This is a genomic window from Solidesulfovibrio sp. C21, assembly GCF_047785625.1.
Taxonomy (GTDB): Bacteria; Desulfobacterota; Desulfovibrionia; order Desulfovibrionales; family Desulfovibrionaceae; genus Solidesulfovibrio.
The window spans coordinates 1-54,639 of record NZ_JBLODY010000009.1 but is presented as its reverse complement, the minus strand read 5'-3'; the positions used below and the strand labels follow the sequence as shown (position 1 = coordinate 54,639).

55 protein-coding genes (1 of these 55 only partly in view) are annotated in these 54,639 nt (G+C 64.5%); 27 read left to right on the top strand and 28 right to left on the bottom strand.

The features are described 5' to 3' along the window. From ACMZ6R_RS05055 to ACMZ6R_RS05015, 9 genes are all read right to left on the bottom strand, one after another. Positions 1-1,379: the 5' portion of an FAD-dependent oxidoreductase gene (locus ACMZ6R_RS05055; protein ID WP_416109797.1), read on the bottom strand. It extends 334 nt beyond the left edge of the window; 1,379 of the gene's 1,713 nt are visible here — the first part of the coding sequence; it begins with the start codon at positions 1,377-1,379; the stop codon falls past the left edge of the window. 4 nt (positions 1,380-1,383) lie between these two features. Continuing rightward, positions 1,384-1,938 (bottom strand): Fe-S-containing hydro-lyase, encoded by a 555-nt coding sequence (locus ACMZ6R_RS05050; RefSeq protein ID WP_416109796.1) that lies wholly within the window; start codon positions 1,936-1,938, stop codon positions 1,384-1,386. Then, positions 1,938-2,777: a fumarate hydratase gene (locus ACMZ6R_RS05045; RefSeq protein ID WP_416109795.1), complete on the bottom strand. Its 840-nt coding sequence runs from the start codon at positions 2,775-2,777 to the stop codon at positions 1,938-1,940. Before ACMZ6R_RS05045 ends, ACMZ6R_RS05050 begins: the two co-directional genes overlap by 1 nt. Positions 2,778-2,817: 40 nt before the next feature. Next, positions 2,818-4,248 (bottom strand): anion permease, encoded by a 1,431-nt coding sequence (locus ACMZ6R_RS05040; protein WP_416109794.1) that lies wholly within the window; start codon positions 4,246-4,248, stop codon positions 2,818-2,820. Positions 4,249-4,585: 337 nt separating this feature from the next. Next, positions 4,586-5,995, bottom strand: coding sequence for a sigma-54-dependent transcriptional regulator (locus tag ACMZ6R_RS05035; RefSeq protein ID WP_416109793.1), 1,410 nt, complete (start codon positions 5,993-5,995; stop codon positions 4,586-4,588). Continuing rightward, on the bottom strand, positions 5,992-7,725 hold the full coding sequence (locus ACMZ6R_RS05030) for a transporter substrate-binding domain-containing protein (protein WP_416109792.1): 1,734 nt from the start codon (positions 7,723-7,725) through the stop codon (positions 5,992-5,994). Before ACMZ6R_RS05030 ends, ACMZ6R_RS05035 begins: the two co-directional genes overlap by 4 nt. A gap of 190 nt (positions 7,726-7,915) precedes the next feature. Beyond that, a complete protein-coding gene (locus ACMZ6R_RS05025) occupies positions 7,916-8,779 on the bottom strand; it encodes an NAD(P)-dependent oxidoreductase (protein ID WP_416109791.1) in 864 nt (287 codons plus the stop codon). 83 nt (positions 8,780-8,862) lie between these two features. Continuing rightward, a complete protein-coding gene (locus tag ACMZ6R_RS05020) occupies positions 8,863-9,579 on the bottom strand; it encodes a polyphenol oxidase family protein (protein ID WP_416109790.1) in 717 nt (238 codons plus the stop codon). Next, positions 9,576-10,178 (bottom strand): 5-formyltetrahydrofolate cyclo-ligase, encoded by a 603-nt coding sequence (locus tag ACMZ6R_RS05015; RefSeq protein ID WP_416109789.1) that lies wholly within the window; start codon positions 10,176-10,178, stop codon positions 9,576-9,578. The genes ACMZ6R_RS05020 and ACMZ6R_RS05015 overlap by 4 nt, the downstream gene beginning before the upstream one ends. Before the next feature lie 81 nt (positions 10,179-10,259). Here ACMZ6R_RS05015 and ACMZ6R_RS05010 point away from each other — a divergent pair, with 81 nt between their 5' ends. The 6 genes from ACMZ6R_RS05010 (at position 10,260) to ACMZ6R_RS04985 (ending at position 17,100) form a co-directional block, all read left to right on the top strand. After that, positions 10,260-10,928 carry a metallophosphoesterase gene (locus ACMZ6R_RS05010; RefSeq protein WP_416109788.1) on the top strand — a complete coding sequence of 223 codons (669 nt, stop codon included), beginning with the start codon at positions 10,260-10,262 and terminating at the stop codon, positions 10,926-10,928. A gap of 96 nt (positions 10,929-11,024) precedes the next feature. Then, complete coding sequence (locus ACMZ6R_RS05005; RefSeq protein ID WP_416109787.1) at positions 11,025-12,779, top strand: response regulator; 1,755 nt, start codon at positions 11,025-11,027, stop codon at positions 12,777-12,779. After that, positions 12,776-13,540, top strand: coding sequence for an exodeoxyribonuclease III (locus ACMZ6R_RS05000; protein ID WP_416109786.1), 765 nt, complete (start codon positions 12,776-12,778; stop codon positions 13,538-13,540). The genes ACMZ6R_RS05005 and ACMZ6R_RS05000 overlap by 4 nt, the downstream gene beginning before the upstream one ends. A 99-nt stretch (positions 13,541-13,639) precedes the next feature. Further along, positions 13,640-14,353 carry a carbonic anhydrase gene (locus ACMZ6R_RS04995; RefSeq protein WP_416109785.1) on the top strand — a complete coding sequence of 238 codons (714 nt, stop codon included), beginning with the start codon at positions 13,640-13,642 and terminating at the stop codon, positions 14,351-14,353. 196 nt (positions 14,354-14,549) lie between these two features. Continuing rightward, complete coding sequence (locus tag ACMZ6R_RS04990; RefSeq protein WP_416109784.1) at positions 14,550-15,755, top strand: SLC13 family permease; 1,206 nt, start codon at positions 14,550-14,552, stop codon at positions 15,753-15,755. Between the two features lie 46 nt (positions 15,756-15,801). Continuing rightward, complete coding sequence (locus ACMZ6R_RS04985; protein WP_416109783.1) at positions 15,802-17,100, top strand: diaminopimelate decarboxylase; 1,299 nt, start codon at positions 15,802-15,804, stop codon at positions 17,098-17,100. Positions 17,101-17,142: 42 nt separating this feature from the next. On the opposite strand, the gene ACMZ6R_RS04980 is transcribed toward ACMZ6R_RS04985, so the two are convergent. Both ACMZ6R_RS04980 and ACMZ6R_RS04975 read right to left on the bottom strand, forming a co-directional pair. Then, complete coding sequence (locus tag ACMZ6R_RS04980; protein WP_416109782.1) at positions 17,143-17,976, bottom strand: tetratricopeptide repeat protein; 834 nt, start codon at positions 17,974-17,976, stop codon at positions 17,143-17,145. A gap of 13 nt (positions 17,977-17,989) precedes the next feature. Next, the gene (locus tag ACMZ6R_RS04975; RefSeq protein ID WP_416109781.1) at positions 17,990-18,592 is read right to left on the bottom strand and encodes a LysM peptidoglycan-binding domain-containing protein; all 603 of its coding nucleotides are present in this window, start codon (positions 18,590-18,592) and stop codon (positions 17,990-17,992) included. A 245-nt stretch (positions 18,593-18,837) separates the two neighbouring features. On the opposite strand from ACMZ6R_RS04975, the gene ACMZ6R_RS04970 reads away from it, so the two are divergent. Next, positions 18,838-19,869, top strand: coding sequence for an alpha-hydroxy-acid oxidizing protein (locus ACMZ6R_RS04970; RefSeq protein WP_416109780.1), 1,032 nt, complete (start codon positions 18,838-18,840; stop codon positions 19,867-19,869). Between the two features lie 104 nt (positions 19,870-19,973). Here ACMZ6R_RS04970 and ACMZ6R_RS04965 read toward each other — a convergent pair whose 3' ends face one another. The 7 genes from ACMZ6R_RS04965 to ACMZ6R_RS04935 form a co-directional block, all read right to left on the bottom strand. Then, positions 19,974-20,237 (bottom strand): amphi-Trp domain-containing protein, encoded by a 264-nt coding sequence (locus tag ACMZ6R_RS04965; protein ID WP_416109779.1) that lies wholly within the window; start codon positions 20,235-20,237, stop codon positions 19,974-19,976. 157 nt (positions 20,238-20,394) lie between these two features. Then, positions 20,395-20,931, bottom strand: a complete 537-nt coding sequence (locus ACMZ6R_RS04960; protein ID WP_416109778.1) for a GDSL-type esterase/lipase family protein — start codon at positions 20,929-20,931, stop codon at positions 20,395-20,397. 188 nt (positions 20,932-21,119) lie between these two features. Further along, positions 21,120-22,358: a diaminopimelate decarboxylase gene (gene lysA, locus ACMZ6R_RS04955; RefSeq protein ID WP_416109777.1), complete on the bottom strand. Its 1,239-nt coding sequence runs from the start codon at positions 22,356-22,358 to the stop codon at positions 21,120-21,122. A 3-nt stretch (positions 22,359-22,361) separates the two neighbouring features. After that, on the bottom strand, positions 22,362-25,001 hold the full coding sequence (gene mutS / locus ACMZ6R_RS04950; RefSeq protein WP_416109776.1) for a DNA mismatch repair protein MutS: 2,640 nt from the start codon (positions 24,999-25,001) through the stop codon (positions 22,362-22,364). Between the two features lie 36 nt (positions 25,002-25,037). Continuing rightward, entirely contained in the window at positions 25,038-25,439 is a 402-nt protein-coding gene (locus tag ACMZ6R_RS04945) for a LapA family protein (RefSeq protein WP_416109775.1), read from the bottom strand. A gap of 13 nt (positions 25,440-25,452) precedes the next feature. Continuing rightward, positions 25,453-25,953 carry an HIT family protein gene (locus tag ACMZ6R_RS04940; protein WP_416109774.1) on the bottom strand — a complete coding sequence of 167 codons (501 nt, stop codon included), beginning with the start codon at positions 25,951-25,953 and terminating at the stop codon, positions 25,453-25,455. A gap of 22 nt (positions 25,954-25,975) precedes the next feature. Next, entirely contained in the window at positions 25,976-26,446 is a 471-nt protein-coding gene (locus tag ACMZ6R_RS04935; protein ID WP_416109773.1) for a TIGR00725 family protein, read from the bottom strand. Positions 26,447-26,564: 118 nt separating this feature from the next. Between ACMZ6R_RS04935 and uvrC the strand changes: the two genes are divergently transcribed. Genes uvrC through ACMZ6R_RS04920 form a run of 3 tightly spaced genes read left to right on the top strand, consistent with a single transcriptional unit; the run spans position 26,565 to position 29,403 of the window. Next, positions 26,565-28,445: an excinuclease ABC subunit UvrC gene (uvrC, locus tag ACMZ6R_RS04930; RefSeq protein ID WP_416109772.1), complete on the top strand. Its 1,881-nt coding sequence runs from the start codon at positions 26,565-26,567 to the stop codon at positions 28,443-28,445. Positions 28,446-28,499: 54 nt separating this feature from the next. Continuing rightward, positions 28,500-29,189, top strand: a complete 690-nt coding sequence (locus tag ACMZ6R_RS04925) for a class I SAM-dependent methyltransferase (RefSeq protein WP_416109771.1) — start codon at positions 28,500-28,502, stop codon at positions 29,187-29,189. A 10-nt stretch (positions 29,190-29,199) separates the two neighbouring features. After that, on the top strand, positions 29,200-29,403 hold the full coding sequence (locus ACMZ6R_RS04920; RefSeq protein WP_416109770.1) for a YwbE family protein: 204 nt from the start codon (positions 29,200-29,202) through the stop codon (positions 29,401-29,403). A gap of 188 nt (positions 29,404-29,591) precedes the next feature. On the opposite strand, the gene ettA is transcribed toward ACMZ6R_RS04920, so the two are convergent. Together ettA and ACMZ6R_RS04910 are read right to left on the bottom strand one after the other, a co-directional pair. Then, positions 29,592-31,277: an energy-dependent translational throttle protein EttA gene (ettA, locus tag ACMZ6R_RS04915; RefSeq protein WP_416109769.1), complete on the bottom strand. Its 1,686-nt coding sequence runs from the start codon at positions 31,275-31,277 to the stop codon at positions 29,592-29,594. A gap of 219 nt (positions 31,278-31,496) precedes the next feature. Next, the gene (locus ACMZ6R_RS04910; RefSeq protein WP_416109768.1) at positions 31,497-33,011 is read right to left on the bottom strand and encodes a 30S ribosomal protein S1; all 1,515 of its coding nucleotides are present in this window, start codon (positions 33,009-33,011) and stop codon (positions 31,497-31,499) included. Positions 33,012-33,147: 136 nt separating this feature from the next. On the opposite strand from ACMZ6R_RS04910, the gene ACMZ6R_RS04905 reads away from it, so the two are divergent. Continuing rightward, positions 33,148-34,185, top strand: coding sequence for a metal-dependent hydrolase (locus ACMZ6R_RS04905; RefSeq protein WP_416109767.1), 1,038 nt, complete (start codon positions 33,148-33,150; stop codon positions 34,183-34,185). A 110-nt stretch (positions 34,186-34,295) separates the two neighbouring features. Here the strand turns inward: ACMZ6R_RS04905 and ACMZ6R_RS04900 are convergent, their stop codons facing one another. Then, positions 34,296-35,171 (bottom strand): AraC family transcriptional regulator, encoded by an 876-nt coding sequence (locus ACMZ6R_RS04900; RefSeq protein ID WP_416109766.1) that lies wholly within the window; start codon positions 35,169-35,171, stop codon positions 34,296-34,298. Positions 35,172-35,407: 236 nt separating this feature from the next. Here ACMZ6R_RS04900 and ACMZ6R_RS04895 point away from each other — a divergent pair, with 236 nt between their 5' ends. Genes ACMZ6R_RS04895 through ACMZ6R_RS04880 form a run of 4 tightly spaced genes read left to right on the top strand, consistent with a single transcriptional unit; the run spans position 35,408 to position 36,604 of the window. Further along, positions 35,408-35,935: a DUF2975 domain-containing protein gene (locus ACMZ6R_RS04895; RefSeq protein WP_416109765.1), complete on the top strand. Its 528-nt coding sequence runs from the start codon at positions 35,408-35,410 to the stop codon at positions 35,933-35,935. An 8-nt stretch (positions 35,936-35,943) separates the two neighbouring features. Next, the gene (locus ACMZ6R_RS04890) at positions 35,944-36,165 is read left to right on the top strand and encodes a helix-turn-helix domain-containing protein (RefSeq protein WP_416109764.1); all 222 of its coding nucleotides are present in this window, start codon (positions 35,944-35,946) and stop codon (positions 36,163-36,165) included. Positions 36,166-36,202: 37 nt separating this feature from the next. Then, a complete protein-coding gene (locus ACMZ6R_RS04885; RefSeq protein ID WP_416109763.1) occupies positions 36,203-36,382 on the top strand; it encodes a hypothetical protein in 180 nt (59 codons plus the stop codon). A gap of 21 nt (positions 36,383-36,403) precedes the next feature. Further along, entirely contained in the window at positions 36,404-36,604 is a 201-nt protein-coding gene (locus ACMZ6R_RS04880; protein WP_416109762.1) for a tautomerase family protein, read from the top strand. Positions 36,605-36,736: 132 nt separating this feature from the next. On the opposite strand, the gene ACMZ6R_RS04875 is transcribed toward ACMZ6R_RS04880, so the two are convergent. From ACMZ6R_RS04875 to ACMZ6R_RS04865, 3 genes are read right to left on the bottom strand one after another with little or no spacing between them, the layout of a single operon-like run. After that, positions 36,737-37,177, bottom strand: a complete 441-nt coding sequence (locus ACMZ6R_RS04875; protein ID WP_416109761.1) for a DMT family transporter — start codon at positions 37,175-37,177, stop codon at positions 36,737-36,739. 15 nt (positions 37,178-37,192) lie between these two features. Continuing rightward, entirely contained in the window at positions 37,193-37,600 is a 408-nt protein-coding gene (locus ACMZ6R_RS04870) for a YccF domain-containing protein (RefSeq protein ID WP_416109760.1), read from the bottom strand. 15 nt (positions 37,601-37,615) lie between these two features. After that, on the bottom strand, positions 37,616-38,458 hold the full coding sequence (locus tag ACMZ6R_RS04865) for a rhodanese-like domain-containing protein (RefSeq protein WP_416109759.1): 843 nt from the start codon (positions 38,456-38,458) through the stop codon (positions 37,616-37,618). Positions 38,459-38,571: 113 nt separating this feature from the next. On the opposite strand from ACMZ6R_RS04865, the gene ACMZ6R_RS04860 reads away from it, so the two are divergent. The 9 genes from ACMZ6R_RS04860 (at position 38,572) to ACMZ6R_RS04820 (ending at position 45,577) form a co-directional block, all read left to right on the top strand. Beyond that, on the top strand, positions 38,572-39,072 hold the full coding sequence (locus ACMZ6R_RS04860; protein ID WP_416109758.1) for a rhodanese-like domain-containing protein: 501 nt from the start codon (positions 38,572-38,574) through the stop codon (positions 39,070-39,072). After that, positions 39,069-39,488: a MauE/DoxX family redox-associated membrane protein gene (locus ACMZ6R_RS04855; RefSeq protein WP_416109757.1), complete on the top strand. Its 420-nt coding sequence runs from the start codon at positions 39,069-39,071 to the stop codon at positions 39,486-39,488. Before ACMZ6R_RS04860 ends, ACMZ6R_RS04855 begins: the two co-directional genes overlap by 4 nt. A 10-nt stretch (positions 39,489-39,498) precedes the next feature. After that, a complete protein-coding gene (locus ACMZ6R_RS04850; protein ID WP_416109756.1) occupies positions 39,499-40,134 on the top strand; it encodes a TetR/AcrR family transcriptional regulator in 636 nt (211 codons plus the stop codon). Positions 40,135-40,274: 140 nt separating this feature from the next. Next, on the top strand, positions 40,275-41,039 hold the full coding sequence (locus tag ACMZ6R_RS04845) for an enoyl-ACP reductase (RefSeq protein ID WP_416109755.1): 765 nt from the start codon (positions 40,275-40,277) through the stop codon (positions 41,037-41,039). A gap of 8 nt (positions 41,040-41,047) precedes the next feature. After that, the gene (locus tag ACMZ6R_RS04840; protein ID WP_416109754.1) at positions 41,048-41,566 is read left to right on the top strand and encodes a DUF2867 domain-containing protein; all 519 of its coding nucleotides are present in this window, start codon (positions 41,048-41,050) and stop codon (positions 41,564-41,566) included. Positions 41,567-41,745: 179 nt separating this feature from the next. Continuing rightward, entirely contained in the window at positions 41,746-42,393 is a 648-nt protein-coding gene (locus ACMZ6R_RS04835) for a TetR/AcrR family transcriptional regulator (RefSeq protein WP_416109753.1), read from the top strand. A gap of 4 nt (positions 42,394-42,397) precedes the next feature. After that, positions 42,398-43,606, top strand: coding sequence for an acyltransferase family protein (locus ACMZ6R_RS04830; RefSeq protein ID WP_416109752.1), 1,209 nt, complete (start codon positions 42,398-42,400; stop codon positions 43,604-43,606). A gap of 10 nt (positions 43,607-43,616) precedes the next feature. Then, complete coding sequence (locus ACMZ6R_RS04825) at positions 43,617-43,844, top strand: response regulator (protein ID WP_416109835.1); 228 nt, start codon at positions 43,617-43,619, stop codon at positions 43,842-43,844. A gap of 86 nt (positions 43,845-43,930) precedes the next feature. Beyond that, complete coding sequence (locus tag ACMZ6R_RS04820; RefSeq protein WP_416109751.1) at positions 43,931-45,577, top strand: alpha-keto acid decarboxylase family protein; 1,647 nt, start codon at positions 43,931-43,933, stop codon at positions 45,575-45,577. A gap of 199 nt (positions 45,578-45,776) precedes the next feature. Here the strand turns inward: ACMZ6R_RS04820 and ACMZ6R_RS04815 are convergent, their stop codons facing one another. Further along, positions 45,777-46,193, bottom strand: a complete 417-nt coding sequence (locus ACMZ6R_RS04815) for a secondary thiamine-phosphate synthase enzyme YjbQ (RefSeq protein ID WP_416109750.1) — start codon at positions 46,191-46,193, stop codon at positions 45,777-45,779. Positions 46,194-46,249: 56 nt separating this feature from the next. On the opposite strand from ACMZ6R_RS04815, the gene ACMZ6R_RS04810 reads away from it, so the two are divergent. Further along, positions 46,250-46,870: a DUF6680 family protein gene (locus ACMZ6R_RS04810; protein WP_416109749.1), complete on the top strand. Its 621-nt coding sequence runs from the start codon at positions 46,250-46,252 to the stop codon at positions 46,868-46,870. A gap of 61 nt (positions 46,871-46,931) precedes the next feature. Here the strand turns inward: ACMZ6R_RS04810 and ACMZ6R_RS04805 are convergent, their stop codons facing one another. From ACMZ6R_RS04805 to ACMZ6R_RS04795, 3 genes are all read right to left on the bottom strand, one after another. After that, positions 46,932-48,626, bottom strand: coding sequence for an FAD-dependent oxidoreductase (locus tag ACMZ6R_RS04805; protein ID WP_416109748.1), 1,695 nt, complete (start codon positions 48,624-48,626; stop codon positions 46,932-46,934). 250 nt (positions 48,627-48,876) lie between these two features. Further along, a complete protein-coding gene (locus tag ACMZ6R_RS04800; protein WP_416109747.1) occupies positions 48,877-50,019 on the bottom strand; it encodes a glycosyltransferase family 4 protein in 1,143 nt (380 codons plus the stop codon). Continuing rightward, entirely contained in the window at positions 49,988-51,982 is a 1,995-nt protein-coding gene (locus ACMZ6R_RS04795) for a glycosyltransferase (protein WP_416109746.1), read from the bottom strand. The genes ACMZ6R_RS04800 and ACMZ6R_RS04795 overlap by 32 nt, the downstream gene beginning before the upstream one ends. Before the next feature lie 106 nt (positions 51,983-52,088). On the opposite strand from ACMZ6R_RS04795, the gene ACMZ6R_RS04790 reads away from it, so the two are divergent. Next, entirely contained in the window at positions 52,089-52,961 is an 873-nt protein-coding gene (locus ACMZ6R_RS04790) for an ABC transporter permease (RefSeq protein ID WP_416109745.1), read from the top strand. Beyond that, complete coding sequence (locus tag ACMZ6R_RS04785; RefSeq protein WP_416109744.1) at positions 52,951-54,408, top strand: ABC transporter ATP-binding protein; 1,458 nt, start codon at positions 52,951-52,953, stop codon at positions 54,406-54,408. Before ACMZ6R_RS04790 ends, ACMZ6R_RS04785 begins: the two co-directional genes overlap by 11 nt. Positions 54,409-54,639 lie beyond the last annotated feature (231 nt).

The window sequence follows — 54,639 nt, the reverse complement described above, 5'->3', positions numbered from 1 at the left end:
CGGAAGATGCCCATGCCCTCCCACAGGGTGGCGGCCAGCTTTTCGCGCAGTTCGGGCGCGGTGGGGCCGTTCTTGCGGGCGGTGGTTTCGTCGAAGTGCCCGCGCCATTTTTCGGCAATCTTCTCCAGCGCGCCGTCGCCGCCCAGGGACTTGCCCGGCACGTAGGAGGCTGCGCCGATGCCGGCCTGCTTGCCCGTGACCATGGCGTCGGCCAGGGAGTTGCCGCCCAGGCGGTTGGCTCCGTGGATGGAGACGCAGGAGCATTCGCCGGCGGCGAAAAGCCCGGGCACGGTCGTCTTCATGTGCTCGAAATCCACCACGTCGATGCCGCCCATGGAGTAGTGGGCCGTGGGGCGCACGGGAATGGGCTGCTCCACCAGGTCCAGGTTCTCGAAGAGCAGGCCCACGTGGCGGATTTGCGGCAGACGTTCCAGGATGCGTTCGCGGCCGAGATGGCGCAGATCGAGGAGCACGTGGGCCCCGAGGCCGCTGCCGTAGCCGCGCCCCTCGATGATCTCGGTCTCGATGCCCCGGGCGGTGATGTCGCGCGGGGCCAGCTCCATGCGGTCCGGGGCGTAGCGGGCCATGAAGCGCTCGCCGTCGGCGTTGACGAGGTAGCCGCCTTCGCCGCGCGCCGCCTCGGTGATGAGTACGCCGCCGTTGGCCACGCCCGTGGGGTGGAACTGGACCATTTCCGGGTCCTTGAAAGCCACGCCGGCGCGCAGGGCCACCCCCACGCCGTCGCCCGTGGCGATGTAGGGCGTGCTGGTGCGGGCCCAGAACATGCGGGTGTAGCCGCCGGTGGCCAGGACCACGGCCTTGGCCTTGATCGGGGTCACCTGGCCGGTGTTGGTGTCGCGCACCACCACGCCCCGGCACACGCCGTCCTTGAGGGCCACGTCCAGCACCTGGGAATTGATGCGGAACTTGACGCCGCACTTGAGCGCATAGTCGAAGTTGGAGTGCAGCAGGATATGCCCGGTCTTGTCGGCCGAGAAGTTGGTGCGGGCGTACTTGTGGCCGCCCATCAGGCGGCAGGCCACCCGGCCGTCGTCCTTGCGGCTGTAGGGCGTGCCCCAGAAGTCGGTCTCGCGCACGGCCTCGGACGCCTTTTGCACGAAGAAGTCGATGGCGTCCTGGTCGCCCAGGTAGTCGCTGCCCTTTATCGTGTCGAAGCTGTGCGCCTCGAGGGAATCCTCCTGGCCGGGGAAGTCCAGCACGCCGTTGATGCCGCCCTCGGCCATGCAGGTGGCCGAGCGGGTGGGCATGGTCTTGGTGACGACCAGGATGTCCAGGTCCGGATTGATTTGGAGCGCGCCGACGGCCGCCCGCAGTCCGGCCCCGCCCGAGCCCACGATGACGATATCGTGCGATTCCATTGCGCTAGCCAAGGGCGGCCTCCAGTTCGGGCACGGCGTAAAGGTCGCCGCCGTGGCAGTCGTTGATGACCAGCACCGGGAAGTCCTCCACGGTCAGCTCACGCACGGCCTCGGGGCCGAGGTCCTCGTAGGCGATGACCTTGGCCTTTTTGATGCGAAGCCCGAGGAGCGCGCCGGCTCCGCCCGTGGCCCCGAAGTACACGGCCTTGCGCTCGGCCATGGCCGCCTTGACCTCGGGCGCGCGCATGCCCTTGCCGATCATGCCCTTGAGGCCTTCGGCGATCAGGCGCGGGGCGAAGGAGTCCATACGGTAACTGGTGGTCGGGCCTGCCGCGCCGATCACGTAGCCGGGCCGAGCCGGCGACGGGCCGACGTAATAGATCACCGCGCCCTTGGGATCGAAGGGGAGGGGCTGTCCGGCGTCGAGGGCCTCGACGAGGCGTTTGTGGGCGGCGTCGCGGCCGGTGTAGATGATGCCGGTGAGGTGGACCACATCGCCGGCGCGCAGCTTTTCCACGTCCGCATCGGAAAGCGGCGTGATCAGATGATATTCGGCCATTAGAGCGTGACCTCCTTGTGCCGGGAGCTGTGGCACTGGATGTTGACGGCCAGCGGCAGGCTGGCCAAGTGGCAGGGGGCGGTCCTGATCTTGACGCCAAGACAGGTCGTCGCGCCGCCAAGGCCCATGGGGCCGATGCCGAGGCGGTTGATGGAAGCGAGCAGGTCCGCTTCCATGGCCGCCACCTCGGGATCGGGATGGACGTCGTCCACCCGGCGCATGAGCGCCTTTTTGGAGTTGATGGCGGCCAGCTCGAAATTGCCGCCGATGCCGACGCCGACCAGGACGGGCGGGCAGGGGTTGGAGCCCGATTCGGCCACGCGGCGGATGACGAATTCGCGGATGCCGGGAAGGCCCTGGGCCGGGGCCAGCATCATCACTCGCGACATGTTCTCGGAACCGCCGCCCTTGGCCATCATACAGATCTTGAGCGCATCCCCGGGGACTAGGTCGAAGTGGATGATGGCCGGGGAATTGTCGCCCACGTTCTTGCGGGTGAAGGGATCGCAGGTGGACTTGCGCAGAAAGCCGTCGCCGTAACCCTTGACCATGCCGGCGTTTATGGCCTCGCGCAGGCTGCCGTCCTCCAGGCGGACGTCCTCGCCCGCTTCGACGAAAAAGACGCCCAGGCCGCAGTCCTGGCACAGCGGCAGTCCGGTCCGGGCGGCCAGGGCGGCGTTCTCCTCGAGCTGGCCGAAGATTTCCCGGGCCGAGGCCACGGTTTCGGCCGCCTTGGCCTTGGCGAAAGAGGCCAGCACATCGGCCGGCAGGTAACGGTTGGCGTCGATGCACATGGCGGCCACGGCGTCGACAACGCTTTGTCTGGAAATGGTGCGCATGAGAACTCCTTGTCTATAAGTCCGCTGCTCTGCCGGCGCGTTAGCCACGCATGAGAATCCAGGGAAAGCCGACCAGCAGGTACACGCCGAGGAAAATGGTGCCGAAAACGAGACCCAGAAGCCAGAACTCGCGGCTCTTGATGTAGCCGGAGCCGAAATAGAGCGGCGAGGGGCCGGTGCCGTAGGGGCTGATGATGCCCATGATGCCGAGCGAGCCGCACAGGAGCATGGAGACGACCTCCATGTTGAGGCCGGGAACGGCCATGGCCGTGGCCAGCATGACCGGGAGCAGGGCGGCGACGTGGGCGGTGACGCTGGCGAACATGTAGTGGCTGACGAAGAACAGGATCACCAGGCCGATCATCATGGCGGTGGGGGAAAAGCCCTGCATATGCGAAGCGGCCGCCTCGGCGAACCACTTGAGGAAGCCGGTCCTTTTGAGGCCGTCGGCCATGGTCACCAGGGTCGCGAACCAGGCCAGCACGTTCCAGGCCTGCTTGTAGCGGATGATGTCCTCCCAGGTGACGACCTTGGTCAGGGCCATGACGCACACGGCGGCCAGGGCCACGGTGGTGGAGTTGATGGAACTCTTGAGGAATATCCAACCCATGAGCGCGGCCACGGCCAAAAGGCCCATGGTGATTTCCCGGCCGGTGATGGGGCCGAGCTTGCCGAGTTCCTCGCCGGCCCAGATGGGGGCGTTTTCCGAGGTCTTCTGGGTGGGCGGGTAGATGATGTACGTCAAAAGCGGCGTGGCCAGGAACAGGATGGCCCCCACGGGCAGGACGCTCATAAACCACTGGCTCCAGCCGAGCTGGATGTGGGCGGTCTTTTCCACCAGGGACTGGGCCAGGACGTTGGGGGCCAGGCCGGTTAGGAACATGGACGAGGTGACGCAGGTGGTGGCCAGCGCCGTCCACATGATGTAGGCGCCGAGGCCCCGGGGATTGTTCTCCGGCGTGGAGCCGTAAAGCGGCGGAATGTTCTTGATGATGGGGAAGATGGTGCCGCCGCTGCGGGCCGTGTTGGACGGCATGAACGGGGCCAGGATGAGGTCGGCCAGGGCCACGGCGTAGCCCAGGCCCAGGGTCTTTTTGCCCATGCGCTTGATCAGCGTCAGTCCCAGCCGCTTGCCAAGCCCGGTTTTTTCATAGCCCAGCGCGAACATGAAGGCCGCGAAGATGAGCCAGACCGTGCCGTTGGAAAATCCCGACAGTCCCCACTTGATGGCCTCGCCGGCCGAGGGGAGCTTGCCCGGGGTCATGGGCACGAGGCGCAGGATGGTGGCCAGGGTGACGCCGATCAGCCCGATCAGGGCCGGGGCCACGGGTTCCAGAACCAGACCCAGCACCACGGCCGCGAACACGGCGAAATAGGTCCAGGTGGCAGGGGACAAGCCTTGTGGGGCGGGCAGCAGCCAGATGAGCAGGCCGAGCAACACCGGCGCCAGGAGCTTGATGGAGCGCTGCATGGGAATCTCCTCGGGATGGGGCGTTAGGATGTGGGCCGGTCTCGGCGGCCGGCGGCCGTTACGACAATGCCGGGCACGGCGGCACACCTTCCGTGCCCGGCGGAGAGAAGAGGGGCATGGCGATCGCGCCATGTGGAGCGCAAAAGCAGGATGGGTGCCAAGCTGACAGAACTGTGGCAGTCTAGTGAAATAAAAGACAAAGTCGGGAAGATACGATGGCCGTCACAAAAGAACCCCCATAACCAAGGTTATGGGGGCTATGCGCCATACGGATAAAAAGGCGATATTTTACAGAATGTTGGCGGCCATTCCCCAAAGGTTATGGCCATTGCCTTGGTTATGAGGGTTTGGCGGCGTGCTTGAGGCGTTTGCTGAGCGCCGGCTGGGAGATGCCGAGCAGGCGCGCGGCCAGGGTCTGGTTGCCGCCGGAGCGGGCCAGGGCTTCGTCGACCAGGAAGCGGGCCGCCTCGGCAAAGGTGGGCAGCTGTTCGAAGGGCGCGAAGGGATTGGGCGGCGGCGCGGCGGCCGGGCAGGGATTGGCGCGGCCCATGGCCGCAAGAAAGCTCTTCATGGAGAGCATGCGTGAGGTGTGGAGGCTTACGGCGTCGAAGACCATGGCCCGAAGCTCCCGGATGTTGCCGGGAAAGGCGTAAGCGCCCAGGCAGCCGACCAGTTCCGGCGGAAAGGCGGGCGTCGGCTTGCCAAGGGCCGTGGCGGCCTCGGCCAGGAAATGGCGCAGCAGCGGTTCGATGTCCTCCTTGCGCTCCCGCAGGGCCGGGATGTGGACATGGTGGGTGCGCAGCCGGAAATAAAGGTCGCGGCGAAATTTGCCCTCGGCCTCGTCGGCGGCCAGGTCGCGGTGGGTGGCGACGATGACCCGGGCCGCTAGGCGCCTCGGCTGGTCGCTGCCGAGCGGATAGTACTCGCCTTCCTGGAGCAGGCGCAAAAGCTTCACTTGCGAGGGCACGGACAGGTCCCCGATTTCATCGAGAAAAAGCGTTCCCCCGGCCGCTTCCTCGACCATGCCCCGCCGCACCGCTTCGGCTCCGGTGTAGGCCCCCCGGACATGGCCGAACAGGGTGTCGGCAAAGACGGCGTCGTCGAGGCCGGCCACGTTGACCGCCACGAGCGGCCCTGTGCGCCCGCTTATGGCATGGGTGGCCCGCACCAGGTTTTCCTTGCCCACGCCGGATTCGCCGGTAATAAGCAGCGGCTGGGAACTGGCGGCCACGGCCTCGATGTAGGCGAACACGGCGTGCATGGCCCGGGAACGGGTGACGATGCCGGCAAAGGCCTCGGGATGGGCCGGACCGCCGGCCACCAACCGGCTTTTGACGGCCCGGTTCTCGTCGCGCAGCTCCAGCATGCGGATGGCCCGCAGCACGCCGCTGACGATGCGGTCCTCCTCGTCGGTCTTGACGTAATAATCGAAGGCCCCGAGCTTCATGCAGCGCACGGCGGTGTCGAGCTGGTTGACGCCGCTGATGATGATGCAGGCCACGTCCGGGTGGCGTTCGCCGATGGCGGCGAGCAGCTCTTCGCCGGACTTGCCGGGCATGGTCAGGTCGAGCAGGACGAGGCCGATGCCGCCCTTGTCCAGAAGCGGCAGAACCTCGCGGCTGTCCTGGCACAAAAAGGTGTTGGTGATGCCGGCCGCCGATTCGAGGGTCAGCGACAGGGAGCGCAGCCAGGCCGGCTCGTCGTCCACGATCAGGATGGCGAAGGCCGGGGACGGGGCGGTGGTCATGCCGGCGATTCCTCCTTGGGCACGGGCAGTTCCAGGCAGGCCGTGGTCCCCTGTCCCGGTGCGGACTCGAACGTCAGGCAACCGCCGTATTCCTTTACGATGCTGGCCGAGACGGACAGGCCAAGTCCCGTGCCGCCGGTCTCGCGCTTGGTGGTGAAAAACGGGTCCGTCAGATTGGGCAAATGCTCGGGGCTGATGCCGGTCCCCTCGTCGCGCACGCAAAGGACAACCTTGCCGGCGTCGACGTCGTGGCGGGTGGTGACCTCGATGGCCCGGCTCCTGTCGGGCAGGGCCTGGCAGGCGTTGATGACGAGGTTGACCACCACCTGCTCGACGCGCTGGGAATTGCCCCAGACGAGCGGCAGGTCTTCTTCGTAGTCGGCGGAAAAACGGTCGGTGTGCTTGCGGATGGTGGCCTCGACCAGGCGCACGGCCTTGCGCGAGCAGTCGCCCACGTCGATGAGCGCCTTGGCCGCGCCTTCCTCGCGCCGGGCGAAATCCTTGAGGTCGTTGACGATGCGCTTGATGCGCATGGCCCCTTCCTGCATCTCTTCGAGCATGCGGGGGAGTTCCTGGCGCATGCGGGAATAGCGGATGCCGCCCAGGGTGAACTCGCCTTCGCGTTCGTGCCACGCGTCGAGGAGCCGGGAAACGTCGGCCTGGACTTTGCGCAGAATAGGAATGTTGAGCAGGATCAAGCCGTTGGGATTGTTGATTTCGTGGGCCACGCCGGAAACCAGGGTGCCGAGTGCGGCCATCTTGTCGGCCTGGACGAGCTGGCGCTGGTTGCTGGACAGTTCGTCCAGGGCCTTGGTCAGGGACCGGGTGCGCTGGGCCACCTGTCGGCGCAGCATATGGGCCCAGAGCATGGAGCCGCCGAGCAGGGCCAGAAGTGGCGTGACCACGGCCCCCACGTAGACGGCGAGGGTTTGCCATTTGACCTTGCCGTTTTCCAGCACCCCGAGCCACTTGTCATGTATGGCCTGATAGCGCCCGGTTTCGCGCAGGATGGCCAGCCCCTCGCTGAAGCGGGCGATCAGAGCGTCGTTGCCTTTTTTGGTGGCGTAGCCGTAGCGCACGGTGGCGACGCTTCGGGCCACGGGCTGGATGTTGTCCAGCTTGTTTTCGCGGATGATGGAGATGCCGGGCAGTATGGCCACCACGGCGTAATCGCCTACGCCCGAGGCCAGAAGCCGCAGGCCGTCGGCCGGGGTTTCGGAAAAGATGAGGTCTTTTTCCATGCCCTTGGCGGCCAGGGTGTCGTGCATGAAACCGGCGCGGTGTACGATGACCTTTTTGCCGGCCAGATCGTCGAGGTTCGAGACGGGCGGCGCGCCGCGCCGGGCGAAAATGGCGTGGTTGACGATGGTGTGGGGGGCGAAGTCGAGGAGCTGGGCCCGCTCGTCGGAATAGGTCATGCCCTCCAGGATATCCAGGCCGCCGTCCATGAGCGCTTCGCGTTCACCCGCCCAGGCCCCGAGGCGGAATTCCACCTTCATGCCCATGACCTCGGCCACGGCCCGGGTCAGATCCACGTTGAAGCCGGCCGGTTTGCCGTCCTTGTCCAGAAATTCGTAGGGCGGGTAGTCGCGGTCGCCGCCGACCCTGACCGGCCGGCCGATCCCGGGGATTGGTGCGTTGCCGTAAAGGCCGTCGGTGGCCCGGGCATCGAGCGCGACGCCCCAGGCGGCGTAAGAGAGAATGGAGAGCGCGAATGCGAAACGCAGCATAACGCCTGTCATGGCGATGCCCTGCCGGCTTTCCGTCCTTTCGTCAATTGGATGAGGATGGAGAAGAGGGTGCGAGAGGGGCAACCCTTTTGCAAAGGGTTCTCCCCTCTCGCGCTCTCCCTTTCCTAAATTTTTTAACTGGATGGCGTTTTGACAACAAGATTCAGGAGTTTTTTGAGAACAGGGCGGGCTAGCCCAGCGCCTTGATCACGGCCGCGAAATCCGCATCGCCAAGGCCCGTGTCCACGAGCGTGTGGTAGAGCGGGGCCAGGACGGACAAGACGGGAATGTTCGCGCCCGCATCCCGGGCCGCTTCCACGGCAAAGGTCAAGTCCTTGGCCATGTGTTTGGCCGGGAACTGGGCCGGATAGTCGTCGACGCGAAACATGGGGTCCTTGAGCCGAAACAGGTCGTTGGCCATGGGACCGGCCATGACAACGTCGAGAAGCGCCTGCCGCGAAAGCCCGAGCGACTCGCCCAGGCGCACCGTTTCGGCCAGCCCCTCGGCCATGATGCCGAGCAGCACGTTGACCGTGACCTTCATGGTCGAGCCCATGCCCGCCTCGCCGCACCGGGCGACTTTCTTGCCCATGGCCAGAAGCACCGGCTCCACGGCGGCAATGGCTTCCTCGCGTCCGCCGGCCAGGATGACGAGTGTGGCGTCCTCGGCCGGTTTTTTGGAGCCGGAAACCGGGGCGTCCACGTACTCCGCGCCGGTTTCACGCACGCACGCGGCGGCCTGCCGGGCATAGGCCGGGGAGATGGTGCTCATGTTGACGAGGGTCTTGCCCGGTCCCAGGGAGGCGGCCGCGCCGTCCGGGCCGAAAAGCACCGCTTCGCAGGCCTCGGGGCCGGTCAGCATGACGATGGTCACATCGCCATGGGCCGCCGCTTCGGCCGGCGTCTTGGCCACTGTGGCTCCCTCGGCGGCGAGCCGGGCGGCCGGCCCGGGGGAGCGGTTCCAGACCATGACGTCGAAACCGGCCCGCAGACAGTTGCCGGACATGGCCGTGCCCATGATGCCAAGACCGAGAAATCCGATCCGCTGTGCCATCGTCCTATTTCCTTGGAGGAGAGGGGAAGAGGGTGCGAGAGGGGAGAACCCTTTTTAAAGGGTTTCCTCTCTCGCATTGTCCTTTAGTAATTTTCTTCTTTGATCCAGATCAGGCTGGCCTGGCGGTTGGTGGTCTTGTCGCGGCGGTAGGAGAAAAAGAGCGGCAGACTTTTGGTGCACAGATCGAGGCCGTAGATGCGGTCCCGGTCGAGGCCGGCCGCGACGAGCTGGTCCCGTGTGAGCCGCCACAGGTCCATGCGCTTGGTGCGGTAGTCGTACCAGGGGCGGAATTTTTCCCCGAATTCGCGTTCGAAAGCGGTAAATTCCGCTTCCCCCGGCCCGAGGCTCGGGCCGCGAACTGCCAGAAGTTCACGCGGGTCGAGCCCGTAGCGCACGCAAAACGAGCGCACGGCCCGGCCGCACATATCGGCCACGTTGCCGCGCCAGCCAACGTGCAGCGCGGCGATGAACTTTCCCGACTCGTGGGCGAGAAGCACCGGCTGGCAATCGGCGGTCTTGATGGCCAGGGCCCGGCCGGGCCGGCTTTCGGCCATGCCGTCGCCCGTTTCGATGCTCGGTTGGTCAAGGGTGTCGAATTCCGGTTCGAACACCATGTAGACGCCGTGCTCCTGCTTGAGCGAATGCCAGATGGAAAAACCCAGTTCCTCGCGCAAGGCGCGCCGGGTGGCGATGACCGCTTCCGGGTTGGAGGCGCCGGTAAAAGCCATGGTATCCGGGCCGCAGCCAAAGGCGCAGCCGACGCCGGGCAGTCCCGGAAATGCAAAGGGGATGTAATTCATGTGTCAAACCGGTATGTTTGAAGTTCGGTCACCACGACGTCCACGGACTTGTCCCAGGGCTCGGCCGACAGGTGCGGCACCAGCTGGAAGGCGAAGGCCAGCCCGATGGTCAGGGCCGCCGCCGCCATGGGCAGGGCGAGCAGGCGATCGTAATAGCCGCCGCCGAACCCCAGGCGCGCGCCCTGCATGTCAAAGGCCACGCCCGGCACCAGAATAACGTCCGGGGAATAGGCGTCGGGTGGGAGGCAGGCGTCCTGGGGCGGTTCCAGGATGCCGTAGCGGCCCGGCACGGCCGCGTCCAGGCTGGTCAGACAGCCGAGATCGAGTTCGCCGGGCGCATCGGGGCGGCAGCGGGGCAAAAGCACCCGCCGGCCCGATGCCAAAAGCGAGCAGACCAGGATGCCGGCGTCCACCTCGCCCCGGATGGGCAGATAGGCCAACACTTCCTTGGCAGCGGCATAGCGGGGCAGGGCCTCCACCTGTCTGGCCACGGCCTGACTGGCCCGGGCCGCGACATCCGGCTCCTGGACCTTGCGCCTGGCGAGCATATGGCGGCGCAGGGCGTCCTTGTCGGCGGCTGCGGCGGTCGATGGTTGCATTGTTTGCACAACCGCAGCATAGTAGCAGGGAGGTGGCGTCAGGGGAAGGGCGCGCCAGCGGTCGGAATCGAGGGAGAGGGCATGACCGAGGAAACGTTTTTCATCGGAATCGGGGATATACACGACGATATCGCGTCCCTTGCGCGCATACCCGACCTGGAGCGGGCGGCCGGGGTCGTTATCAGCGGCGATCTGACCATCAAGGGCACGGCCGCCGCGGCCAAGCCGGTCATCGCGGCCCTGAGGCGGCGCAATCCCGTCATCCTGGCCCAGATCGGCAACATGGACACCGCAAGCGTCGACGCCTACCTCACCGCCGAAGGCATCAATATCCACGCCACGGGCCGGGTCATGCCCCAGGGCGTGGGCTTTTTCGGCTGCGGCTGGTCCACGCCGACGCCCTTTCATACGCCAAGCGAGGCCGGCGAGGAGCGCATCGCCGACTGGCTTGCCGCCGCCCATGCCGTGGTCGCCCATTGCCCGCATCTGGTCATGGTCTGCCATACGCCGCCTTTCGGCACGGCCACGGACGTGGTCGGCTCGGGCAGCCATGTCGGGAGCAAGGCGGTGCGGGAATTTATCGAACGCACCCAGCCGGCCGTGTGCCTGACCGGGCATATCCACGAATCACGGGCGGTCGATGCCCTCGGCAAGACCGTCATCATCAACCCCGGAGCGCTTTCCGGCGGCGGCTATGCGCGTTTGGCCCTCGGTCCGGAGGGGATCGCGGCCAGCCTGCTGGCGTTTTGACTGCGGTGACGCGGCCGTTGCGTCCGGCCGTTTTCCAGGGGTGGGCCGACCGGCCGTTGCGGCGTCAACCGGAATGACGACGCCCGGGAGTCGTTGATGCGCGTCGTAAATATCATCGACATCGTCTTTTATCGGGCGTTTCTGTCCAAGATTTATCTGACGGCCGGCATCGAGTACGCTTTCGCCTTTCCCGAAGACGGTGAGGTTTCCCTTTCCTTGAGCAATCCCACGCCCGAGGCCGTCCTGATCCAGGACTCCTATATCAACTGCGACAGCGCCGCGCTGATCGAGCGTATCCGGGAGGTGGCCACCGCGGCGGGAAAACACATCCCCATCCTTTGCCTGCGCCCCTTCGACGTCGGAAGCGAAGACGACGTCGCCGCACCCGTTCCTGCCGGCCGGGACATCTATCCCGTCAACCGCATGAACTTGACCGACGTGTTGCGGGAGATCCAGGAACGGCCGCAGCAAGGCTTCTCGTCGCGCCGGTCGATCCTTTTTGTGGACGCCGGCAAGACGCTGCTCCACGTGGTGCACGCGGCACTCACTCCGGCCGGTTTTGGCGTGGTGGCCGCCCACAACGCCGAGCAGGCCCTGGCCTTTTGCCGCAAGCACGACTTCGAGCTCGTGCTCACAAGCGTGCTGTTGCCTGGCTTGTCCGGCCTCGATTTGTGCCGCCAGATCAAGGAGGACAACCCGGGGCGCTATCTGCCGGTCATCATCCTTTCCAGCAGCGACAGCAGTCTGGACATGGAAACGGCCTTCAATTGCGGAGCCGACGACTATCTGCTCAAGGCCTTCACCCCGGAGATGCTGGCGGCCAAGGTGTCGGAACATTTGGATCTGGTCGAGCGCAAACGCCACAACAAAATTCTGGTCGCCGACGACAACAAGCTTATCCGGGAGCTTTTGCGCCACAGCTTCATCAAGGGCGGGCATTGCGTGTTGACCGCCGACAACGGCTTAAGCGCCCTTAAGCTGGCCAAGGAACACCTGCCCGACGTGGTGGTCACCGACATCGAAATGCCGGAGATGGATGGCTACACGCTTTGCGAGAAGCTGCGCGACGAGCCGGACCTGCGCAACACCCTGGTCGTGATGATGAGCGGCCGCGATCGGCAAAGCGACATCCTGCGCGGCGAGCGCCTCGGCATCTCGCGCTATTTCGTCAAGCCCTTCGATGTCGAGAAAATGCAGCTCGTGGTGGAACAATTGCTGACCGAGAGCTACCGGCACATCAAAAAGGAACACGAGCACGTCCTGGCCAGCATGTCTGCCCTTATTACGGCCCTCGAGGCCCGCGACGAATACACCAAGGGCCATACGGCCCGCGTGTCGCGCATGGCCATGCGCCTGGGCCGGGCCATGGAGCTTGGCGACCGGGAGCTGCGGGAATTGGAGATCGCGGCCAATCTCCACGACATCGGCAAGATCGGCGTGCGCGACGCCGTGCTCCTGAAGCCCGGCAAGCTCACCCCCGAGGAATACGCCAAGATCCAGGAGCACGCCATTATTGGCGCGGAAATCCTGCGTCCCATCGTCTCGTTGACGCCGGTATTGCCGCTGATTCTCCTGCACCACGAGCGCTGGGACGGCCATGGCTATCCCACGGCCATCATGGGCGAGGACATCCCGCTGGGCGCGCGCGTCATCGCCATTGCCGACGCCTTCGACGCCATGACCACGGATCGACCCTACAGAAAAGGAATGCCACTTGCCAAAGCACTTGGCATCATTAAAAAAGAAGCCGGGCAGCAATTCTGTCCGACGTGTGCCAAGGCGTTTTTGGCCATGATGCATGACGGCGACGACATGCCCCAATCCGCTGAGGAGGTTGAGTTTACCACATGATCTTGATGAGTTGGAATGTAAATGGACTGCGGGCCGTGGTGCAGAAGAATTTCTGGGACTGGCTTTCGGGCTGTGGCGCGGATGTGGTCGGCATCCAGGAATCCAAGATCCAGCCCGGGCATGAAGCGGATTTCGGCGGCACGGACGTCTACCGTACGGTGTGGTCCAGCTCCACCGTCAAAAAAGGCTATTCCGGGGTGGGCTGTTTCTACCGCGTCGAGCCCCGCAACATCGGCCGGGAATTGCCGGATACGACCTACGTCGGGGAAGGCCGGCTGATCCAGATGGAATTCGAGGAGTTTTATTTCTTCAACGTCTATTTTCCCAATGGCGGGCGTGGTCCCGACCGTCTGGCCTACAAGCTCGGCTATTACGATGCCTTCCTGGCCCATGTCGAAACCTTGCGCCAGAAAAAGCCCATTGTGGTCTGCGGCGACTTCAACACCGCCCATACCGCCCTGGACCTCAAAAACGCCAAGTCCAACGAGAAGACGTCTGGTTTTTTGCCCGAGGAGCGCGCCTGGCTCGACCGTTTCGTCGCCGCCGGCTACGTGGACACCTTCCGCATGTTCGAGCCGGAAGGCGGGCACTATACCTGGTGGGACTATCGCTTCAAGGCGCGCGACCGCAACGTCGGGTGGCGCATCGATTATTTTTTCGTGTCCGAGGAACTGCGCGGCAAGGTGCGCCGGGCCTGGATCGACTCCGCCGTCATGGGCTCGGACCATTGTCCGGTGGGGCTCGAACTGGACGCCTCGTGACGCGGGTCCCCGCCAGGGGAACGCTTCGTTTTGTTTTGACCGCAAGCGTTTTTTCGCTATAACAAGACTCCGTATCTCTATTCCCCGGGAGGATATATGATGAAACGTGCGTTTGCCGCGTTTGCCGCGGCGGTGTTTGTGGCTGCGACCTGTGCCCTGGCCCTGGCCTCCTCGGCCGGCCCGGGGCTGACTTCGGACGAGGCCCTGGCCAAACTCAAGGAAGGCAATGACCGCTACGTGGCTAAGGCCAGCGTCGCGCCGCGCCGGGACGCCGCCCGGCGTCACGAGACCGCGACCGGCGGCCAGCATCCCTTTGCCACAGTGCTTTCCTGCTCCGATTCCCGCGTGCCGGTCGAGGTGGTCTTCGACCAGGGCGTGGGCGATATCTTCGCGGTGCGCGTGGCCGGCAACGTCGCCGCCACCGACGAGATCGGCACCATGGAATATGGGGCCGAGCACCTCGGCATACCGCTTATCGTGGTCATGGGGCACACCAAGTGCGGCGCGGTGTCGGCGGTGGTCAAAAACGAGCCGGTCACGGAAAATATCGGCAAGCTGGTGGCCCCCATCGTGCCGGCGGTCAAGGGCGTCAAGGCTCGTTTCGCCACGGCCGACACCGATGAGCTCATCGCAAAGTCCATCGAGGCCAACGTGTGGCAGGCCATAAGCGACATCTACGCCAAAAGCCCGCTGATCAAGAAGATGGCCGCTGCCGGCAAGGTGAAGGTCGTGGGCGCTCTTTACGACATCGATTCGGGCGAGGTGCACTGGCTCGGCGAACACCCCAACAACGCCATTCTACTGGGTAAGTAAGAAGAGCTGGGGGGAAACTTTTCTGAAGAAAAGTTTCCCCCCAGACCCCCTTTCAAAAGACTTTAACAGTATAATGTAAGGTCCTATCGGGTACCTATAGTACCATTATAAACTTTAGGAAGGGGAGAGCGCGAGAGGGGAGAACCCTTTTTAAAGGGTTTCCCCTCTCGCACTTTCTTTTCACACCACATCATACATGCGGGTCGTTGTTGTTTGTGTTTTTCTGCTGGTCTATGCCGCCATGGCCTTGGGCCGGCTGCCGGGATTGGCCTTGGACCGTTGCGGCGCGGCCGTGCTCGGGGCCATCGTGCTGGTCGCAAGCGGGCTTATGCCGGTCCAGGCGGCCTGGAACGCGGCCGACGTGCCGACCTTGGCCCTGCTGTTCGGTCTCATGGTCGTCTCCGCCCAGTTGCGCCTTGGCGGCTTCTACACGGCCGTCAGCCGTTCCCTGGTCACCGCCGCCGCCTCCCCGGTCGGGCTGCTCGCCCGGATCATGCTCGCCGTGGCCGTCCTTTCGGCGTTTCTGGCCAACGACATCGTCTGTCTGGCCATGGCCCCCATCGTAGTCGAGGCGACCCGGGGCCGGGGACTCAATCCGCTGCCGTACCTCATCGGGGTGGCCATGGCCGCCAACATCGGCTCGGCGGGCACCTTGATCGGCAACCCGCAAAACATGCTGCTCGGACAGGTCGCCCGCCTGTCCTTTTCCGGCTATGCGGCGGATGTCTGGCCCTGCGTGGCCGTTTCCCTGATCGTGGCCTGGGGCCTTACTGTGTGGGCCTGGCGGGGACGATTCGCCGGGCCGGTGATTTCCCTTCGCGTCGACGCTCCCGCCTGGAATCCGTGGCAGTCGGCCAAGGGGCTTGCCGCCCTGGCTGTCTGCCTGGCCGCCTTCGTCTGGGGCGGTGTGCCCCGCGAGAACGTGGCCCTGGCCTGCGCCGGGGCATTGCTTCTCAGCCGGCGCATGGCCTCCCGGGAGACGTTGGCGCTTGTCGACTGGCAGTTGCTGTTGCTTTTTCTCGGTCTGTTCGTGGTCAATAAAGAGGTGGCGGCGGCGGGATTTCTGGACGACCTGCACCGTGGGCTTCTGGCCTGGGGTATCGACTTGTCCCGCCCGGTCTGGCTCTATGCCGTCACCGCAGCGCTTTCCAATGTGGTCTCCAACGTGCCGGCGGTGATGCTCCTGCTGCCGGGGCACGACAGTCCGGGGCAGGCCACCCTGCTGGCCGTGTCGAGCACCCTGGCCGGCAACCTGCTGTTGCCCGGGAGCATCGCCAACCTGATTGTGGCCGGCCAGGCCGAAGGGCTCGGGGTGCGCCTGGGCTTTTGGGAACATGCCCGGGTGGGCGTTCCGGCGGCCCTTCTCGGATTGGCCGCCTCGGGCTGGTGGCTGCTGCGCTAGCTTGTAAACATGCGCCTCGCCGTGGCGAGGCTTTGGGGATTGCGGCATGGAAATGGTGGAAAAGGGGCTCGCCGCCGGCATGATCCGGGAGGCGGACACCGCCGTGGTGTTTCACGACCTGGATAGGCTGGAACGTCGGCTGGGCGAGGTGACGGCGGCCTTTGGCCCGGACGCCCTGGCCGCTGCGGCGGTCAAGGCCAACCCGCTGCCGCCGGTCTTGGCCTTTCTGGCCGGGCTTGGGGCTGGGGCCGAGGCAGCATCCCTGCCGGAGGTCGAGCTCGCCCTGGACGCCGGTTTCCCGGCCGGGCGCATCGTGTTCGATTCCCCGGCCAAGACGCTTGAGGAACTGCGCTTCGCCGTCTCCCTGGGCCTTGCCGTCAATGCCGACAATCTGGACGAAGTGGAGCGGTTGGGGACGCTCGGAGCTTCCCTTGGCCGCGCGCCCCGGGCCGGGCTTCGCGTCAACCCCCAGGTGGGTCTTGGCCGCATCAAGGCGACCAGCGTGGCCGGGGTCTATTCGAAATTCGGCGTGCCCCTGGCCGACCGCGAGGCCATTTTGGCCGCCTTCGCGCGCCACCCCTGGCTGGAAGGGCTCCATGTGCATATCGGCTCCCAGGGCTGTTCGCTGGATATGCTGGTGGCCGGGGTGGGCGCGATCTACGACCTGGCCTTGGAAATAAACGCCAGGCTGGAGACGCGCCGGGTGCGCCGCTTCGACCTCGGCGGCGGTCTGCCCGTGGCCTACTGCGATACAGACGATCCGCCGACGCCAGGCGTGTATGCGGCGGCGCTGGCCGAAAGGTGCCCGGGACTTTTTTCGGGGCAGTTCGGCCTGGTCACGGAATTCGGCCGCTTTCTCCACGCGCCCTGCGGCCTGGCCGTCAGCCGCGTGGAGTACGTCAAGCGCCAGCCCGGGCACAACACGGCCGTGCTGCACCTTGGCGCGGACATGTTCGTGCGCGAATGCTACAACCCGGATCTCTGGACCCATGGCGTGACGCTTCTCTCCCCGGACGGTCGGGACAAAGGCGGGGCGTGCGGCACGTGGCATCTGGCCGGGCCGCTGTGCTTTTCAGGGGATTTTCCGGTTTGGCAGGCGAAGCTGCCGGACGTGGCGCCCGGCGATCTCGTGGCGATCCATGACGTCGGGGCCTACACCCTGGCCATGTGGTCGCGCTACAACAGCCGGCAGATGCCCCGGATACTGGGCTATCGCCAAGGGGCTTTTCGCGTGCTGCGGGAGCGCGAGGAGCCGGAGGACCTGGTGCGGTTTTGGCAGGGCCGGTCGGGGCAGGCAGGCCCAGCGGCCGGGGAGGGGGACGGTCGAGGCCCGCAGGGGGCGTAGCGTCCGTCCCTGCGGGCCTTGACCCATCGGCGTGGCCTGTGGCTACTTGCAGTGGCCTTCGGCCTTGTAGCTCTTGTAGAATTCGCAGTCGCCCAGATCGCAGGCCTTTTTGTAGTCCGCGCAGGCCCGACCCTCGTTGCCGAGACGTTCGTAGGCATAGCCCCGGTTGGTGAAATAGGCGGGGTCGGTCGTTTTCATGGAGATGGCCCGGTCGTAATCGGGCAGGGCGTCCTTGAGCCGACCCATGTTGCTTAAGATGTTGGCGCGGTTATTGAAAAGGTTCGAGTTGGAGGGGTCGGCTTCCACCGCCTCGTTGATCATGGTGAGTGCGGTCTGCTGGTTGCCGGCGGAAGCGGCCTTGGCTGCCATGGCGGCCAGGGAGGCGGCGGAGGCCGGATCGCGGGCCGGGGCCTTTTTTTCGGGCTGCGCCTTGGGCTGCGCTGCCGGCAGGGACGGGGCCGGCGGGGGGGGCAGAGTGGCCTGGGGCGATTGGGGCTGCGCCGGGGGATTTGCGGCCTGTTGGGGCGCGCTGGTCGCCGGAGCGGATGCCTTGGCCGGCGCTTGGCCCGGCTTATTTTGCCACAAACCGCCGCGCGGTTCGGGCGAGGGCCGCCGTACGGGATCGGGGATGGGCAGGGGCTCGTCGTCGGTTCTGGCCGGTTGGACGGCAACTGCGGCCGCATTGCGCTCGTTTTGTTCCTGGCGCTGCTGCTCCTCGGTATGCATGACCGGTTCGGCCTGACGCATCTTTTCCAGACGCCGCTGGAGGATTTCCTCCCTGGTCAGGGCGCCTGCCGCCCCGGCCACGGCCAGCAGCACAAAGGTTGTCACAACGATTCGCAGCACTCGCAGCATGATCTTGATCCTGTCGTTCATCGGCCGTCTGCAGTTACTGGCGGGGCGGAATGGTCAGCGTCTGTCCGTCGCGCAGGGTGTCCGGATTCATGCTGCCGTTGGCCCGCACGATGTCCTCCACCGTCACACCGAAGGTATGGGCGATGCGCGTCAAGGTATCCCCGCGCTGCACGGTATACTGCGTCGGTTCGGTCCTGGCGGCGTCCGTCCGGGACTTTTGCTCCTTGGCTTCCTTTTTTCCCTTTTCGGGCTTGGGCTTGGCCTTTTGCTCGAGGCCGGGGGCCGGGATTTCGATGACGTCCTCGCCCTTGAGCGGCGTGGCCGACGGCTCGGAAACGCCGGGGCGCGCCTGCCCCTTGGGCGCGGCCGGGGTCCCGGCGGCCTTCTTGCCGGCGACGGTCGCATCGCCCTTCAGGAAGGCCTTGTATTCCGCTTCGGACAGGCCGCCGCTGCCGTCGGCATCCAGCTTGGAAAAGACATCCGGGGTGACGTCGGGGAAGACGAACAGCAATTCCTCGTAGGAGATCGTGCCGTTTCTATCATGATCGACATTGCGGAAGGAATCCTTGTCCCCTCCGGAGCAGGCGCAAAGCCCAATGCAAAATGCAAACGCCGCACAGGCGATAGTCGGCCGCATAGGCTCCTCGTTTCTGGCTTTGAAAAAGCGGCGAAATCGCCGCATTCGCAGGTGGCGCTTACCATGGGGACAAAGGCCAAGTCACGTGAAAAAACCACCGTGCCCGACCGGACGCCACGGGGAATTGCCTGTCCGTGCAATGGTTCCGGGAGGGCTTGCCGCCGCATGTCCCCCCGGGGTAGGACGGCTTCTGACCGAACCGCCGGGCGCGGTCGGCACTATTTTTTTGCCATGGGAGGCGCACGATGGATCTGACCACGCTTCGTACAAAAGCCAGGGAAGCACTCAAGGGATTTTGCCGGGTGTGTCCGGTCTGCGACGGCCGGGCCTGTGCCGGCGAGGCCCCGGGCATGGGGGGGATGGCCACGGCTTCGTCCTTCAAGGCCAACCTGGCCGCCCTGTCCGGTTATCGCCTTAATATGCGCACGTTGCACGAGGTGAAAACCGCCGACACCTCCGTCACGCTTTTCGGGCGCGAACTCTCCATGCCCGTACTGGCCGCCCCCATGACCGGCGTGCTCTACAACATGGGCGGCAAGCTCTCCGAGGAAGCGTTTATCCGCATGATCATCGAGGGGGCCGACGCCGCCGGGACGCTCGGGGCCTGCGGCGACGGGGCCGATCCGGCCTTCTTCGGCAGCGGCCTTGCCGCCATCCGCGACCAGGGTGGCCGGGGCATCCCGTTTATCAAGCCGCGCGACCAGGAGGCGGTCAAGGAGATGCTCGACCGGGCCGCGGATGCCGGGGCCGTGGCCGCCGGCATGGACGTGGACGGCGCGGGACTGCTGGTCATGGCGCTTAAGGGCCAGCCCGTTTCCCCGAAATCCCCAGCGGAGCTGCGCGAACTGATCGGGGCCGCCAAGCTCCCCTTTATCGTCAAGGGCATCATGACCCCGGACGAGGCGCTTGTCGCCTTCGACGCCGGTGCGGCCGGCATTGTGGTCTCCAACCATGGCGGCCGGGTGCTCGACCATACCCCGGGCGCGGCCGAGGTGCTGCCGGCCATTGCCCGGGCGGTCAAGGGCCGGGGTCTGATCTTGGCCGACGGCGGCGTGCGCACCGGGCCCGACGTGCTCAAGTACCTCGCCTTGGGGGCCGACGCGGTGCTGCTCGGCCGACCGCTGGTGGTCGGCGCGTTCGGCGGCGGGGCCGAGGGCGTGAGCTTTTTGCTGAACAAAATCAAGGCCGAGCTCACTGCGGCCATGCTGCTGACCGGCACGGCTTCGGTCCGCGCGGTCTCGCCGCACATCCTGAACCCCCAGCCGATCTGCGGTTAGGAGGAAAACGCTGGGGGGAAACATCGTCTTCCGAAAAGTTTCCCCCCTGGCCGCTTTTTCCAAGGCTTCCGCTCTCGCGCGGTCCTTGCAACAGGCCTTACGCCCTAGTCCAGAGAGGGCTTTTCTTCCTCTTCCTTCCAGGCCAGCTCGATGGAGAGTTTGCGCTTGGACTTGCCGGGTTTGACCTTCTCCTTGAACTCGATTTCCAGATTGGCCAGAAGCGGCAGGTCGATGCAGACCGGGCCGTTTTCGCCGTTGCCGACGAGTTTGCGCTGGCGCAGGCCGTCCACGATTTTTTCCAGAACGACGGCGGCGTCATAGGTCAGAAGCTTCTCATCGCAATGGAACAGATTGGATTTGTCGCTCATGGTGATCTCCTTTGGGAATCCGTGAAGCATGTCGGAGGTTTTGAAATCCCTATACGCATCCCGACTGGGTTTGTCATGACGAGTGCGCGAAAAAACAGTCGCGCTTGGAAGACGCCGCGTCAGACGGGCAGGCAATCGCAGGTCCCGGGGGGCTGGGTCACATCCGGCTGACGATGAGCTTTTTCCAGAGGGAATAGGCGTTTTTCGTCAGGTGGATGCCGTCCCTGGTGAAATTGGGGCCGAGCTTGCCGTCGTCGGCCACAAAGGAGTCGTAGAGATCGATATAGCGCACGAAATGGTTCTGCCGGTCGCACAGTTCCCTGAGCCGGGTATTGGTGGCGATGATGTCGGCGTTATCGATGTCTTGGCGGCGGGTGGGCAGGATGCTTTGCACGTAGATGTGCGTGTAGGGCGAGATTTCCTGTATCTTGCTGATGATTTTTTCGTAGTTGTCGATGATGCGGTTCTGGGCCTGTATTTCATTGATGCCGATCATTAAAAAAAGCTTGTGCGGCTTTTGGGCGGCAATGGGCTCGATGCGCTTTAAAATGTCGCCGCTGGTGCAGGAGTCGACGCCGTTGATGTAGACCTTCTGGGGCTGGTCGAAGAGATTGTTGATTTCCCAGCCCTTGGTGATGCTGTCGCCGCAAAAGACGATCTGCATGGCCAAAAGCACGGGCAGGGCGGCATGCACGGCGTACTCCTCCGGACGATGGTCGTTTCTCGGGCATTTGAAAAAGGGGGGCGTCGATGCGGCTTCCCCACAGAAGCAGAGGATAATGATGCGGTCCTCCCCGGTCAAGGAGGCTCTGGCGGACTTCCCGGACGTCTCCGCCCACGGGGGAGACGCCCGGGAATGTCGGGAAAAGGGAGGAAGTTGGCTTAGCGTTCGAGGGCGATCAGGTCTTCGTAGGTCTCGCGGCGACGGGCCAGGGTCACCGTGTCGCCGTCCACCAGCACCTCGGCCGCGCGGGGGCGGGAGTTGTAGTTGGAGGACATGGTGAAGCCATAGGCGCCGGCCGAGTAGACGGCCAGGTATTCGCCCGGGGCCACAGACGGCAGTTCCCGATCCCGGGCCAGGAAATCGCCGGATTCGCAGATGGGGCCGACCACGTCGACATTGAGCATCTCGCGCTCGGCCGGGCGCACCTCGCGGATGGCGTGGTAGGAATCGTAGAGCGAGGGCCGGATGAGGTCGTTCATGGCCGCGTCCACGATAACGAAATCCTTGCTCGGTGTTTTTTTGGTGTACACGACCTCGGTGACCAGGATGCCGGCATTGCCGACGATGACCCGGCCCGGCTCGAGGATGAGCGTCAGCGGCAGATCGCCCAGGGCCTTGGTGAGCGCCTGGCCGAACTCGTGGGGGTGGGGCGGCTCCTCCTCGTTGTACTGGATGCCGAGCCCGCCGCCGAGATCGAGGTAGCGGAGGGGGACGCCCATGGTGACGAGTTTTTCACGGAAAGCCAGTATCTTGTCCAGGGCTTCGAGGAAGGGATCGATGGAGGTGAGCTGGGAACCGATGTGGCAGTCGATGCCGACCGGCGTCACGCCCGGCAGTTCCATGGCCCGGCCGTAAGCGGCCAGGGATGTTTCCATGTCCAGGCCGAACTTGTTCTTTTTGAGCCCCGTGGAAATATAGGGATGGGTCTTGGGGTCCACGTCGGGATTGATGCGCAGGCTGACGCTGGCTTTTTTGCCCAGCCGCGAGGCGATGGCGCTGATGCGTTCGAGTTCGCCCATGGATTCGACGTTGAACATGAGGATGCCGGCGCCAAGCGCCTCCTCGATTTCGCTCCCCCGCTTGCCCACGCCCGAATAGACGATCTTGGCCGGGTCGATGCCGGCGGTAAGCGCCCGGTAGAGCTCCCCCCCCGACACGATGTCCACGCCGGCGCCCATGGCCCCGAGGGTGCGCAGCACGGCCAGGTTGGAATTGGCCTTGACCGAGAAGCAGGTGAGGTGCGGCAGGCCGTCGAAGGCGGAATCGAAGGCTTCGAAATGGCGACGCAGGGTGGCGGCACTATAGATGTAAAGCGGCGTGCCGTAGGCGGCGACAAGGGTCGAGACCGGCACGTCCTCGGCGTAAAGTTCGCCGCCACGGTACTGGAAATGATGCATGGGTCAGTCTCCTTGGGAAGCATTGCCGCCAAAACGGGTTTTCCAGTCGGTCAGCAGGGTGAGTGCTTCAAGCGGCGTAATCCGGTCTAGTTCGAGCCGGGAGAGTTCGTCAAGAAGCGGGGAAACCGCGGCCTCAGGGGCCGTATCGGGCGTGGGAGCCGGAGCGGTGAAAAGCCCGGGCAGGATGGGTTGGCCCCGTTCGCGGTTGCCCCGCGCGGCATGGGCCGGGTCGCGGCTGCGCTCCAGTTCCTCGAGCAACTGCCGGGCGCGGCGCACCACGTTTCGGGGCACGCCGGCCAGTCTGGCCACCTCGACCCCGTAGCTGCGGTCGGCCGGGCCGGGCAGAAGCCGCCGCAAAAAGACGATGTCGCCCTTCCATTCCTTGACCGCGATGTTGGCGTTTCGAAGGCGCGGCAGCCTGCCTTCCAGAGCGGTCAGCTCGTGGTAATGGGTGGCGAAAAGGGTGCGCACCCCCTGGCCGTCGTCACGGCCGCACAGATCCTCGACCACGGCCCAGGCCAGGGCCAGACCGTCGAACGTGGCCGTGCCCCGGCCGATCTCGTCCAGGATGACGAGGCTTCGCCGGCCGGCCTGACGCAGGATGCGGGCCGTCTCCATCATCTCCACCATGAAGGTGGACTGGCCCTGGGCCAGGTTGTCCGAGGCCCCAACCCGGCAAAACACCCGGTCGACCAGCCCGATTTCGGCCTTGGTGGCCGGCACGAAGGAGCCGATCTGGGCCAGCAGGGCGATGATGGCGGTCTGGCGCAACACCGTGGATTTGCCGGCCATGTTGGGGCCGGTGATGAGCAGCACCCGCGTGGCGTCGTCGAGGGTCACGTCGTTGGGAATGTAGTTGCCGACGCCCTGCACGGCCTCGATGACCGGATGGCGGCCGGCCCGGATGCGGATGTCCAGGTCCTGTCGCAATTCGGGCCGCGTCCAGTCGTTGACGACCGCAGCCTCGGCCAATCCCTGCCAGACGTCGAGTCTGGCCACGCGGGCGGCCGTGTCCATAATGCGGTCGCGAAGGGCGGCAATGTGGTCGCGCAGGGCGACGAAAAGATTGTATTCGAGGGTCTTGCGCTTTTCCCCGGCCGCCATGAGCTTTTCCTCGAGCTCCTTGAGCCGTGGGGTGACGTAGCGCTCGCAGTTGGCCAGGGTCTGGCGGCGCTCGAAATGCTCGGGCGGGTAGCCGGCGGATTTGGACAGTTCGAAATAGTAGCCGAAAACCCGGTTGTAGCCGAGCTTGAGCTTCGGGAGCTTGCAGCCTTCCCGCTCCTCGGCCAGCAGCTGGCGGATGCGCTCCTCGCCGTGCTCGGTCAACTCCATCAGCTCGTCGAGGTCGGGGTTGTAGCCGGGCTTGAAAAGCCCGCCCTCGGTGACCAGCACCGGCGGCGAATCGACCAGGGCGCGTGAAAGCAGTTCGCAGGCGTCGTCCAGGTCGTCCCAGCCGGAAAGGAGGTCGGTTGCCGTCTTGGGCGCTTCGGCGGAAGCGGCCGCCAGGGCGCGCAGGCTCGGCAGGGCGGCAAGGGACTGGCGCAGGGCGGTGAAATCCCGTGGCGCGGCCCGGTTTAAAAAGATGCGCGTGGTCAGCCGCTCCAGGTCGTAGACGCCGCCGAGCGCCTCGCGAAGGGCCGTTCTGCGCGCTTCGTCCCCGACCAGCCAGGCCACCGCGTCCTGGGTCTCGAGGATGGGAGCGGGATCGAGCCAGGGCTGGCGCAGCCAGGATTCGAGCAGCCGCCCGCCCATGGGCGTGACGGTGCGGTCCAGGACATGCCACAGCGTGCCTTGGCCCTTGCGGCCGTCCAGGCGGCGGAAAATCTCCAGGTTGCGCTCGGTCACCTCGTCGATGAGCATGTGCCGGCCGAGGTTGACCGGCTTGAAGGGGGCCAGATGCCCGATGTCGCGCATCTGGTTGCTGGCGAGATAGGTAAGAAGCGCTCCCATGGCCCGCACGAGCTGGGGCTTGTCGCCGACGTCCAGGGCGGCCAGATCGGCCACGCCCTGGGCCTTAAGCACCTTGTCGCGGCCGCTGCTCAGATCGAAGTGGGGGCGCAGGGGAAAGCGGCTGATCTGCATGCCCTCGCGGGCGAAGTCGCGGGGCGGCTCCAGGCCGTCGGGCAGCAGCAGCTCCCGGGGGCCGATCTTGGCCGCCCATTGCCACAGGCGCGCGGCGTCGCGGGCGAAAAGGCCCGACCACTCGCCGGTGGAGAAATCGACCCAGGCGAGTCCGCCGGCCCGTTCGTCGGCGTCGAAGTAGAGGGCGGCCAGGAAGTTGTGTTCCTTGGCCCGCAGGTTGCCTTCCTCGACGGCCGTGCCCGGGGTGAGCACCCGGGTCACGGCCCGCTTGACCAGCCCCTTGGCCTGCTTGGGGTCCTCGATCTGGTCGCAGACCGCGACCTTGAACCCCTTTTCCAGCAGCTGGGTCAGATAGCCCTCGATGGCCTGGTGCGGTACCCCGCACATGGGAATGGGGCTTTCCGCCTCGCGATTGCGCGAGGTCAGGGTCAGCTGTAGTTCCCGGGCCGCCGTTTCGGCGTCCTCGAAAAACATCTCATAGAAATCCCCCATGCGGTAGAACAGCAACGCGCCGGGATGCTCTCCCTTGAGGTGCAGGTACTGTTCCAGCATGGGGGTCATTTTGATTTCCCCCACGGCGCAACGGGCGGCAACGCGCTAGGCGTCGTCCTTTTTCGCCGCGGCCGTGTCCTCGCTTGCGGGCATCGTCGTCGGGCTGGCGGTGGCGGCGGCGTAGTTGGGCGTCACGAGGGGAGAGGCCACGGTGGATTTCTTCTGGGCCAGCTGCTTTTCCATGGCGTTGACCTTGTTTTGCAGACTGCGCACCGAAGAGGCCAGTCGGACCTTCTCGGCCAGGAAATACAGGGTGCAAAAGAAGCCGCCGGCGACAAAGGACAGAAGGAGCACCACGTAGAAGGGAACCGCGGCCGTTTCGGCGTGGAGGCCGAAGACCTCGAGTTTAAGCAGCAAAGGGGTTTCCAATATGGCCGTGTTCTGCACGAAAAAGAGCATGCAGAAAAAGAAGAATGCAAGCAGGAAAAGCACCTTGATCACGCGCATGGAGGCCTCCTTGTCACGACGTAACGGTTGCGGGGTAATCCGTAAAATAAGGCAGAAGCCGGTCATAGGTGGAGAGCAGATGCTGCGGTACGACCCGCGTCTCCCCGAAAACGGCCATGAACGAGGAGTCGCCGTTCCAACGGGGCACCATCTGGAAATGCAGGTGGGCGGCAATGCCCGCTCCGGCCGCCGCGCCGAGGTTAAGCCCGATGTTGATGCCCTGAGGATGCATGGCTTCCTGCATCGCCTTCGTGCAGTAGGTCAGCCCCCGGGTCAGTTCCAGGGTCTCCTCGGGCGTCAGTTCGGTCAGGCAGCTCGCGTGGCGAAACGGCGTGACCATCAAGTGTCCGCAGTTGTAGGGGAACTTGTTCATGATCACGAACGTGTGCCGCCCTCTGGCCAGCACCAGCCGTTCCCTGTCCTCGTCTCGGTTCTCGGGCAGGCAGAACACGCAGGCGTCCGGCTTGGGTCCGAGAATGTAGTCCATGCGCCAAGGCGCCCACAAAACTTCCATACGTACCATTTTCTCCGAAAATTCAAGCAACGCCGAGCAGGGAAGCGGTCAACGCGGCAGCTTCCTCGGGCGTGGCGGCGGGCCGGACACCGGAAAGGGCCGCGTGGTGCCCGATGGCCACCACCGGGCGGCCGATTTTGAGCGCCACGCCGATTTCCGACAGGGTCCCGGCCCCGCCGGAAACGGCTATCGCCGCTTCGCCGTTTTTGACCACCAACACGTTTCGCGCAATGCCAAGGCCGGTGACGATGGGCACGTCGACGTAGGGATTGGCCGCTGCCGGATCGTCGCCGGGCAGGATGCCGATGGTGCGTCCGCAGGCTTCGCGCGCGCCCTGGCAGACGGCGGTCATGACGCCGCCAAGTCCCCCGCATACGACGGTCCATCCCCGGCCGGCCAGAAGGGCGCCAAGACGCCGGGCCACCTCGGAGGTGGCCGCGTCGCACGTCCCCGCGCCGATGACCGAAATCCGCCTTTGCAACGCCGTGTCCATGTCCGCCTCGTCTTACACGCCTCTATCTCCAAGGGCAAGGGACCCTTAGCCGCAAGGCGACAAGTTGCGGCGAAGGGGGGCTTGAGTCCGGACGGCGACCGGACTAGAATTCTTTTCCATGTTCGATTTTGTACCTCAAAATTACCCAACGTCCCCGGGTGTTTACCTTATGAAGGGAGCCAAGGGGAAAATTCTCTACGTCGGCAAGGCCAAGAACCTGCGCGCCAGGCTCGGTTCCTATTTCCGGGGCGAGGCCGGCCACAGCCCCAAGACCATCGCCCTGGTCGCCCGCATCGCGGCGGTGGAAGTGCTGCTGACCGCCTCGGAAAAAGAGGCGCTGCTCCTGGAGTCGAGCCTTATAAAAAAGCACCGCCCGCGCTACAACGTGGTGCTCAAAGACGACAAGAACTACATCCTGTTCAAGCTCGACAAGCGGTCGCCCTATCCGCGTCTGGCCTTCACCCGGCGTGTGGTGCGCGACGGCGCGGCCTATTTCGGCCCGTTCACCTCGGCCGCCGCTGCCCGGACCACCTGGAAGGAGCTCGGCCGGGTGTTTGCCCTGCGCAAATGCGGCGACCGGACGCTTCAAAACCGCATCCGGCCCTGCCTGTACCATTTCATCGGCCAGTGTCTGGCGCCGTGCGTCAAGGCCGTGGACCCCGAAACGTACATGGCGCTGGTGCACCGGGTGGAGGCCTTTTTGACCGGCCGCTCGGCCGAGGTGCTGAAATCCGTGCAAAAGGAGATGGAACAGGCCTCCGAGCGGCTGGACTTCGAGGCGGCGGCCAGGCTTCGCGACCTGCTTTTCGCCATGCGGCGCACGGTGGAGGGGCAGGCGACCGTGCTGACGCGTCTGGTCGACATGGACGTGGCCGATTTTACCGTCACTGCCCTCGGCGTGGGGCTGTGCGTGCTTTTTGTGCGTCAGGGGCGGTTGCTCGACCGCAAGACGTTTTTCTTTCCGGGCATCGAGGCCGGGGAAGCCGTCGGTGCGGCCGGCAGCGCCCTGGTACAGTTCTACCGGCCCGAGAGCTTCATCCCGGCCCGGGTGGTGGTGCCGCCAAGCCTGGCCCCGCGGATGGCCGGCGTCTCCGTTGCGGATGACGCGCCCGGCGAGGCCGACGAAGGTGAAGAGACTTCGGGCGATGGGGCGGCCCTGGCCGAGATTCTGGCCGAGCGCCGGGGCGGGCCGGTGCGCCTGGGATCGCCGCGCGGGCGCGAGGAGCGAAAGCTCCTGGAGCTGGCCGGGGCCAATGCCCGGCGCGCTGCCGAGGAGGCGGTCAAGGCGGCCGAGCGCGACGTGCTGCCTTCCCTCGCGACCGCCTTTGGTTTGGTGGCGCTCAACCGCATCGAGGCCGTGGACGTCTCGCACCTGGGCGGCAAGGGCGTGCGGGTGGGTATGGTGGTTTTCGAGGAGGGGTCGCCCAAAAAAAGCGATTACCGGGCCTATGCCTTTCCGGAGCTTGAGGGCACGTCCGACGACTATCTGGCCCTGGCCTCCTTTGCCGCCAAACGGGCCGCTTCCGGGCCGCCGTGGCCGGACCTGCTCCTTGTCGACGGCGGCAAGGGCCAGCTTGAGGCAGTCCTTCGCGCCCTGACCGAGGCGGGAGCCGGCGGGGCCTTTGCCCTGGCGTCCATCGCCAAGGGCGACACGCGCAGCCAAAACGAGATGGGGGACGTCATCTACGTGCCGGGCCGCAAGAATCCGCTGGCGCTTCGGCCCGGATCGCCGGAACTGCTTTTTCTCCAGCGTGTGCGCGATGCGGTGCATGACTTTTCCATTGGCCGGCAGCGCTTGGCCAGGAACAAGACGGGACTCAAAAGCGCCGTGCTCGATCTCCCCGGAGTGGGGCCCAAGACGGCGCGAAAATTGTGGGAGGCGTTCGGCTCGGTTGCGGCCATGAAAGCGGCGAGCCCGGCCGATATCGCGGCCAAAGCCGGCCTTGGCCCCAAGCAGGCGGCCAAGGTTGCCGACAGCCTGTCCGGGCTTGCGGGTTGATTTGTGCGGACTTTCTGGTCTACCAAAGGGGAATCTTTTGTAATCGGAGCCCGCATGCCCCCCCTTCAGGAATTCTTGGCTCTGGCCGACGCCATCGCGCCGGAGCATCGCTACCGTACGGTGTACGACACGGATTTTCGTGTTCTCGTGCCAGGGAAAGAGCCCATCGATGCCGGAACCCTCGACGCTTTTTCGCGCATCGATTTCGCCGGCCGCACGGTGGTCGACCTCGGCTGCAATTTTGGTTTTTTCAGCTTTCAGGCCCGCCGGCTTGGCGCTTCCTCGGTGGTGGGTGTGGACCGGGAGCCCAGGGTGCTCGACGGCTGTTCGCTTTTAAAGGAACACTTTAACATCGACGGCGTGGCCTTCGAGTGCCACGACCTCGACGATCCGGCCTGCGCGCTGCTTGCGCGCACATTCGACATTGCCATGCTGGTGGAATTTATCGGCAAGACCTTTGTGATGCAAAACCGGGTGGCGCCGGCCCTGGCGTTCCTGGAGCGGCTTTCGGACCGGGAGTTGATCGTGTCGGTGCAGAAAATCTACTGGATTCGCAAGGAACTCGGCGCAACGCCCGGACGCCTGCGGGACATCTATCCGTCCCGATATATCGACGGCGGCGATTTCCGGCTCCTCGACTACGTGCGGGACTATCTCGCCCCGCGCTGGCGCATGGAAGCCCTTTCCCCCCTGGCCGACGGCTACGAGAAACCGCGCAAGTTTTTGCGCTTCGTGCCGGCGTAGGGGGCTCATCATGCCAGACGGCACCAAACGCGCCGACATCCGCCCGGGGCTGGCCGTGGCCATCGTGCTCAAAAAGGACCAGCGCACCGGGGCGCTGACCGAAGGCGTGGTCAAGGACATCCTGACCAAGTCCCCGTTTCATTCGCGCGGGATCAAGGTCCGCCTGACCGACGGACAGATCGGCCGCGTGCAGTTGATTCGGTCGCCTGCGTAGTTTTTTTGAAAGCGCGCCGGGGGAGAGCCTTTTTGAAAAAAGGTTCTCCCCCAGACCCCCTCTCCAAAAACTTCTCACGGTAACAACATCGTATCGCTACGGCCGCTACCTGTTAAAAAATTTCGGGAGGGGAGAGCGCGAGAGGGGCACCCCTTTTTAAAGGGGTGCCCCTCTCGCATCCTTCAGCCTCAGGCCCGGCTGAAATGCCGGTATTTGATGCGGTGGGGGATGTCGGCGTCGGCGCCGAGGCGCGCCTTGCGGTCGGCCTCGTATTCCGTGAAGTTGCCGTCGAAAAAGACCACCTGGCTTTCGCCATCGAAGGCCAGGATGTGGCTGGCCACGCGGTCGAGAAACCAGCGGTCGTGGCTGATGACCAGGGCCGAGCCGGCAAAGGACAGCAGCGCGTCTTCCAGGGCTCGCAGGGTATTGACGTCCAGGTCGTTGGTCGGTTCGTCGAGCAGCAGCACGTTGGCGCCGCTTTTGAGCATCAGCGCCAGGTGCAGCCGGTTCTTCTCGCCGCCGGAGAGCACCTTGACCTTCTTTTGCTGGTCCTGGCCGGTGAAGTTGAACCGGGCCACATAGGCGCGGGCGTTGACGTCCCGCGTGCCCAGCCGGATGGTGTCGTAGCCTTCGCCCACGGCCTCGAACACGGTCTTTTCCGGGTCGAGGCTTTCGCGGTTCTGGTCCACGTAGGCCAGCTGCACCGTCTCGCCGAGTTTGAAGGACCCGGCATCAGGCGTCTCCTGACCGGTAATGAGTTTGAACATGGTGGTCTTGCCCGCGCCGTTGGGGCCGATGATGCCGACAATGGCCCCGCGCGGCACGGTGAAGGTCAGGTTCTCGAAAAGCAGCTTGTCGTCGAATCCCTTGGCCACGCCCTCGGCCTCGATGACGTTTTTGCCCAGGCGCGGTCCGGGCGGAATGTAGATCTCCAGATCCTTGGCCAACCGGTCGGATTCCTGGGAAGCCAGGGATTCGTAGGCCGTGATGCGGGCCTTGGACTTGGCGTGGCGGCCGTGCGGGGACATGCGCACCCACTCGAGTTCGCGGGCCAGGGTCTTCTGGCGCTCGCTTTCCGACTTTTCCTCCTGGCGCAGCCGTTCCTGCTTTTGCTCCAGCCACGAGGAATAGTTGCCCTTCCAGGGAATGCCCCGGCCCCGATCGAGCTCCAGGATCCAGCCGGCCACGTTGTCCAGGAAATAACGGTCGTGGGTGACGGCGATGACCGTGCCCGGGTAGCCGTGCAGGAAATGCTCCATCCAGGCCACGGTTTCGGCGTCCAGGTGGTTGGTGGGCTCGTCGAGGAGCATGATGTCGGGTTTCTGGAGAAACAGCCGGCACAACGCCACGCGGCGACGCTCGCCGCCCGAGAGTACGGACACGGGCGTGTCCGGCGGCGGACAACGCAGGGCGTCCATGGCCATCTCCAGCCGGCTGTCGAGCTCCCAGGCGTCGCAGGCGTCGAGCTTTTCCTGGACTTCGCCCTGGCGCTCGATCAGCGCGTTCATGGCGTCATCGTCCATGGGCTCGGCAAAGGCGGCGTTGATGTCCTCGAATTCCTTTAAAAGCGCCACCGTTTCGGCCACGCCTTCCTCGACCACCTCACGCACCGTCTTTTGCACGTCCACCAGCGGGTCCTGCTCCAGGTAGCCGATGGTGTGCCCCGGGGTCAGGACGGTTTCGCCCTGGAAATCCTTGTCCACCCCGGCCAGAATTCTGAGCAGCGTGGATTTGCCCGCGCCGTTGAGCCCCAGCACCCCGATCTTGGCGCCGTAGAAATACGACAGCGAGATGTCCTTGATGATCGGCTTCTTGTCATGGAACTTGCTGACGCGGATCATCGAATAAATGATTTTATTAGGCTCAGCCGCCACGGGTCCTCCTGCGTGGAAAGTGGAAATATAAAAAGAGAATGCGAGAGGGGAAACCCTTTGAAAAGGGCAGTACCCCCTCTCGCGCTCTCCCTTTCCTCAACTTTTTAATGGGTAGCGGCCGTACGAGAATACGGCGTTATCGTTAGAAGTTTTTGGAAAGGGGGCCCGGGGGAGAACCTTTTTTCAAAAAGGTTCTCCCCCGGCGCGCTTTGAATTCCTTTATCCCTTCTTGCGGGACAGGGCTTCCTGGAGCTTTTCGCCAAGGAGGCCCAGGCCACCGCCGGAAATGCTGGCGGATTTTTCCTTTTTGTACTGCCGCCAGTCATCGTTCTCATGGTCGCCATGGCCACCACGGTGATCCCGCTTGAAATCCCGTTCCTTGGTGCCGCCGACCGGGGAGAGCGTCATCTTGCGCTTTTCCGTGTCGATCTCGGAGATGATGACCGGGACCGTGTCGCCGGACGTGACCTTTTCATAGGTCGCCGGCTCCAGGGCGTCGCGCAGCTTGGACGCCGGCAAAAGGCCGGTCACCCCGGGGGCCAGGTTGATGAAAAGGCCGTATTGCTGGCGGTTTTCCACGGTCCCCTCGACAGTCGCGCCCACGGTGAAGGTCTCGGGGACCTTTTCCCAGGGATCGCCGGCCGCTTCCTTGAGGCTTAGGGAAATGCGCCGCTTGGCCAGATCGATGTCCTTGATGGACACGGTGACGATGTCGCCCGGATTGACCACGTCGGACGGCTTGGCGATGCGGCGTGTGTGGCTCATCTCGCTGACGTGGACGAGTCCCTCGATGCCCGGGGCAAGTTCCACGAACGCGCCGAAATCGGCCAGCCGCGTCACTTTGCCGTCGACCTTGTCCCCGACGGCGAACTGTTCGCCCACGCTGTCCCAGGGATCCGGACCGGCCTGTTTGATGGAGAGCGAAATGCGGGGGCGGCCTTTCTTGTCGCGGTCAAACGACAGCACCTTGACCGTGGTGGCCTGGCCGAGGGACACGGCGTCCTCGGGCTTTTCGGCCCGGGACCAGGAAAGCTCGGACAGGTGCACCAGCCCTTCGAGCCCGGGCGCCACTTCGGCGAAGGCCCCGAAGGTGGCGAAGCGGGTGATCACAGCCGGGATGATGTCGCCGGGATTGACCGATTCCAGGAACCGCAATTCCGATTCGGCCCGTTCCTCTTCGAGCAGCTTGCGCCGGGAGACGACAATGTTGCGGCCGTCGCGCTCGAAGGTGGTTATGGCGAAATTGTAGGTCTGGCCGACATGGGCTTCGGGGTTTTCGGTGAAGGCGATGTCGATCTGACTGACCGGACAAAACGCCCTCTGGTGGAGAATTTCCACATCGAAGCCGCCCTTGCGCGAGGCCGTCACCTTGCCCTCGACGGGCACGCCCGCCTCGAACGCCGTCCGCAGCGCCTCGGCCCCGCCTTGTCCAGTCAAAGCCTTGGACAACAGGACTTCGTCGCCGCGCAGGGAAACGACGTACAGGGTCACGGATTCGCCTTCGCCGACGGTCAGCGCGCCTTCTTCGTCGAGAAATTCCGACTTGTCGGCCACTCCGTCGAGCTTGGTGCCGGTATCCACCACCACGGTGGTATCGGTGATGGTGATGATAGGTCCGGTGATACGGTCGCCAACGTTGATTTCGCCGCCGCATTCGGCCAAGGAGGCCTCCATGAGCGCGGCGAATTCGCCATCGGCCGGCATGTCCTTGGTGTCCGGCGTCTTGTCTGCCATGATCGCTCCGAAATAAAAGGGGATGATTTGGGCGCGAACGCGCCGGGGCGCACTGTAGCGCAGCGGCGCTCCTTGTCAAATGCGAAATCGGCCCTATTTTAGGAAAATTGACCGACAGGGCATTTTGGGAGGCTCCATGGACCCAGTTACCCACATCGCGGCCGGCGTGCTCATCGGGCAGGCCGCCAAGGACCGATTCCCGGCCGGGAGGGCGCTCGTGCCCCTGGCCGCGTTTGCCGCCTGGATGCCCGACATCGACAACGTGGTCACGCTTTTCGGCCCGGAAGCCTACATGCGCTACCACCGGGGGCTGACCCATTCGCTTCTCGGCGGCGCGGCCATGGCCTGGCTTTTGGCCTTTATCGTGGGCCGGTTCTGGCGCGAGGTCAACCTGGCGCGGCTCTTTGTCCTTTTTTACCTGTGCGTGCTGTCGCACCTTTTTCTCGACTGCATCACCACGTATGGCACGGGGATTTTTCAGCCGTTCTCCGATGTTCGCGTCTCCTTTCCCTCGGTCTTCATCATCGACCCGATCTACACCCTGACCCTGGTGGCGCTGGGAGTTTTCGGGGCGCTTCGTCCCATGGCCCGCAAGAAGCTGGCCACGGCCGGACTGGTCGTACTGCTGGCCTGGCCGGCGTTTGGCTTCGGCGTGGGCCGGTTCGTGGCCGCCCGGGCCCAGGCGCTTTTGGCCAGACAGGGAGATACGGTCGCGTCCGTCACCGTGCAGCCCGACGCCTTTGCCCCGCTGTGGTGGAAGGTCGTGGCCGACAAGGGGGATTCGTATCTGCTGACGGGGTTGACCCTGACCGCGCCGGATACCCTCTTGCCCGTGCGTCTTTTCCACAAGGCCGCCCGGGCCGAGCTCGAAGCCCTGGGCCGGCAGGCTCCGGTTTTTTCCGAGTACGTCTGGTTCACCGATTTTCCGGTCAAATTCGCGGACACCACCCAGCAAGGCTCCACCGTCACCTTCAAGGACCTGCGATTCATGGCCATAAATCCCCTGGTGGCCGAGGTGCGCGGTCCGGCCGTGCCCTTTACGCTCACGGCCTATCTCGATCCGGCCGGCAAGCTTTTGCGGGCGCTTTTTTCCCAGGTGGGCAAGGCCGAAGTGATTTTGCCCCTGTCCAAGCCCGGCAATTCCAACGAAACCATGGCGGCCGGCCGGGGCTGATCCGGCCAAGGGCAAGCGGTTGCTTCTATGCAATTGCGGCAGGGGAGGGCGCGAGAGGGGCTACTGCTCATTTTAAAGGGCAGTAGCCCTCTCGCATGCCTTCCCTCTTTCTATTTCATTTCCAAAGGCACGCAGATTTCCGTCAGCCACTCCTCGGGCGGCGTGGTCTTGGGATCGTTTAAGTAGAACTCCAGGCTCGGCGCGCCGGCGAACTCCCGGCCCGAGTCCGGCCCCCACACGCCGCACAGCCAGGCATAGGCCCCGGCGAGCAAGGTATATGGCCCCTTGACCACGGCCGTGGCGTAGTCGCCGTCGCCAATGACCGCAACCGGCAATTCCGGCGTGCCGGCGAAACCCTCCGGCACGGTCAGGCAGGCGTCATAGCGGATTTTGTCCGGCGGCGTGATCTGGGGATCGTCATGCCCCACTCCGATCATTTGTGTCCCCGGCCCGAAAAGGCCGCGTTTGCCGGCCTCGGCGCACAGCTTCGCCCAGGCCGCCTCGCACTGGTCATACGGTCCCACATGCCGCACACAGGCCACGCGCAGCGGCGGCAATTTCTTGATCGTTACGGTCAGTTCCATGCGCTTTCGCTCCTTGATAGGGGGTAAAAAGTCCGCCAATTCCCGGGGTCGGGCCGGGTCCCGGCGTTGTCCGCGCCACACGGAGGGTGCCATGCCGTAGGCCGTCCGAAAGGCGCGGCCAAAGGCGTCGGGCGAATCGTACCCGGCCTCCAGCGCCACCTCGGTTACGGAGCGCGCCCCGTAGGCCAGTCGGTGGGCCGCCCGGGCCAGCCGCAGGCGCCGCTGAAACGATCCCACCGTCTCGCCGGTCATGCCCGTGAAGATGCGGTGGAAATGAAAGGGCGAAAAATGGGCTGCCCGGGCGATTTCCTCCAAGGGGAGCTCGGCGTCGAGGCCCGCTTCCATGGCCCGCATGGCTGTCAACACCCGTTGCCGCCAATCCCGCCGCGTCGCTTCGCTCATGTTCCCTCCAAGCCTTCCTATGGCCTGTTTCCTGGCCATTCGCCCGACTTCCCTTGCGCTTTTCGGCGTTTCTGGAAATAGGGCGCTATGATTTATATACGGCTAAAAATTATTGTTGAACGATGATTTATTTTCGATTATCGGATAGGAATCCGGGCATTGGTCCAATCGGGGACCCCTTGCATCCGTAACCACAACAACCGCTTCCGGAGGACACGATGCAACCAAGAAACAACATGGACGGAATCAGACGGCTGGGCGGCCTGCTCGAACGCGTCTGTCTGGTCGCCGCGGTGGCCGTTATTCCGCTGACTGGCCTGTACTGGGCCGCGTTCAACAGTCTGCCGTCCACCATGACCGCCGAGGCCGTCAGGCAGGCCGCCTCTCCGGTGCTCCCGACCTGGGTGCGGGGGCTGTGTTTCCTTACGGCCCTGGTCCCTGGCACGGCGCTTATGCTTACCCTGTTGCGTCTGCGTCATCTTTTTGCCCTGTACAAGGAAGGCCGCATTTTCACCCTGGCCAATGTGGCCTGCTTCCGTTCCGTGGCCAGGGCGCTTTTGTGGTGGGCCATTGCCTCCATCATCCATACGCCGCTTTACGGGTTGGCGGTCACCGCCGCCAATCCGCCCGGGCGGCACTTGCTGACCCTCGGCATCGGCTCCACGGAGGTGGAGCTCTTTTTCATCGCCGCCCTGGCCGTCGTCATTTCGCGCGTCATGGACGAGGCCCGACGCCTGGACGAAGAACAAGCCCTGACGGTATAGGCCCGGCCATGCCGATCATCGTCAACCTCGATGTCATGCTGGCCCGTCGCAAGATGGCCTCCAAGGATCTGGCCGAGGCCGTGGGCATCACCGCCCAGAACCTTTCCATCCTCAAAACCGGAAAGGCCAAGGCCATCCGTTTCGTCACCCTGGAAGCCATCTGCCGGGCGCTCGCCTGTCAGCCGGGCGATATTCTGGAATACCGACAAGATTCCGCCGCATCGGAATAAAAGGGAATTCCATGCCAATACGGCCCGGGAACGTGAAGTGCGCGTCTTCGGCGATCCGTTGGAGCGTATCTGGAAAGACTGCGTCTTCGGCCTGTGCGGCGTGCCCGACGTGCGTCGGCGCATGTTCGAAACCGTCGTCACCAGCAGCCCCGGGACCAGACTGGAATGGCTGCGCCAGGCCGAAGCCCTCGTCCTGGAAACCTTTGCCGTCTCCTGACGTCAGCTTAAGGAGTGCCCCATGCCCTTCGTCAACATCAAGATCACTCGCGACGGAGCCACCCCGGAACAAAAAACCCGCGTCATTGAGGGTGTCACCAACCTCCTGCGCGACGAACTCGGCAAGAACCCCCAGACCACCGTGGTCATCATCGAGGAAGTCGATACCGACAATTGGGGCATCGGCGGCGAGACCATTACGGTGCGCCGCGCCCGAGGCTAGCAGGCCGGGGGTGCGGCAACAGGACACCCGCAACCGCACCGCCGTCCGCCATCTCCACCCGGTAAAAGGGGGCCGGGGGACATCAAGTCCCCCGGCGGAGGGGTCCAGGGGAGGCGGAGCCTCCCCTGGAGCTTACATCCGAATCAAATAAACCCCGGCCAAAAGCAGCACACTTCCGAGCAGCCGTTTGCCGTCGAAGGGGATGTGGGGGAAGCCGAGGAGGGCGTAGTTATCCAAGGCCATGGAGGCCCCCATCTGGCCGGCCAGGGTCAGGGCGATCATAGCGCCCGCGCCGATACGTGGGGCCAGGATGACGGTGGCGGTGACGAAGAAGGCTCCCAGCGAACCGCCGACCCAGTACCACCAGGGGGTGGCGGGCAGGGCGCGGGACACGGGCACGCTTTGGGCCATGGCGGCGAGCACCAGGCCAAGGACCAGGGTGCCGACGAGAAATGACACGAAGGCGGCGGGGATGGCGCCGTTGATGACGTCGGCGAGCTTGGCGTTGATGCCGGCCTGGACGGGCATGAGCATGCCGGCGACGATGGCCAGGATGATAAAAGCCGTTTGCATCGGGGTGCTCCGTGATCAGTATTTCTTGTCGACGACGGTCTTGCCGATGGGGGCCAGAGCCAGCGTTGCCAGCTTGAGGTGTTGCAGGGCGAAGGGGATGCCGATGATGGTCACGAAGTTGGCCACGGCGGCGAGCAGGTGTCCGATGGCCAGCCACACGCCGCACAGCACGAACCAGATGATGTTGCCGAGAAGCCCGAACGGCCCGGTGCCGATGTCTTCGCCCGAGATGTGGCGGCGATCGATGACTTCCTTGCCGAAGGGCCACAACGACAGGTTGCCGAGCACGAAACAGGCGCGGGTCCAGGGGATGCCGATGATGGTGATGGCCATGAGGATGCCGGCCAGGTACCAGCCGATGCCCATCCAGAAACCGCCGAGGATGAGCCAGAGGATGTTCATGAGGAAGTTGACGGGCTGCATGCGCGCTCCTTTGATTTAGTTGGCGGGGAGTTTGGCCAGGAGGTTGGACACGGCGCGCAGGTGGGCTTTTTCCTCCTGGGCGAGGGTCGTATAGAGGCTGGCCGATTCGGTGTCGTCGGTTTTGATGGCGAGCCGGGTGTAAAGGTCCAGGGCCTGCGCCTCCACTGACGAGGCCAGTTCCAGGGCTTCCCGGGCCGAGGCGGGCGTGCCGCCGAGCTGCTCGAGGAACGCGGCTCCGGGGAGGCCGCCTTCGAGTTCGGGGGAGGCCCCGGCAAGGAGGGCTTCCAGGGCGGTCTCGTCGCCCGTTTCCTTGCGGTAGAGGCCGTGGACGTGCTGGAGGTGACGCTGTTCGAAGCCGGCCAGGCGTTCGAAGGTGGGCTTGGTTGCGGCGTCCGCGTCTTTGGCCAGATTCGTGTAGAATCCGCCCAGGGCCGCTTCCATGCCGATGGCGGCCAGCAGGATTTCCCTGGGGGATTCGTTGCCGGTAAGAAGGGTCATGCCGGCGTCGGGCTTGCCCGTGGCGGCTGCGCCCTGCCAGGCCATGGCCCCGCCGAGCATGTTGACGATGTGGGGGAATCCCGCGCCGGAGAGGAGTTTGGCGGCGGCGGCGCTACGACCTCCGGAGCGGCAGTAGACCACCACCGGCTTGTCGCGGCGGATGTCGCCCAGACGGTCGGGCAGGTCGGGCAGGGGAAGGAGCTTCGCGCCGGGCAGGTGGAATTCCTCGTATTCCTGCTCCATGCGGACATCGAGAAGCGTCAGGTCTTCCGGACGACTCTTGGCGAGCAAATCCCGGACGTCATCGGCCGAAGTATTGACCACGCCGGCGGGGCCGGACTGGTCTGGAGCGTGGGGCATGGGGCGTCTCCGGGGTTACGGGTTGCGCTTTGGCCGGCGGGTAGGGTACGAAACTGCCAACCTTGCCCATAGCATATGCTCGTGGGCGGGAAATCTTGTCAAGGCGGGCAGGTATGACGCACGGGCGGGGGCTGACCCCTTTGTGGGCCGAATTGCTTCTGATCGGCCTTCTTGGCGGGGGGATGGCGGTGGCCATGAACATGGCCCGGGCCGAACCCGTGCCGTGGGTGATCGATTTCGCGGCGCAGGACCGGCGCGAGGCGCTGCAGCGCGGGCTTGAGACCATTGACGCCACGGGCGCCCGGATCATGCTGGGCAAGCCCGGCGTCGTCTTCATCGATGCCCGCACGCCCGGGGAATTCGCCATAAACCATGTGAGCGGGGCGAAGAACCTGCCCCAGGAAGCCATGTACGGCGACCTGGACCAGGCGGCGAGCGCCCTGGGGCTGACCCACGAGGACAGGCTCATCGTCTATTGCGGCAATATTTTTTGCGACAAGAGCAAGGAGTTGGCCGAGGCCTTGCGCACGGCCGGCTATCCCTACGTCACTGTGGTGACCGACGGGTTTGACGGCTGGCAGGTCGCTGGCGGCCCCACGGAGGGCGGCATATGAGGATTGTCGGCGCGGTGCTGCGCGTGGCGCTGGGGCTGGTTTTTCTGGCCGCCGCCTGGGACAAGATCGTCGACCCCCTGGCCTTTGCCAAGATCATCCGCAACTATCAGATCGTCCCCGACCAGCTCATTGCCGGCGTGGCCCTGGTGCTGCCCTGGATCGAGGTGGTCGTCGGCATGTGCCTCATCACCGGGTTTCTTTCCCGTGGGGCGAGCCTGTCGGCGTCCCTGATGATGGCCGTTTTCCTGGCGGCCATGGCCTGGACCTGGCACAAGGGCATCAGCACCCAGTGCGGCTGTTTCACCACCAAGGCCGACGACGCCATTTCCGCGAGGACGTTCGTGCGGGACGGGAGCATATTGGCCCTGGCCGTGCTCGTGACCGTGGAGAGTTTCGTGCGGGCCAGGCGCGTTTGAGGCAGGCCCCATGTCCGGGGTGAAGATCATTCCCATCGGCAAGCCGCTCACCGTGCGGCAGCGGCTGCTGGAATCGCTCGGCGACGTGCTGGCCAGGCAAGGCTTCGACGGGCTGACGCTTGAGGCCGTCGTCAAAGAGGTCGGGCTCACGCGGACGGTGGTTCTGCGCCATTTCCAGAACCTCGACGACATGGTGACGGCTCTTGGCCAAAGCCCGGGCTTCTGGCCGCCGGTCGCCGAACTGCAGGACGGGGTGCCGGGCAGGTTCGCGGCCATGCCGCCCCAGGCCCAGCTGGCCCATTTTTTCAAGGCCACCATCCGGGGGCTTTTGGCCCGGCCGCGCACCCTCGACATCATGGCCTGGGAACTCCTGTCCCGAAACCGCTACTCCCGGCTGCTGGAATATCCTCGGGTGCGCCGTTCCCTGGAATTTTTCGAAACCGTCACGGGCGAGGTGCCCGAATCCCTGGACCTGACCGCCGTTGTGGCCGTACTTGGCGGCGCGGCCATGTTCCTGGCCGTGCGCTCCCGGCAAAGCGGGGTGTTCGGCGGACTCAACCTGTATGACGACGGAGATCGCGACCGCGTGGACAAGGTGCTGGATCTGCTGGTGGCCGGCATCCTGCGCCAGGGCGGGGACGGTTAAGGCCGCTTCCCGAATGCTCCGGTCCTGGGTAAAAAACTCGCCAGTTTTTGAAGAAAGGCATACGTGATCGGTGAAGCCGTCCTCATGGTTCCTCTGCGCGGACCTCGAGGACGGGACACGAGTCGATCAAGGAGAATGCGATGTTGATGTCGGGAAAAAAGGTGTTGGTTTTCGGCGTGGTCAACGAACGCAGCATCGCCTACGGCATAGCCAAGGCCCTGCGCGACCAGGGCGCGACCCTGGCGCTCGGCTATGCCGCCGAGCCCATCCGCAAGCGCATCGAACCCATTGCCGCCAACCTGGGAGCGGACTTCGTCTTTCAGTGCAACGTGTCGGCGGACGAGGAGATCGCCAAAGCGGCTGCGCTCGTCCGCGAGAAATGGGGCACGGTGGACTGCATGGTCCATTCCATCGCCTACGCCAACCGCGAGGACCTGACCGGCCGGTTCATCGACACCAGTCGCGAGGGATTCCGGATCGCCCTCGACGTTTCGGCCTATTCCCTGGTGGCCCTGTGCCGCGCCTTCGAGCCGTTCTTTTCTCCGGGTGCGTCGGTCATCACCATGAGCTATTACGGCTCGGGCCGGGTCGTGGCCAATTATAACGCCATGGGCGTGGCCAAGTCCGCCCTGGAGGCCAGCGTCCGCTACCTGGCCGTGGACCTCGGAAAATCCGGCGTGCGCATAAACGCCATCAGCGCCGGCCCGGTGCGCACCATGGCCGCCTCGGCCATAAGCGGCTTCCGCTCCATCCTCGAAACCATCGAAAAGCGATCGCCGCTCGGCCGCAACATCGGCCTGGAAGACATCGGCCGCTGCGCCCTCTACCTCGCCTCGGACCTGTCCTCGGGCACCACCGGCGAGGTGGTCTTCGTGGATTCCGGCTACAACATCATGGGCGTCTAGGGCGCGGCATGAACGCACGAGATGAGGCGCTGGCCAAGCTTGTTCGCCTTGGAGCGCTGTCCGCCGCGAACGGGCGCAAGCCGGATCACGTCGACATTCACCGGGTGCGCGGCGCGGTCGGGCTGCGCCCGTTCGTGGCCGGGCTGATGGGCCGTCGTCCGGGCTGGCTGCGGCTGCTCTACCGAGTGCGGGCGGTGCTGGCCCGGCTGCTTGGCCTGCAACAGGCCAAACAGCCGCCGACCGACGTGCGAGCCGAGGATGTGCCCATGACGCCGGGTGATCGGTTGTCCGTGTTTACGGTGGTGGCGGCCGACGCGGACAGCCACTGGGTGGCCGAGGGCGCGGATAAGCACTTGCGGGCCGTGCTGGCGGTTTTGGTCACGCCGGAGCAGGACGGCCGCAACCGCTTCGATGTCGTGACCGTGGTCGAGTATCTGCATTGGACCGGACCGGTCTATTTCAACCTTATCCGACCCTTCCACCATCTCGTCGTCTGGCGGCTGGCGCGAACCGCGGCCAAGGGCTGACGTCCTTCGCGGCAGTATCCGTCGCCGGCAAGACGCTTGCCGACATGCCAAAACCTTCTTTCGAGCCGGAGCGATCCGGCTCTTTTTTTGTCCTGTCGTCCTGGAGCGGTTGACAGACCGGGTGAATGTTGAAACATATGTTCTAAACAAATGTATAAAACATCTGTATAGGGGTAAGTATGGGTAGTGACACGCCAGCCGGCGTCAAGGAACGACTCTTCTACGCGGCGGTGCGGGTCTTTGCGGCCAAAGGCTACAAGGGCGCGACGGTTCGGGACATCTGCCGCGAGGCAAAGGGGGCCAACCTCAATGCCGTGCAGTACTATTTTGGGGGCAAGGACAAGCTGTACCAAGCCGTGCTCACGGTGCTTTTCACCGAAGGGGACCGCCGTGTGCGCGAACGGCTCGCGTCCGACGACGAGGCGCTTCCCGAGGCGCGGCTGAAGCTGCTGCTGGAGGTGTTTTGCCAGGTGCTTTTTTCCCATAGCGAAATCGGGGATGCCTTTTTGCGCTTGTGGGCCATGGAACTGGCCAATCCGTCACCGTTTTTCGGCGACATGATCGAACGCCACAGCCGTCCCCAGACGCTGGCCATGCTGGACATCCTGTCCGCAATCCTCGGCCCGAAGGCATCGCTGGAAGTGCTCGTGGAATGCATGATGAGCGTGCTTGGTCCGGCCGTGTATCAGGCGCTGCTTTGGCCGACCCTGCAGCGGATGTTCCCGGAACATCCGCCCATGACGGAGCAGTGGCCCCGTCTGGCCGACCACCTGTACCGTTTTTGCATGGCCGGGCTTGCGGCCGTGCGTGAAACACTTGGAGAATGACGCCATGCGGGAACTGACGCCACAGCCTGGGAGAATCCATTTTTTGGACAATATGCGGATGTTCGCGGTCGTAAGCGTCGTGGCGCTGCACGCCGCGATCGTGTATGCGCCGGTCGTACCCTGGTGGTATGTCCTGGACGGCAACAAGAACGCCGTGTTCGATATTATTCTGGTCGCGACGGACGGCTATGTCATGCCGACGCTCTTTTTCATCGCCGGCTACTTCGCCTTGTCCTCCCTGCGGCGTCAGGGGGCCGGCGCCTTCCTGGCCGCCAAGCTCAAGCGATTGGGCCTGCCGCTGGTCGTGCTGACCCTTTGCACCTGCCCGATCATCTCCTACGTGATTTATCGCGGCCAGGGGGGCAGCGAGTCCTACTGGCGCTATTGGCTCGGCCTGTTGCCAACGGCCGTGGACTGGCAATACCGTCCCCTCCTTCCCGAGGCCATGGCGCGCGCCATATTGCCCTTTCACTTGTGGTTCCTGGGCCTGCTGCTGCTTTTTTGCGGACTCTTGGCCGTCGCCCGCCTCGTTGTTCCCGGGCGGGAGCGGGGCCGGCCTGATGCCGCCTCGGGTCCCGGATTGGGACTGTTCGCCTGGCTGGCGTTGGCCGTGGGCCTGGCCGAGGCCGTCGCCCAGGTCCTCGTTCCGGACATCGCCTGGTTCGCCTTTGGTCCGTTTCTCTTGTGGCAGCCGGCGCGGTTGCCGCTCTATCTGGGGATGTTCCTGCTTGGGTCCTATGCCTGGGATCGCGGCTGGTTCAGGGCGCACCAGGTGTACGGGAAGACATGGCTGTGGGGCGTGGCGGCGCTTTTGGCCTTCCTTTTTATGGCGGGCATTGGCGGGAGCCTGGCGACGCGGCATTCCGGGTTGCTCCTGGCGGCCTATGGTCTGGCCCGGACCTTTTTCGCCGTGGCCGTCCTCTTTTTGCTCGCCGGATTCGGGCAGCGTCGCTGGAACCGGCCGGGTGGGGTGAGCGGGAGTCTTTCCGTCGCCTCCTACGACATCTATCTGGCCCATTTCCCCCTTGTCATCGTTTTGGGATACCTGCTGGCGGGAAACGACCGGACGGCCCTGCTCAAGTTTTCGATCGTCTTTTTCGGGAGCCTTGGCGTCTGTTGGGGAGCGAGCCGGATCGTCAGGCCGTTGCGCCTGACATGGCTGGCGGCGCTGCTCGTCGGGGGCGTCGCCCTGTGCCTGATGCCGTGGCGATAACGAGCCGCGTATCAGCGGCGACGGGGCGACACGCCGCATCCGCCGCGGGGACGCGCCCGGCGTCGATCCGCTCATCCCCATCATCGCCCTGACCGCCCATGCCATGGATGGCGACAAGGATCGCTACCTGGCCTGCGGCATGAATGATTATCTCTCCAAACCGGTGGACCTCACGGCGCTTGGCCGGGCCGTGGCCAGGGCCGCCACCCTGCGCCGGGCCATCACGGAAATGGATTGACATTCCTTTCCGCCGCCCGGTCGTCTTGACTCCATGGCCTGGACGTGTTTGACCATGAAAGATGCAAACAAGCGGGAGGTTTGTCCATGGCCGCGACTGTAGTGGAACATTTGATGACGCGCCTGAAGCAGATCGGTGTGACGGACGTGTTCGGCGTTCCCGGAGATTTTTCCTTCGCCTTAAACGACGCTGTGGACAACGATCCGGACATGCGCTGGATCGGCTGCTGCAACGAACTCAATGCCGCCTATGCCGCCGACGGCTACGCCCGGGTCAAGGGGCGCTCCGCCCTGTGCACCACCTACGGCGTGGGTGAGCTTTCGGCGCTGTGCGGCGTGGCCGGCTCCTACACGGAGCATCTGCCCGTCATCCATCTGGTCGGCATGCCGACCGTATCCACCCAAAAGGCCCGACGTATCGTGCACCACACGCTCGGCACCGGCAATTTCGAGGCTTACGCCGACATGACCAAGCCGGTGGTGGCCGCAAGCGCTATTTTGACCCCGGAAAACGCGGCCTGCCAGATCGAGCGCTGCCTGGAAGCGGCCGTGGCCCGCAACCGGCCCGTCTACATGGCCCTGCCCCAGGACTATGCCGACAAGGAACTGGCCGGGGAACTCGTCTGCGCCCCCGAGGCCCCGCAGAGCGATCCCGGGACCTTGGCCGCGGCCATCGACGCCATCGCCGAAATGATCGGCGCGGCGCAATCGGCCGTGGTCCTGGCCGGCTACCTCATCGCCCGGCTCGGTCTGCGCCAGGTGGCCAAGGGGCTTTTGACCCGCACCGGGCTGCCTTTCGCCACCATGTTCATGGACAAGACCGCCCTGGACGAGACCCTGCCCGGCTACATCGGTCTCTACGACGGCCGGATCATGAACCCCCAGGTGCGCGATTTCGTCGAGGGCTGCGACTGCGTGCTCAATATCGGCGCGCTATGGAGCGATTTCAACACCGGGGCCTTTACCGCCAAGATTGACCCCGCGCGCATGATCGCGATCATGCAGCACGAGGTGCGGGTGGGGCACGCCACCTTCCTCGATGTGGAGATGCGCGACGTGCTGGAAGGACTGGCCAAGGTCCTGCCGGCCAAACCGGCGAAAGTGAAAAATCCGACCGGCCTCGGCGCGCCCAAGGGCGCGCCGGACGACCCCATCTGTCCGGACTACCTGTACCCGCGCTTCGAGAAGTTCCTGCGCGAAGGCGACATCGTCATGGCCGAGACCGGCACCATCTCCATGGGGCTGGGGTTTGCCAAGATGCCGACCGGGGCGGAATTTTTCAACCAAACCCTGTGGGGCTCCATAGGCTGGGCCACGCCGGCCGCCTTTGGCGCGGCCATGGCCGCGCCGGACCGCCGCACGCTTCTTTTTACCGGCGAGGGCTCGCATCAGATGACGGCCCAGGAAATCGGCCAATTCGGCCGCTATGACCTGAAGCCCCTTATCTTCTGCCTCAATAACGACGGGTACCTGATCGAACGGCTGCTCTGCAAGGACCCCAAGAGTTCCTACAACGACCTTGCGCCCTGGAATTACACCCAGCTTCCCGCCGCCTTCGGCATGGCCGACTGGTACTGCGCCAAGGCTTCGACCAATGCCGAGTTGGAAGCGGTTATGGCCAAGGCCGAGACCTGCGGCACCGGAGCCTATATCGAGGTGGTCATGGACCAGATGGCGGCCTCGCCCCTGGCCAAAAAGCTCGGGGAATCCATCCAGACGCTGTACAGCAAGTAGGGGAAGAGCGGAGGCAGCGAAGAAAGTGCGAGAGGGGAAACCCTTTAAAAAGGGTTCTCCCCTCTCGCGCTCTCCCTTTCCTAAATTACTTAACGGGAGAAATGTAGTACGACTAGTCGCAATTATTATGGATGAAGGAAGCATCTCATAAGACGATGTGTTCCCCTAATACGTTTCGCAATGGTCAGGATGCTGGGCGCTATTCGCCGATGATCTTGACCAACACCCGCTTTCTGCGCCGGCCGTCGAATTCCCCGTAAAAGATGCGTTCCCAAGTGCCAAAGTCTAGTCGGCCTTCGGTGATGGCCATTACCACCTCGCGGCCCATGATCTGCCGCTTCATGTGCGCGTCGGCATTGTCCTCGCCGACGTTGTGGCGATAGCCGGAGACGGGTTCGTGGGGAGCGAGCTTTTCCAGCCATACCTCGTAGTCGTGGTGCAGGCCTGATTCGTCGTCGTTGATGAAGACCGAGGCGGTTATGTGCATGGCGTTGACCAGACACAGCCCTTCACGCACGCCGGATTCGGCCAGACAGGCTTCCACGTCGCGGGTGATGTTGACAAATCCCCGGCGGGAAGGGACGTTGAACCAGAGTTCCTTGCGATAGCTTTTCATTCACGACTCCAGGGCGTATAATTGAATTTGTTAGTTCAAAGCTTGCTGAGGGTGTTATGAATTTTGATTATTCAACTTTCGCTATCGTTTTTGCAACTTTTTGTGGCCCTATTGCGGCGGTTCAGGCTCAAAAATGGCTTGAAAGAAAACGAGAGTCAAGAGAACGTAAACTTTGGATTTTTCGTAATCTCATGATGACCAGGGCTACACCGATTTCCCCTGCACACGTGGAGGCGATTAATTTAATACCAATAGAGTTTTATAGTAAGAAGACTGCTTCTGGGACATTGCTTGACAAATGGAGGAAGTATATTTCTCATCTCGATAGTAAAGTCGAAGGGGATGCATGGCACGAAAACCGTAGACACCTTTTTACTGAACTTCTTCAGAAGGTGTCAGAGGAATTGGGGTATGACTTTACTTATGATGAGCTAAAGAGGTGCTATTATCCTGTTGGGAAGGCGAATGTAGAAAATGACAACAATAGAATACGAGAAGGTCTTGTCAGCCTTTTAGAAGGAAAGATTAATTTGCCATTGTCTGTGAAGGATATTCCTGTCGATGGTCGAGTTTTAAAGGAACAAGATAGTATTAGGAAATTAATAACAAGGTGGTTGAGTGGAGATATTTCTGTTGGTGTTGAAATAAAAAGTGATAAAGAGGTGGAGAATAAATAATTTATTTTAATGCGGCTTCGGATGTTGAGAGAAATATCCGAAGCCGCATTTTCTACGCTTACTATTTCTCCAGCTTGAACGGCCAGGCTACAAGGCCGCCTTCCATGACGGTCACGTTGTCGTAGCCGTTGGCCGCAAGCACCCGCTGGGCCTCGTAGCCGCGCATGGACACCTTGCAGTAGGCGACGATGGGCCCGTGTTTGTCCGCCGGCAGCTCGCCAAGGCGCTTGCGCAGCTGGTCGAGCGGCACCAGCTTCTCACCGAGTCCGAGGCGCATCTCGTCGAATTCCTTTTGGCCGCGCACGTCGAGGAGAAACGGCTTGTTGCCGTTGTCGAGCCAGGACTTGACGACGGTGCTCGGTTCGCCGCGCATAAGCCCGCGCATCTTGTTTTGCAGCACATGGGCCGTGGCGATGGAATGGTCGATGGCCAGCGAGAAGGGCGGGGCGTAGGGCAGGTCGGCCATGGCCACGTCGTCCACGGTCAGGCCGCCGAGGATGGCCATGGCCATTTCCGCCGCCTGCCGGTTGACGTTGCCGAGGCCCACGCAGGCAAACCCGAGGATGCGGCCGCTCTTGGCGTCGGCGATGAGCTTGGACACCACCGGCTTGGCGCCCATGAACCCGGGCTTGTCCGGGCTGGCGTTTATGGCCGTGACCACGTCGAAGCCGGCTTCCCGGGCCTTGCGCTCGGAAAGCCCCGAGGAGGCGGCGGCGAAATCGAACACCTTGCAGATGCCGCTGCCGATGGTGCCGGGGAAGGTGGCCGTATCGCCAAGGACCGCGTTTTCGCCGGCCACGCGGCCTTCCAGGTTGGCCAGGTCGCCGAAGGGGGCGAGCATGGGCGCGTTCGTGATCCGGTTTTTAATCTCCACGCAGTCGCCGGCGGCGTAGATGTCCGGATCGGACGTGCGCATGTATTCGTCGGTAACGATGCCGCCCGTGGGTCCGAGGGCCAGTCCGGCGTCCTTGGCCAGCGCCGTGTTGGGGGCCACGCCGATGGCCATGACCACAAGCCCGCAGGGGAGTTCCCGGCCGTCGGCCAGGGTCACGCCGGACACCTTGCCGTCCTGGCCGTTGATGGCCGAGATCCCGACGCCGGTGAGGATCTTCGCGCCCTTGGACGTGGCGTGCTTTTGCACGAGAAGCGCCAACTCGGGGTCGAGAAAGCTCAAGATCTGGGGCAGGGCCTCGACCACGGTCACGTCCATGCCGGCCTCGATGAGGGCCTCGCAGGTCTCGATGCCGATGAGCCCGCCGCCGACGATGACGGCCTTGCCGCCTTTGCTGCTCGCGCCCAGGGCGCGCAGCCCGTCGGCGTCCTCGAGGCTCGCCAGCGTGGTCACGCCGTCGAGTTCGCGTCCCGGGATGAGCGGTACCTTGGGCCGGGAGCCGGTGCACACGATCAGCTTGTCGTAGGGCAGATGGCCCGTTTCACCGGAATCCACACGTTTCCAGGCAACGGTCTTGGCCTTGCGGTCGATGGCCGTGACCTTGGTCGACACCTTGGCCGTAATGCCCTTGGCTCCGGCGAAAAAGGCCGGGTCGCGCACCACCCCGGCCGGAGTGGCGAGCAGCATGTCGCGGCCCTTGACCTCGCCGGCCACATAGTAGGGATAACCGCAGGAGGCCATGGACAATTCCGGGGCTTTTTGCAGCAGGGTGACTTCCGCTCCCTCGTTTAACCTCTTGGCCCGGGAAGCGGCTTTGGGGCCGGCGGCGGTGCCGCCGATGACGACTATCCGTTCAATACTCATGAAGAAATGCTCCTTGTTGGTTCGCGTCGTATGGTTCGGCCGCGTCCGCGGCCTGGGGCGCTCGCTCTCAATTTTAATACAGTTCATACCGTAAACTAAAATAGAGCGCAAGTCTTCTGTCGGAAAGAAAGAAAGGTCGCGGGAAGGGGGGAGGCGTGAAGGGCGACGGCTCTTTGAGCCAAGGCAATACGATCGTTTTTCTGAAAAAGTGATTCGAAGAGGCGGCGTTCGATGGCGCCGGGACGCGGCATTATCGCCGGCCGATATGGGCCGCCGCTTCCAGGGCGTCGAGGGTGAGGCGGGCCGTGCGCTCCCAGGTGTAGCCGGCCTCGTTGGCAAGCCCTTTTCGGATGAGCGCTTCCCGAAGCGTTTCGTCGGTGGCGATGCGCACGAGCGCCTCGGCCCAGGCCGCGACATCGGTCGCATCGACCAGGAGCGCGCCGTCCCCGGCCACTTCGGGCAGGGACGTGGCCCGGGCGCAGATAACCGGCGTGCGGCTGGCCTGGGCCTCCAGTACCGGCAGGCCGAATCCCTCGAAAAGGGAGGGAAAGGCGAGCGCTCTTGCGCTTTGGTAGAGCAGCGGCATTGCCGCCGGGGCCACATGGCCAAGGCGTTTCACCCGGCCGGCGAGGCCGAGGCGCGCCACGCTGGCCGCGAAATCCTCGCTCCAGGCGTAGCCGCCGGTGACGGCCAGGTCGCAGGGGAGGCGGTCGCCGGCGGCGGCAAAGGCGGCTAAAAGCGTGTCCAGGTTTTTTCGCGGCGAGATGTTGCCGGCGTAGAGGATGAAATCGCGCGCGAGGTCATGTTCGCGGCGAAAGGCGGCGATGGTCTCCGGCGACGCCGGACAGCGAAAGGCCGGATCGCAGGCCAGCGGGGTGACGCTGATCCGTTCGGGACGGGCGCTGGTCAGGCGCAGCACGTCGGCCCGTGTGTGCTCGGAGATGGCCACGAGCCTCTCGGCCCGTCTGGCGCTGTAGCGGATGGCCCGGCGCATGTAGAGGGTGTCGGCGCGCTTGTACATGCGCAGCGTGGGATGGAAATAACCGAGGTCGAGCATGGCCGTCACCGCCGGGCAGGGGATGTTCGGCGGCATGTTGGACGATGGGAAAAAGGCCACGTCCGCCCCGCTTCCACGCAGGGCCAGGGGCAGGGCCAGCCAGTCGAAGGCCAGCCGGTTTCGTACCGGCAGCACCACCTCCGTGGCCGCGGGAAAGGTGCCCAGGTGGCTTTTATGCGGATAATAGAGGATGAGTTCATGCCCGCCGAGGGTGAGAAGTGCCCGCACGAGGCCGAGCAGGTATTCCTTGGGGCCGCCGGAGGGGTAGTCCAGGCTGCGGGCGCTTATGGCGATGCGCATAACCTTAGCCGGCCAGCCCGTGTTTTTTGCGGGCATAGGCCCGCATGGGCTCCAGGCGGGCGTTGATCTGGGTCGGAAGCCGGCGGCCGCCAAGGACCGCGCCGAGCTGGGCCAGGACCGATTCCAGCCGGATTTCCAGGGTCACGAGCTTGATGGCCAGTTCGTGAAGCGCCCCGTTGCCGTGGCGGTGCTGGCAGGCGTGGAGATCCCGGCGGAACACGTCGCGCCAGGTGGCGGTCTTGGCCGAAGGATGCAACCGGAAGGAAGCAATCACACGCGGGATGCGCACGATTTTCCCCTGCCGGCTGATCCGCTCGAACAGGTCGTAGTCCATGCAGTAGGTGAAGCGCCTGTCCATGCCGCTGGCGGCAAGGTAGGCCTCGCGCCGGAAAAAGGTGGACTGCTGGGGCACGGCCATGGTGTGGCGCATCTGCCGGGCCGAGGGGACGAGCACCATGTCGATCATCACGGGCTTGCCGTCCGGGTCGGTGAGCACCGTGTCCCCGGTGACCATGACCGCCTCGGGATGGTGGGCAAAGGCTTCGGCCACGGCGGCAAGCGCGCCGTCGTCCCAGAGGATGTCGTCGGAATTGAGCCAGCCCATGACCTCGCCCGTGGCCATGGCGAAGCCTTCGGCCAGGGCGGCCGTCTGGCCGGCGTCCGGGGCGCTGCGCCAGTAGGCGAGTTTCCCCTCCCACTGCCGCAGGATCTCCGGCGTTTCGTCCGTGGAGCCGCCGTCGAGCACGATATGCTCCACGGCGACGCCCTGTTGCCCGGCCACGCTGGCAAGCGTTTCCGGAAGAAATGCGGCTTGGTTGAACGACGGCGTGACGATGCTGACCTTGGGCAGGTGAAGCGGTGCCTTGCCCGAGGCTTCGTGCAGGGCGTCGTACACGTGCCCGGCGCAGGCCTCCCAGGAAAAGTCCGCGGCCCGGTCGAGGCCGAGCGCGATCTGCCGAGCGCGCAAGCCGGCGTCGTCCCGCAAGCGGGTCAGGATGTCGGCCAGGGCCGCATCCTCGTCGGGAGGGAAGGGCAGGCCGGCGATTCCGGCGGCTTCGGGCAGCGAGGCCGCGTCGGCATAGGCCACGGGAATGCCGCTGGCCATGGCCTCCAGAATGGGCAGGCCGAAGCCCTCGTAGCGCGAGGGGAAGACGAAGGCCGCCGCCGCCCGGTAGGCAAGCCCCACATCCGTGTCGGAAAGGTAGCCCAGACAGGTGAGCCAGTCCGTGCCCGCCGCCTCCGGGGCGAGCCTGGCCAGGGCCGCCGGGTCGCCATGCCCCACCAGGGCCAGGCGCAGGGGGCTTTCGGGCGAGGCGGCATTGAAACGCGCCATGGCCCGCAGCGCCACGCCGAGATTTTTGTGGGCCATGAGGTTGCCCACGCAAAGAACATACTCCCCCGTGAGTCCATGCGCGGCCCGAAACGCGGCCACGGCCGGCGCATCCTCGGGACAAAGCGGCCGGAACCGGTCATGGTCCACGGCGCAAAGATCCGTCGGCCGCACCCGACAGGCCATCGGCCCGTAGACCCGCACCAGCTCCCGCCGGGTGAAGGCCGAAAGCGTCAGGGGAATGGTCAGGCGGGAAAGGCTCGCTTTCTGGCGGGCGGCGAAAACGGCCCGGATGTGCCAGGGCAGGGTGTGGGGCAGGCGCTTGTAGAGCACGTCATTGACGACGCCGACGCTGCGCCCCCGAAAGAGCAAGGGAAGCAGCCCATCCGGGGCGTAGTGCACGTCCGCCCGGGCGGTCCGGATCTGCCAGGTCATGCCGGTCTGCTGCCAGGCATAAAGCGAGGGCACGTTGACCGTGCCTGCCCGCGCGCCTCCGGCGGCGACGACATCCAGGGCGGTTCGGTTGACGAGGGGCTTGCCCGAGACCAGAATCAACTCGTCGCGGCTGGCCGCCAAGTGCGCCAGATGTGGCAAAATGGATTCCAGGCAGCGGCCGATGCCGGTGCGCTGGGGATGGGAAAGGGAACTGGCGTCTATGGTGATGCGCATGAATCGTGTTCCAGGGAATGAAGGCCGCGAGACGACCGTATCGACGGATGCGTTGACATGCGTCAATTCCATCGAATATGCAACCGGCTCCATGCAGGCGTCTCGAATGATTATGGTCGTGCGGCGGCCCCGTGCCGGATCGTTTTGGTCCGGCCTTTTGGCCGGCCTTTCGCCGGCGGGCTTTGTGCGGCATTTCTGGCGACGGCGCGAGGTGCTTGCCACCTTTGCCCGCATCGAATTTCTGTCGCGCTACCACGGCGCCCAGCTCGGATTTTTATGGGGCTTGGTTTCCCCCCTGGCCACCCTGGCCGTTTATACCTTCGTTTTTTCGGTCGTGTTCAAGGCTCGCTGGGCCGGCGGCGCGGGCCATGACGGGGGCATCACCGGCTATGCCTTGATTCTTTTCACGGGCTTGGCGATTTTCGAGGTCTTTGCCGGCAGCGTCAACCGCACGCCAAGGCTGCTCACGGAAAACGTCAATTTCATCAAAAAGGTGCTCTTCCCCCTGGAAATCCTGCCGGTCGGCATCCTGTGCGCCGCCATCCTCGAATCCTTTATCAGCCTGGGGCTGGTGGCCCTTGGCGTGCTCATCACCACCGGTTCGCTTTCCTGGACCATCGTTTTCGCGCCCCTGGCCTACATTCCGCTGACCATGTTCACCCTCGGCATCTGCTGGCTCCTGGCCCCGGTCGGCGTTTTTCTCAAGGACCTCGGCAACATGGTGGCCGTGGCCGTGCAGCTCTACTTTTTCGCCACGCCCATCCTTTATCCGCTTTCCGCCGTGCCCGAACCCTACCGCCACCTGCTGGCGCTTAATCCCCTGCACCCCGTGGTCGACCACCTGCGCCGCACCATCATCTGGGGACAGATGCCCGATTGGACGGCGCTTGCCCTGGTCACGCTCGCCAGCGCCCTGGTCATGCTGGCCGGATACGCCTTTTTCATGAGCGTCAAGAGGCTTTTTGCCGATGCCGTCTGACGTATCCCCCGTCATCGACGCCCGGGGCGTCTCCAAGATGTACGAACTCTACGACCGGCCCCAGGACCGGTTGCGCCAGCTCCTCCGGCCCGGCGGCAAGCCGCTTTACCGTGAACACTGGGCGCTGCGCGACATCTCCTTTACGGTCATGCCCGGCGAGGCCTTCGGCATCATCGGCAAAAACGGGGCCGGCAAATCCACCTTGCTGCAAATCCTGGCCGGCGTCCTCGAGCCCACCTCCGGCGAGGTGGTCCTGCCCGAACGCACCACCGCGCTTTTGGAGCTCGGCTCCGGGTTCAAGCCGGAATTTACCGGCCGCCAGAACGTCTACGTCAACGCCGCCGTGCTCGGCATCCCGCGCGGCGTGGTCGGGGAGCGCATGGAGGAAGTCGCGGCCTTTGCCGACATCGGCCCCCATTTCGACCAGCCGGTCAAGACCTATTCCAGCGGCATGTTCCTGCGCCTTGCTTTCGCCGTGACCACGAGCCTCCAGCCGGAAGTGCTCATCATCGACGAGGCTCTGGCCGTGGGCGACGTCTTTTTCCGCCAGAAATGCTACCAGCGCCTGGAAGGGCTGCTTTCGCGCGGCACGGTGGTGGTGCTCGTGTCCCACGCCATGAACGACGTGGCCCAGTTCTGCCACCGGGCACTTTTGATCGAACGCGGCCGGGCCGCGTTTCTCGGCGACGCGGCCGCGGCGGTCAAACGCTACATGGTCGGTGACGGCGGCGGCGCTGCCCCCCGTTCCTTTGGCGAAAATACGCCCTTGTCCCCGGAACTTCCCGCCGAGGAGGACGCCGACGGTTTCTGGCCGGAGCCCGACGCCTTCCTTGACCTCGCAAGCGTCGCCGCCGCCAGCAACGACTGGGCCGCCTGCACCCACGTGGCCGTCTGCGACGCCTCGGGCCATGCCTGCCGCAGCTTCGAGCAGGGCGAGACCGTCTCTATTTTTTGCCGCTACGTCGTCGCCCATGACCTGGAAGTGGCCGTGGCCGGCGTGGAACTCATCAACGACAAGCGCGTCATCGTGTTCGGCAAGAACACCCTGCAATTCGACTGCGAACACCCGACCGCCACCCCGGCCGGGGCGAGCCTGCGCGTGCGCTTCGACATCAATCTGGACCTGGCTCCGGGCGAATATACCTTCAACCTCGGTTTTTCGGCCCTGAGCCTCGCGGACTTCAACCGCCGCTCGAACCTTTCCCACCAGGAATTGGAGAGCCGCACCACCGTCATCTCCATCCTGACCAAGGCCGGGGATCTCATGGTCACCTTCCGCAGCCGCGACACCACGCCCGTGCAGCTCACCCATCACGGCGTGGCCAACCTGCCCGGCCAGGCGGCCATGCGGCTGTATGGCGATGGCGGGGAAGGCCGCCGGGGCGCTGCCCCGGACCCCGGCAGGGGAGGCTCTGCCTCCCCTGCACCCCTTCGCCGGGGGACTTGATGTCCCCCGGACCCCCTTTTCCCGGGGTGGGGTAGGATGCCGGGTTTTGGGGGAACGGCGGGGGCATCGACGTTTGTGGCCGCAATCGGCCCGGCGGCACGAGGGGCTTGGGGCCCCTCGACGCCGGACGCGATTGCGGCGACAAGGTGCGCCAGCGGCGAAGCGCCGCATGGAAAGAAAAGAATAGCGTTGCCCTCATACTTTTAAGAGTTTTTGGGGAGGGTGGGGGTC

Excerpts from the sequence above, each read along its gene's own strand:
- ACMZ6R_RS05050 (WP_416109796.1), bottom strand. The coding sequence starts at position 1,938 with ATGGCCGAATATCATCTGATCACGCCGCTTTCCGATGCGGACGTGGAA.
- ACMZ6R_RS05045 (WP_416109795.1), bottom strand. The coding sequence starts at position 2,777 with ATGCGCACCATTTCCAGACAAAGCGTTGTCGACGCCGTGGCCGCCATG.
- ACMZ6R_RS05040 (WP_416109794.1), bottom strand. The coding sequence starts at position 4,248 with ATGCAGCGCTCCATCAAGCTCCTGGCGCCGGTGTTGCTCGGCCTGCTC.
- ACMZ6R_RS05035 (WP_416109793.1), bottom strand. The coding sequence starts at position 5,995 with ATGACCACCGCCCCGTCCCCGGCCTTCGCCATCCTGATCGTGGACGAC.
- ACMZ6R_RS05030 (WP_416109792.1), bottom strand. The coding sequence starts at position 7,725 with ATGCTGCGTTTCGCATTCGCGCTCTCCATTCTCTCTTACGCCGCCTGG.
- ACMZ6R_RS05025 (WP_416109791.1), bottom strand. The coding sequence starts at position 8,779 with ATGGCACAGCGGATCGGATTTCTCGGTCTTGGCATCATGGGCACGGCC.
- ACMZ6R_RS05020 (WP_416109790.1), bottom strand. The coding sequence starts at position 9,579 with ATGAATTACATCCCCTTTGCATTTCCGGGACTGCCCGGCGTCGGCTGC.
- ACMZ6R_RS05015 (WP_416109789.1), bottom strand. The coding sequence starts at position 10,178 with ATGCAACCATCGACCGCCGCAGCCGCCGACAAGGACGCCCTGCGCCGC.
- ACMZ6R_RS05010 (WP_416109788.1), top strand. The coding sequence starts at position 10,260 with ATGACCGAGGAAACGTTTTTCATCGGAATCGGGGATATACACGACGAT.
- ACMZ6R_RS05005 (WP_416109787.1), top strand. The coding sequence starts at position 11,025 with ATGCGCGTCGTAAATATCATCGACATCGTCTTTTATCGGGCGTTTCTG.
- ACMZ6R_RS05000 (WP_416109786.1), top strand. The coding sequence starts at position 12,776 with ATGATCTTGATGAGTTGGAATGTAAATGGACTGCGGGCCGTGGTGCAG.
- ACMZ6R_RS04995 (WP_416109785.1), top strand. The coding sequence starts at position 13,640 with ATGAAACGTGCGTTTGCCGCGTTTGCCGCGGCGGTGTTTGTGGCTGCG.
- ACMZ6R_RS04990 (WP_416109784.1), top strand. The coding sequence starts at position 14,550 with ATGCGGGTCGTTGTTGTTTGTGTTTTTCTGCTGGTCTATGCCGCCATG.
- ACMZ6R_RS04985 (WP_416109783.1), top strand. The coding sequence starts at position 15,802 with ATGGAAATGGTGGAAAAGGGGCTCGCCGCCGGCATGATCCGGGAGGCG.
- ACMZ6R_RS04980 (WP_416109782.1), bottom strand. The coding sequence starts at position 17,976 with ATGAACGACAGGATCAAGATCATGCTGCGAGTGCTGCGAATCGTTGTG.
- ACMZ6R_RS04975 (WP_416109781.1), bottom strand. The coding sequence starts at position 18,592 with ATGCGGCCGACTATCGCCTGTGCGGCGTTTGCATTTTGCATTGGGCTT.
- ACMZ6R_RS04970 (WP_416109780.1), top strand. The coding sequence starts at position 18,838 with ATGGATCTGACCACGCTTCGTACAAAAGCCAGGGAAGCACTCAAGGGA.
- ACMZ6R_RS04965 (WP_416109779.1), bottom strand. The coding sequence starts at position 20,237 with ATGAGCGACAAATCCAATCTGTTCCATTGCGATGAGAAGCTTCTGACC.
- lysA (WP_416109777.1), bottom strand. The coding sequence starts at position 22,358 with ATGCATCATTTCCAGTACCGTGGCGGCGAACTTTACGCCGAGGACGTG.
- mutS (WP_416109776.1), bottom strand. The coding sequence starts at position 25,001 with ATGACCCCCATGCTGGAACAGTACCTGCACCTCAAGGGAGAGCATCCC.
- ACMZ6R_RS04945 (WP_416109775.1), bottom strand. The coding sequence starts at position 25,439 with ATGCGCGTGATCAAGGTGCTTTTCCTGCTTGCATTCTTCTTTTTCTGC.
- ACMZ6R_RS04940 (WP_416109774.1), bottom strand. The coding sequence starts at position 25,953 with ATGGAAGTTTTGTGGGCGCCTTGGCGCATGGACTACATTCTCGGACCC.
- ACMZ6R_RS04935 (WP_416109773.1), bottom strand. The coding sequence starts at position 26,446 with ATGGACACGGCGTTGCAAAGGCGGATTTCGGTCATCGGCGCGGGGACG.
- uvrC (WP_416109772.1), top strand. The coding sequence starts at position 26,565 with ATGTTCGATTTTGTACCTCAAAATTACCCAACGTCCCCGGGTGTTTAC.
- ACMZ6R_RS04925 (WP_416109771.1), top strand. The coding sequence starts at position 28,500 with ATGCCCCCCCTTCAGGAATTCTTGGCTCTGGCCGACGCCATCGCGCCG.
- ACMZ6R_RS04920 (WP_416109770.1), top strand. The coding sequence starts at position 29,200 with ATGCCAGACGGCACCAAACGCGCCGACATCCGCCCGGGGCTGGCCGTG.
- ACMZ6R_RS04910 (WP_416109768.1), bottom strand. The coding sequence starts at position 33,011 with ATGGCAGACAAGACGCCGGACACCAAGGACATGCCGGCCGATGGCGAA.
- ACMZ6R_RS04905 (WP_416109767.1), top strand. The coding sequence starts at position 33,148 with ATGGACCCAGTTACCCACATCGCGGCCGGCGTGCTCATCGGGCAGGCC.
- ACMZ6R_RS04900 (WP_416109766.1), bottom strand. The coding sequence starts at position 35,171 with ATGAGCGAAGCGACGCGGCGGGATTGGCGGCAACGGGTGTTGACAGCC.
- ACMZ6R_RS04895 (WP_416109765.1), top strand. The coding sequence starts at position 35,408 with ATGGACGGAATCAGACGGCTGGGCGGCCTGCTCGAACGCGTCTGTCTG.
- ACMZ6R_RS04890 (WP_416109764.1), top strand. The coding sequence starts at position 35,944 with ATGCCGATCATCGTCAACCTCGATGTCATGCTGGCCCGTCGCAAGATG.
- ACMZ6R_RS04880 (WP_416109762.1), top strand. The coding sequence starts at position 36,404 with ATGCCCTTCGTCAACATCAAGATCACTCGCGACGGAGCCACCCCGGAA.
- ACMZ6R_RS04875 (WP_416109761.1), bottom strand. The coding sequence starts at position 37,177 with ATGCAAACGGCTTTTATCATCCTGGCCATCGTCGCCGGCATGCTCATG.
- ACMZ6R_RS04870 (WP_416109760.1), bottom strand. The coding sequence starts at position 37,600 with ATGCAGCCCGTCAACTTCCTCATGAACATCCTCTGGCTCATCCTCGGC.
- ACMZ6R_RS04865 (WP_416109759.1), bottom strand. The coding sequence starts at position 38,458 with ATGCCCCACGCTCCAGACCAGTCCGGCCCCGCCGGCGTGGTCAATACT.
- ACMZ6R_RS04860 (WP_416109758.1), top strand. The coding sequence starts at position 38,572 with ATGACGCACGGGCGGGGGCTGACCCCTTTGTGGGCCGAATTGCTTCTG.
- ACMZ6R_RS04855 (WP_416109757.1), top strand. The coding sequence starts at position 39,069 with ATGAGGATTGTCGGCGCGGTGCTGCGCGTGGCGCTGGGGCTGGTTTTT.
- ACMZ6R_RS04850 (WP_416109756.1), top strand. The coding sequence starts at position 39,499 with ATGTCCGGGGTGAAGATCATTCCCATCGGCAAGCCGCTCACCGTGCGG.
- ACMZ6R_RS04845 (WP_416109755.1), top strand. The coding sequence starts at position 40,275 with ATGTTGATGTCGGGAAAAAAGGTGTTGGTTTTCGGCGTGGTCAACGAA.
- ACMZ6R_RS04840 (WP_416109754.1), top strand. The coding sequence starts at position 41,048 with ATGAACGCACGAGATGAGGCGCTGGCCAAGCTTGTTCGCCTTGGAGCG.
- ACMZ6R_RS04835 (WP_416109753.1), top strand. The coding sequence starts at position 41,746 with ATGGGTAGTGACACGCCAGCCGGCGTCAAGGAACGACTCTTCTACGCG.
- ACMZ6R_RS04830 (WP_416109752.1), top strand. The coding sequence starts at position 42,398 with ATGCGGGAACTGACGCCACAGCCTGGGAGAATCCATTTTTTGGACAAT.
- ACMZ6R_RS04820 (WP_416109751.1), top strand. The coding sequence starts at position 43,931 with ATGGCCGCGACTGTAGTGGAACATTTGATGACGCGCCTGAAGCAGATC.
- ACMZ6R_RS04815 (WP_416109750.1), bottom strand. The coding sequence starts at position 46,193 with ATGAAAAGCTATCGCAAGGAACTCTGGTTCAACGTCCCTTCCCGCCGG.
- ACMZ6R_RS04810 (WP_416109749.1), top strand. The coding sequence starts at position 46,250 with ATGAATTTTGATTATTCAACTTTCGCTATCGTTTTTGCAACTTTTTGT.
- ACMZ6R_RS04805 (WP_416109748.1), bottom strand. The coding sequence starts at position 48,626 with ATGAGTATTGAACGGATAGTCGTCATCGGCGGCACCGCCGCCGGCCCC.
- ACMZ6R_RS04800 (WP_416109747.1), bottom strand. The coding sequence starts at position 50,019 with ATGCCCGCAAAAAACACGGGCTGGCCGGCTAAGGTTATGCGCATCGCC.
- ACMZ6R_RS04795 (WP_416109746.1), bottom strand. The coding sequence starts at position 51,982 with ATGCGCATCACCATAGACGCCAGTTCCCTTTCCCATCCCCAGCGCACC.
- ACMZ6R_RS04790 (WP_416109745.1), top strand. The coding sequence starts at position 52,089 with ATGATTATGGTCGTGCGGCGGCCCCGTGCCGGATCGTTTTGGTCCGGC.
- ACMZ6R_RS04785 (WP_416109744.1), top strand. The coding sequence starts at position 52,951 with ATGCCGTCTGACGTATCCCCCGTCATCGACGCCCGGGGCGTCTCCAAG.